Origin of the sequence: Shinella lacus (assembly GCF_010994755.1) — a bacterium.
GTDB classification, from domain to species: domain Bacteria; phylum Pseudomonadota; class Alphaproteobacteria; order Rhizobiales; family Rhizobiaceae; genus Shinella; species Shinella lacus.
In genome coordinates this window covers 114167-169943 of sequence record NZ_WHSB02000010.1, presented here as the reverse complement: position 1 = coordinate 169943, position 55777 = coordinate 114167, and the positions used below count along the sequence as shown (strand labels likewise).

The window sequence follows — 55777 nt, the reverse complement described above, 5'->3', positions numbered from 1 at the left end:
GCGTGTCGAAGCGGAGATCGCCTTCGTGATGAAGGCGCCGCTGAAAGGTCCCGGCATCACCGTCTTCGACGTGTTGAACGCGACGGACTACGTGACGCCGGCGCTCGAAATCCTCGACACGCGCATCCAGCGCGTCGATCCGCAGACGAAGAAGGCGCGCACCATCTTCGATACGATCTCCGACAATGCGGCCAATGCCGGCATCGTCACCGGCGGCCGTGCTGTGCGGCCGGACCAGATCGACATGCGCTGGATGGGCGCCATCGTCAGCCGCAACGCGGAGGTGGAGGAAACCGGCCTCGGCGCCGGCGTACTCAACCAGCCGGCCCGCGGCGTCGCCTGGCTCGCCAACCGGCTGGCGCAATATGGCGATGGCATCGAGGCAGGGCAGATCGTGCTCGCCGGCTCGTTCATCCGGCCGATAGAGGCGCGCCACGGCGATACGATCGTCGCGGATTTCGGCCCCTACGGCACCGTCAGCCTGTTCTTCGCATAAGGATTTTGCCATGGCCGCTCCGAAAAACCGTTTCAAGCAGGCGCTGAAGGAAGGCCGTGCGCAGATCGGCCTCTGGCAGGCGCTCGCCAATCCCTACACGGTCGAAATCTGCGCCGAGGCGGGGTACGACTGGCTGCTGCTCGACGCCGAACATGCGCCGAACGACGTGCCCCTGCTCGTCTCGCAGCTCCAGGCGATGAAAGGCTCGGCGAGCCACGCCGTCATCCGCCCGCCGATCGGCGAAACCTGGATCGTCAAGCAGTTGCTCGACATCGGGGCGCAGACGCTGCTCATCCCCATGGTCGACAGCAAGACGATGGCACAAACCATGGTGAAGGCCGTGCGCTATCCGCCGCACGGCGTGCGCGGTGTCGGCGCATCGCTCGCCCGCGCTTCCGCCTTCAACCGCACGACGGATTACCTGCAGACGGCCAATGAGGAAGTTTGCCTTCTGCTGCAGGTCGAAAGCCGCGCGGGGCTCGAAGCGCTCGACGACATTGCCGGCATGGAGGGCGTCGACGGCGTCTTCATCGGCCCGGCCGACCTTGCCGCCGACATGGGCTTTCTGGGCAGGCCCGGCGCGCCGGAAGTGCAGGCCGAAGTGGAGACGGCGCTCAAAAAAATCCAGTCGCATGGCAAGGCGGCGGGCATCCTCACCGGCGATCTCGGGCTTGCGAAACGCTACCTCGACCTCGGCGCGACCTTCGTCGCGATCGGCAACGATGTGACGCTGCTCGCCAATGCCACGACGAAGCTGCTCGCCGACTTCAAGGCCGCGGATCCCGCGAAAGCCCCGCAGAACGCCAAGGTCTACTGACGCTCTATTCCTCGCCGCCCGCCTTGCCGTCGAGCTTGAGGGCGGCGAGTTCTTCCAGCATGTCGAGAAGCTGCTCGGTGCGGCCGGCGCCGAAGCGGGCGTCGATATCCGCGTAGACGCGGCGGCTGTCCGGCATCACCTCGTCGATGATCGCCTGGCCTGCCGGCGCAAGCTTGAGCAGGACGCGGCGGCCGTCGTCCTTGTCCTTGTGCCGGGTGATGAAGCCGCGTTCCTCCAGCGCGCGCAGCATGCGGGTGAGGCTCGGCGCGAGAATGAAGGCCTTTTCCGCAACTTCCGTCGCATCGAGCAGGCCGGCTTCCGATAGCGCGCGCAAAACCCGCCATTGCTGCTCGGTCACGTCGTGATCGGCAAGGATCGGCCGGAAATGGCTCATCACCGCCTCGCGCGCCCTGAGCAGGCCGATCGCCAGCGACCGCCGGCGGTCGCGCGGCGGCAGATCCTTCGTTTCATCGAGAGAAGCAACTTTCGTCATCCTGCCTCTATCTTCGATTTTTCGGGTCCGTGCAATGCACGCGAACCGATCGGCCTCACCGCGAGCGCGCGAGCCAGGCATCGAGGGACAGCAGGCCGGGGCCGCGGGCCGCGATGAACAACAGGCAGGCGGCCCAGGTGCCATGCGTCGGCCAGGCGCCGGGATAGACAAAGATCTGAATGACCAGCGTCATCGCCAGCAGCGCCAGCGCGGAGAGGCGGCTGGCAAGGCCGATGACCAGCAGGACCGGGAAGAGATGTTCTGCAAAGGCGGCAAGGTGCGCCGCCAGCCAGGGATCGACGAGCGGCAGCTTGTATTCGTTTTCGAACAGGTAGAGCGCACTGTCGGAGACCATGAAACCCTGCACCTTCGTCTGGCCGGACTGCCAGAAGACGGCGGCGATCGACAGGCGCGCAACGAGGGCGATGAGATCGTTCGGGATCCGCGTCAGCGCCTGCAAAGCCTGGTCATAAAGTCTGCGCGGCAGCGGCAGGGCGGCATCAGGCATGGTGTCGGTGTTCATCGGGGTTTTCCTCTCTGATGGCGGTGAAGGCTCCGGAGCGGAGCAGCACCGCGAGGTTTGTCGAAAGGTCGAAGCGTTCTTCCGCCGCCATCGCGGCCTCGGCCGCCAGCCCAAGCGTTTCGCCGACGGCGAGCAGCCGGTGAAATATCGCGCCGCCCGGCGGCAGCGGGGTCACCTCGACGATCATCTGCGGGCGCACGACCAGCGCATCCTCGCCGTCCCAGCATTCGAGGGGTGTCAGCGGGCGCTCGCCGGCATTCATCGCCCAGATCGATACGGCCGGATGCGGCGAGGAGAAGATCGACAGCGCGGGATGCGGCGTGAAGACGAGATCGCCGAGCCGGGCCGGATCGACCGCCGCCAGCGCCTGCGGATCGAGCGGCGCCGCATCGGCGGCGTGATAGGCGCGGCCGCGGGCGACCTCCAGGCGCATCACATCGGGCAGGTAGGCGATGTCACGCGCCGGCTCGAAGGCCGCAACGAAATCCGGAAAATCATCGCCATAGGCGAGAAGCAGCGGCGAGCGCGGCGGGTGGAGAAGGACGAACGCCTGCGCCATCGCCCGGAAGAATTCTAAACCGACGATGCGCTCGGCCACCGGGAAGCGAGAGGACAGCGCGCCCGTAAGGCTCGCCGAGACGTTATTGCGGTAGACGCCGTAGCGGCGCTCCGGCGCGCGCGAATTCCACGCGGTCAACCCAGCCGGCGGCGGCGTGGCCGCGAACAGGCCGGCGGCGAAGGCGGTCTGGGTGGCGGCGGACATGGTTCACGCCGCCCTTTGGCGGGCGGCCGCATCGAGGATGCGCTGGGCGGCCATCGCCTCGTCGCGCAGCACGGGCCAGGCTGGCACGTCATTGTCCCATTCGACGAGGCTGGCGACCGGCCCGATGCGGCCAATCACCGTCTCGTAGAGCGCCCAGACCGGATCCTTGACGGGCGTATCGTGGCTGTCGATCAGCAGGGCCGCGCCAAGATCGTCCACCGTCTCCGAATGGCCGCTCAGGTGAATTTCGCGCACGACCTCAAGCGGGAAACGGGCGATGTAATCGCGGGCGTCGAGATTGTGGTTCGTCGCGGCGACGAAGACATTGTTGACGTCGAGCAGCAGGCCGCAGCCGGTGCGCCTCGCGATTTCGGCGAGGAAGACCGTCTCCTCGATCGTGCTTTCCTCGAAGAGCAGATAGGTGGCGGGGTTTTCGAGCAGCATCTGCCGCTTCAATACGTCTTGCACCTGGTCGACATGCTCGACCACGTGGGTGAGCGTCTCCTCGGTATAGGGCAGCGGCAAAAGATCGTTGAGGAAGACGCTGTCATGCGTCGACCAGGCGAGGTGCTCGGAAAAGCTCTCCGGCTGGTAGCGGTCGCACAGCACCTTCAGCCGGGCGAGATGATCGCGGTCGAGCGGCTGCATGGAGCCGATCGACAGGCCGACGCCGTGGATCGACAGCGCATGATCCTCACGCAGCTTGCCAAGCTGCGCATGCGGCGGCCCGCCCGCACCCATATAGTTTTCCGCATGGACCTCGAAGAAGCCGATGGGCTCGGGTGCGGAAAGAATATCGGCAAAATGCTCGGGCTTGAAGCCGACGCCAGCGCGGCGCGGAAGGCGGGAGGGGATCATGACGGGCCTCTTCGAAGGGAAGCGGCGGCGCCGGAAAGGCGCCGCCTGATAGGGAGGAACGAAGGCTTCAGGCCGGTGCCATGCCCTGTTCCAGCATGCCGTGGCCGTTCGGCGTCTTCATCGAGACGCAGGTGCCGGTCGGAACCAGCTTCCAGGCGTTCTGCTGGTAATCGATCTTCGAGGTGCCGGCGCAGGTCGTGCCCGGGCCTGCCGCGCAGTCGTTCTGGCCCTTCATTGCGATGCCGTAGCATTTTTCCTTGCCATCCTCGGCGGCGGCCGGCATGGCGATGGTTGCGAGCGCCGAAGCAAGCGAGCCGGCAAGGGCGAGGGTAACGATCGTGGTCTTCATGTCTGTCTCCATTTGTGGCCAGCCGCGATTGGCTGTTGCATTGGGGGCTACGGAGACAGGTCCGGCTTCGTTACAGCCTGGGGCGTCGTTTTTTCCGCGCGCCCCTTGCCGAAAGGTCGGCGGCGTAAGAAAAAGGCTCGGCGCATCAGGCTCTTGGCGCGTTACGAATTTCTTTCGGGATCACGCGGTAACAAAATCGTGTGCCCTGGCGTAGGGGAAGGAAACGGTGAAACAGTCGGCGCGCGAAGAGGAATGGGCGGATTGGCTGCGTCTCGCCATCAAGGGCGATGTGCAGGCCTATAACCGTTTCCTCGTGGCGGTGACGCCGCATCTGCGCCGCATGGCGCGCCGGCGCTGCGACCAGTATGGTGCGCCGGCGAGCGAGGCGGAGGATGTCGTGCAGGAAGTGCTGCTCGCCATTCACCTGAAGCGCGGCACCTGGGATCCGGCCCGGCCGCTCGGCCCCTGGCTGACGACGATCGTGCGCAACAAGCTGGTCGACAGCCTGCGCCGCCGCGGCCGGCAGGTCAGCGTGCCGATCGACGACGTCTCCGATTTCCTGGAGGCGGGCGACGAGACGCACGAGGCCGCCGACCGGCTGGATACGGAGACGATGCTGGCGCAGCTCAGGGATCCGCAACGCGATATCGTCCGCTCGATCTCGATCGAGGGGGCGGGCATCCGGGAAACCGCGGCACGGCTGAAGATGACGGAGGGCGCGGTGCGCGTCGCCCTCCACCGGGCGCTGAAATCGCTCGCCGCCCTCTATCGGAGCGACTGACATGAAGACCGACGACCTGATTACCCTGATGACGCAAGACGCGCCCGTCGGCCTGCGCTACGGCCGCGCGCTCGCCATCGCGCTCGTCGCGGGCGTTGCCGTCTCCGGCGTGCTGCTCGTCATCACCGTCGGCCTGCGGCACAACATGGCGAGCGTCTTCGAGACAGCGCGCGTGCTGTTCAAGATCGTCGTGACGATCGCGCTTGCCGTGCTCGCCGCCCGGCTCGCCATGCGCATCGGCCGGCCGGGAGAGGCACTGCGCCTGCCGGCCTTGCTGCTCGGCCTGCCGGCGCTGCTGGTCGGTGCGGCGGTCGCGGCCGAACTCGCGGTGCTGCCGCAGGCGACGTGGAAGGCCAACATGGTCGGCGGCAATGCGCTGTTCTGCCTGTTCTTCATCCCGGTCCTGTCGCTGGCGCCGCTTGCCGGCCTGTTCTGGGCACTGAAGCAGGGCGCCCCGGAAAACCCGACGGCGGCCGGTGCGGCCGCCGGGCTTGCGGCCGGCGCGATCGCCGCCGCCATCTATGCCTGGCACTGCCCGGACGACAGCCCCCTTTTCCTCGCCGCCTGGTACACGATCGCCATCGGCGTCGTGACCGGCGCCGGCGCATTGCTTGGTCGCCGCTGGCTGCGCTGGTAAGCCAAAACCCGGAGGCCTGCGACAGCACGCCACGCGCCATCGCGGTCTTGTTTGATCAACGTCAAAGAAGGCGCGACGCGGCGGGGCTACCTCCTTCGCCATGAACGAGAGACGTTCGGCAGCAAGGAGACTTCCAGTGCGTATCATGGCAACCAGCATCGTCGGTGCTGCAGCAATCCTCATGGCGCTCGCCCTTCCGGCGGCGGCGGCAGATTTCGAAGTGCATATGCTGAACAAGGGGGCCGAAGGGGCCATGGTGTTCGAGTCGGCCTTCGTGAAGGTCGCGCCGGGTGACACCGTCACCTTCATCCCGACGGACAAGGGGCACAATGTCGAGACGATCAAGGACATGATCCCCGAGGGCGCAGCCGCCTTCAAGAGCAAGATGAACGAGACCTACAAGGTGACCTTCGACAAGCCGGGCGCCTATGGCGTCAAGTGCACGCCGCATGCCGGCATGGGCATGGTCGGCGTGGTTGTGGTCGGCGATGCGCCGGCCAATCTCGATGCCGTCAAGACCGGCAAGCTGCCCAAGAAGGCGCGCGAGCGCATGGACGCCGCGCTCACGGCGCTGGGGCTGTAACCGCCTCCACCAGACCGCCGGCCGCCGTCACGATCGCGGCCGGAAGCGGCAGGGACTTTCGACCTGCAAGATCGAAATAGACGGAGACGGCGAGCAGTTCCGCACACAGCACGCCGTCCGCCTTGTTCGTCAGCCAGTGCCGGGTGGTGAGCGAGGTGCGTCCCACCTTCACCACGGCGCTGTGGACTTCGAACAGGCTGCCGACCGGCAATTCCTGGCGAAAATCGATCTCGTAGCGGCGATCCGCCAACCCCTCCCTGCGCTCCATAATCCACGCCGCCGAATAGCCGCTAGCGGCCATCAGGTGCCAGAGCGACTGGTCGAAGGCCGCGATGTAGAACTGCACGTTCATGTGACCCATCGCGTCACATTGCGCGGGATAGACGACGCCCTGGTAGGTGAGAAGCGGCACGGCAAACCTCCTTCGTGCGGGTGAGAGACCTTTGACGCCGGATTGCATCATGCAATAGTCGCCGCCGGAAGCATAAATTCAGGGAATGATGCACATGGCCCGGCAAAGGCGGCGATTCGTCTGGGAAATCGACTGGAACCTGCTGCGCACCTTCATGGTGATCGCGCAGGAACGCGGTCTGACGGCAGCGGGCGAGAAACTGTCGTTGAAGCAGCCGACCGTCAGCAATGCGCTGAAGCGGCTGGAGACGCATATGGGCTGCCGGCTCGTCGAGCGGAACGCCTCGCATTTCGCCGTCACCCCCGCCGGCCAGCGGCTGTTCAGCGAATGCGTGGCCCTCTTCGACATCGTCTCCGGCCTGCCGCAGCATATGGAGGAACAGCCCGGCGACCTGACCGGTCATATCGAGATGACGCTGGCGAGCCACGTCGTCTGCCCGTTCCTCGACGAGGTCCTGGCGGGCTTCCACCGCGCGTTTCCGCAGGTCACGATCTCGCTCTCCGTCGCCTCCAGCCAGGACGTGGTGGCGGCCGTGCTCAATCGCGACGCATGCTTCGGCTTCTGCCTGATGCAGGAGCGGCATCCGAAGCTCGAATACGAGGTGCTCTACCGGGAAAGCTTCGGCTATTTCTGCGGCGCGCGGCATGCGCTGTTCGGCATACCCGACCTGCCGCTTTCGGCGCTGCGCAACGAGCCCTACGTCTCCTTCAAGACAGACCAGATGTCCGGCGCGCTGTGGCCGGTGGCACTGCTGCGCCAGCAGGAAGGTTTCGAAGGCCAGACCGTCGGCACCTCCTCGCATCTCGAAGAGGTGAAGCGGCTGATTATCGCCGGCTTCGGCTTCGGGCCGCTGCCGATCCATGTCGTGGAGGAGGACCTGCGTGCCGGCCGTCTCTGGCGCCTGCCGCCCTATGAGAATGCGCCGGTCATCGACGTGCATCTCGTCTATGATGGTGCTGCCCGCCGCAGCCGCGCGGAAAACATCCTGCTGGCCGAACTGCGCCAGGCGATCGCCACCATTCCCTTCGACCAACGGACCTATCCCGACAGCGCGCCGAAGCCGGTCAGGAAGGATGTCAGGTTGTCGCCGAGTTCGTCGCACAGGTAACCGCCCTCCTGCACGATGACCGTCGGCAGGCGCAGCGCGCCGATGGCTTCGGCGATGCGGGCGAAGCCGGGTGTCGAGACCGAAAGGCCGCCGAACGGGTCGTTCTCGAAGGCATCGAGGCCGAGCGCCACGACCAGCGCATCCGGCGAAAAGGCCTCGACCCGGCGGATGGCGACGGCAAGGGCATAGAGAAAGATGTCGTCGCCGGATTTGCGCGCCAGCGGCAGGTTGAGATTGTAGCCGAGGCCGAACCCCTCGCCGCGCTCGTCCGCATGGCCCCAGAAGAACGGGTAGAAGCGCACCGGATCGGCATGGATCGAGACGGTCAGCACGTCGCGGCGCTCGTAGAACATGCCCTGCGTGCCGTTGCCGTGGTGCAGGTCCACGTCGAGGATGGCGACGCGTTTCGCATCCTTCAGGAGATGCTCGGCGGCGATGCCGGAATTGTTGAAGAAGCAGAAGCCGCCGGCGACATCGCGGAAAGCATGGTGGCCCGGCGGACGGCAGAGCGCATAGGACCAGGCGTCGCCGGCCATCACGGCCTCGGCCGCGGAAACGGCCGTCGAGGCGCTCCAGCAGGCGCTTTCAAAGGTGTGTTCGGAGATCGGGCAGGACGTATCGGCCATGTGATAGCCCGCCTGCCCGACGGCGGACGCCGGGTAGCTGCCGGTGCGGGCGATCGGATGGATGTTCGGGATCACCTCCGTCGACGCCCCTTCGATGCGCTGCCAGCGCTCATGGATGCGGCCGAGGAAATCGATATATTCCGGCGTGTGTACGGCGGAGACCGGGCCAAGCCCATGATCCTTCGGCCGCACGATCTCCAGGCCCGCGGCGCGTGCGCCGGAAAGCAGGCGCTCGACGCGCTCCGGCTGTTCCGGGTTCGGCTGCGGCGCGCCGCTCGAGAGGAAGAAGCTCGGATCGTGGCGCTTCTGTTCGTCCGCAAAAAAGGTTTTCATGGTTCCTCGCCTTCAGCGAATGCATCGAAATCCGCGCCCTTGATCATGTGGATCTGCTCGTCGCGGGCGTGGCGGATGCCGAGCCGGTCATAAAAGGCCTGCGCGCGAAAATTTTCCACGTCGACGGAGAGCCGGAGATAGCGCGCACCCTGCGCCAGGCCACGCCGAGCTGCCGCATGCAGCAGCCGTTCCCCGATGCGCCGGCCGCGAAAGGCGGTCTCGACGATGAGGTCCTGCACATAGATGCCCGGCGTGCCCATCCAGGTGGAGAAGATCGGGAAGGTCAGGCAGAGACCGGCAAAGGTGCCGTCCGCCTCGGCGATCAGCACCTCGAAGGCTGGCGCTTCGCCAAAACCGTAGCGGCGGACGTTCTCCACCGTCGCGACGAATTTCTCCTCCGCATCCATGCTCGTCGCCAGCGCCTTCAGCCCGGCATGGATCGTCTCGGCGTCATCCGCCACCGCCACCCTTATCCGGATATCGTCCCGCATGATCCCTCTCAGAATGCGACGCGATCGCCGCCCTTGAGACCGAGCATAGTGCGCGCCTCGTCCGGCGTCGCCACCTCCAATGAAAGACCTTCGAGGATCGCGCGGATGCGGCGCACCTGGTCGGCGTTCGAGGTGGCGAGCTCGCGACCATCGAACAGACTGTCCTCCAGCCCGACGCGCACGCTGCCGCCCATCGTGGCGGCCATGGTGATCATCGGCATCTGCTTGCGGCCGGCGGCGAGCACCGAGAAGCGGTAGTCGTCACCGAAAAGCTTGTCGGCGATGCGCTTCATATGCATCAGGTTTTCCGGATCGGCGCCGATGCCGCCGAGCACGCCAAAGACGAACTGCATGAAAGGCGTGCCGGGAATGAGCCCGCGGTCGCGGAAATGCGCGAGCGTGTAGAGATGCCCGACATCGTAGCATTCGAACTCGAAGCGCGTGCCGCAACCTTCGCCGAGCCGGCGCAGGATCGCCTCGATATCGGCAAAGGTGTTGCGGAAGATCGTGCCGCGCGTCGCCTCCAGCAGTTCCGGCTCCCAGGCATGCTGCCACTCGCGCGGCCGCTCGAGCATGGGGAAAAGGCCGAAATTCATCGAGCCCATGTTGAGCGAGCACATTTCCGGTTCCGCCGCGACCGCCGCCGCCAGCCGGTCCTCCAGCGTCATGACGGAGGAGCCACCGGTGGTGATGTTGATCACCGCATTGCTCGCCTGCTTGATGATCGGCAGGAAGCGCATGAAGATTTTCGGATCGGCTGTCGGCCGCCCGTCTTCCGGATTGCGTGCATGCAGGTGCAGGATCGAGGCACCCGCCTCCGCCGCCTCGATCGACTGGGCGGCGATGTCCTCCGGCTTGTAGGGCAGGTGCGGCGACATGGAGGGCGTGTGCACGGAACCGGTGACCGCGCAGGTGATGATGACCTTGTTAGACTTCATGGCGGCACCTTATTTGCGGATCGGCAGCGAAAGTTCGCCGGCAAGCTGGGCGAGCGTCGCGTCAAGGATCGTCACGATCTCGCCGACCTGCTCTTCCGTGGTGATCATCGGCGGGCAGACGAGGAAATGATCGCCCTCCACGCCACCGCGCGTGCGGCGCGAATAGATGATCAGACCGCGCTCATAGGCGATGTCGACGACGCGCTGGTGGGCTTCCAGCGCCTTCGGCAGCGGCGCCATGGTCTCCCGGTCCGAGACGAATTCGGCGGCAAGCAGCAGGCCCTTGCCGCGCACGTCGCCGATGAAGGGGTAGCGTTCCGCAAGGCCCTCCAGTTCCGACCGCAGCAGGTCACCGATGCGGGTGGCGTTGCCAAGCAAATCCTGCCGCTCGATCTCGTCGAGCACGGCAAGCCCCGCCGCGCAGGCGAGAGGATTGCCGGCATAGGTGTAGCCATGGGCGAAGCCGCCGCGATCAAGCACGGGTTTCACCAGCCGCGAATGGGCGATCATCGCGCCGAGCGGGCAATAGCCGGCACCGAGCCCCTTGGAGAGCGCGATGATATCCGGCCGGCAATTCCAGTGGTCGCCGCCGAGATAGCGGCCGGTGCGGCCGGCCCCGCTCATCACCTCGTCGTGGATCAACAGGATGCCGTATTTGTCGCAGATCTCGCGGATGCGCGGATAGTAGCTGTCGGGCGCCACCAGCGCGCCGGTGGAAGCACCGCCGATCGGCTCCATGATGAAGGCGAGCACGCTTCCCGGCCCCTCCTCCAGGATTTTCTCCTCAAGGAGGTCCGCATAGCGCACGCCGCGCTCTTCCAGCGAGAAGTTGTCGCGGTCGAGATAGGCGGTCGGCGCCTTGATGTGCGGCATGTCGCGCAGCATCGGCAGGAACGGTTTTTTCAGCGCGTCATAGCCGGTGACGGCGAGCGCGCCCAGCGTCGAGCCGTGATAGGAGGGGAAGCGCGAGATGACCTTCCAGCGTTCGGGCTGGTCGGTGGCGAGTGCCCATTGCCGGGCGAGCTTCAGACAGGATTCCACCGCCTCCGAGCCGCCGGAGACGAAGAACACCCGGTCGAGCCCTTCCGGCATGTAGCCGGATAGCCGCCGCGCCAGGTCTTCCGCCGGCTGGTTTTCGAAATGCAGGCGATAGGCGAAGGTCGCCTTGTCCATCTGCCGTTTCATGGCTTCGAGCACGTTGCGGTTCGAATGGCCGATATTGACGACCATCGCGCCGCTCGACCCGTCGATGACCTTCCTTCCGTGCTCGTCCCAGATGTAGATGCCCTCCGCGCGATCGGCGAGCGGCCGGCGCATGCGCGACTGGTAGAAGAGGTGCGATGCCGGGCGTTCGCCCGTCGATGTCGGTTGCTGGCTCATGATCGGTCCAATGGATTTTAATGCGGCGTCTAGCCGTTGAGGAATTTCTTCAGGAAGCCGCGGGTGCGCTCCTGCGTCGGGTTGCGGAAGAGGTCTTCGGGCTTGCCCTCCTCCACCACCGCACCGTCGGCCATGAAGATAACGCGGTCGGCGACTTCGGCGGCAAAACGCATCTCGTGCGTGACGATCACCATGGTCATGTGCTCGGCCGCAAGCTGCTTCATGACGAGGTTGACCTCGTCCACCAGCTCCGGATCGAGCGCCGAGGTCGCCTCGTCGAACAGCATGACCTTCGGCTGCATGGCGAGCGCCCGGGCAATCGCGACACGCTGCTTCTGACCGCCGGAAAGCCGGGCCGGGAAGGCATCGATCTTGTCGGCGAGGCCAACCTTGTCGAGCATTTTCAGGGCGAGCGTGCGCGCCTCAGCCTTCGGCATGCCCTTCAGCTTGATGGGGGCGATGGTGATGTTTTCCAGCACGCTCAGGTGCGGGAACAGGTTAAAATGCTGGAACACCATGCCCATCTGCTGGCGCACGCGGTTGATATGGCGTTCGAAGGCGCGGCGGTCGAGCTTCTGGTTGACCTGCACACCATCGAGCCAGACTTCGCCGCCATCCAGCGTTTCGAGATGGTTGATCGAGCGCAGTAGCGTGCTCTTGCCGGAGCCGCTAGGCCCGATGACGGCAACGATTTGGCCGCGCGCCACGCTGAAATCGATGCCCTTCAGCACTTCCAGCGGCCCGAAAAACTTTCTGGCCCCGCGCACCTCGATCATCGGACGGACGTCGTTCATCGCGAAAGCTCCACTTTGCGTTCGATCCCGCGCAGGACGGCTTCGAGGACGAGATTGAGAATGTAGTAAAGGGCGGCGGCCGTCAGGTAGAATTCGAAGGGCCGATAGGTCTCGCTGATGACGAGCTGCGCGCTGTGCACCAATTCGGCAATGCCGATCATCGAGACGATCGAGGATTCCTTCAGGAGTGCGATCATCATGTTGCCGATGGCCGGCACCGTGTTGCGCACCGCCTGCGGCACGACGATGTAGAACCGCGTGCGCCAGGCGCCGAAACCAAGCGAGCGCGCCGCCTCCGTCTGCCCCTTGTCGAGCGAGGCAATGCCGGCACGAAAGATATCGGCATTGTAGACGGCGAAATGCAGGCTGAGGCCGATGATACCCGACCAGATGGCCGGAATGTCGATTCCGATCTGCACCAGGCCGAAATAGATGAGGAAGAGCTGCAACAGCAGCGGCGTGCCCATGAAGAGCCACATGAAGAGGCGCAGCGGATAGCGCACCACGGGCGAGGCATAGAGCACGAGCAAGGCAAAGCCGATGCCAGCGATAACGCTAAGCACGGCGGAAGCCATGGAGATGACCACGGTCCACCACAGGCCCTTGCCGATCAGCGGCCAGTATTCCGGAACGATGCTGAAATCCAGTCCCTGCATGGCTCAGGCCTCCCCGGCATAGGCGCGGTCGAGACGGTCGATAATGAGTGTCAGGCCGTAGACCATGATCATGTAGAGCACCGCCGTCACAGCAAAAATCTCGAAGGGTTTGTAGGTGGAGCCGATGAAGCGCTGCGCCGTATAGGTCAGTTCGACGACGGAGATGGTGGCAACAAGCGCCGTGCCCTTGACCAGCGCCACGGCATTGACGCCGAGCGGGCGGATCATCAGCTTGGCGGCCTGCGGCAGCACGATCCAGCGCATGGATTGCCCCTCGGCAAAACCGAGCGAGCGCGCCGCCTCCATCTGCCCGCGATCGACCGAGAGCACGCCGCCGCGGATCGATTCCGCCATATAGGCGGCGATGTTCAGCCCCAGCGCGATGGCGCCCGCGGCAAAAGGCTCAAGCTGGATGCCGATCTGCGGCCCGCCGAAATAAAGCAGGAAGATCTGGATGAGCGCCGGCGTGCCGCGAAAGACGCTGACATAGGCCGTGCCGAGAAACCGCAGGATCGCCACATGCGACAGGCGAAGCCCGGCGATCAGCGCCGCGACGGCAAGCCCGATGGCAAGCGAGATCAGGGAGAGTTCGACGGTCGTCCAGGCCGCCTGGACGAAGACAGGAATGATGCGGCCGACAAGAGAGATATCCATGCCCGGATCCTCGGCAATCGGTGAGGCTGCCGGCGGGCGCGATCACGCGCCTGCCGGAGCCATCATTTCAAGGACGATCAGCGGATATCCGAGCCGACCCACTTCATGGCGATGGCCTCATAGGTGCCGTCGGCCATCATGTCGTCCAGCGCCTTCTGCATGGCGGCCTTCAGCTCCGGATTGCCCTTGCGGATGGCAATGCCGATCTTGTCCTCGGTGCCGGCGAATTCCGCGACGTCGAGCTTCACGACCTTCTCGCCGGTTTCCTTGACGGCGATCGAGACCGGTACGGCATCGACGATCATCGCCTGGATACGGCCGGCCTTCAGCTCAAGGAACAGTTCCGGCAGGCCTTTGTAGGTGCGGATTTCCCAGCCGCCGCGCTCGCGCGCCCATTTTTCATGGGTCTCGCCGAGCGTCACGCCGATGGTCTTGTCCTTGAGGTCGTCGATAGACTTGATGTCGGAGCCTTCGGTCACGAAGACGCCGCGGCCCGACTTGTAATAGGGACCGACGAAATCGACAGCCTTTTCACGCTCCGGCGTGATGGTCATGCTGCCGATGACGGAATCATATTTGCCGGCAAGCAGGCCGGCGATGATGCCGTCCCAGGCGGTGCTGACGCCGGCACCCTTGACGCCAAGACGCTTGGCGATCTCGTTGCCGATATCGACGTCGAAGCCGACGACTTCGTTCTTGTCGTCGACGAAGCTGAAGGGCGGATAGGCGCCGCTGTTGGCGAACCTGAACTCGCCGGCGGACTTGATGGTTTCCAGCTCGTCCGCGCTTGCGGACAGCGGCAGTGCGACGGCGGAGAAGGCGAGGCCAGCGGCCACGGCATAGGACAGAATGGTCTTCAACATGATCGTTCCCCTTTTTGGCTCCAGGGAAGATCGGGCAGGATCATGCATTACACAAATAGATAGTCAAAATGCCAAGCATTCTGAAAAGGAATGCTCAGTCCGCCCATTCGGGATCGGTGGTGAAGGCGATGGTCAGCCTCGCTGGCATCTTCAAGGCTTTAGCATCGAGCGAAGCCGCTTAGGTGAATTCCATCTTCTGCATGATGTGGATTTACACATTTAATTTTCTAATGGCCCCGCCCCCTGCTAATTTCGCCCCCACAAACCAATGGGATAGCGCATGCTGAAACTTGCCCTGCTGTCGGCCTGGCTGTTCCTGGCAGCCTCTCCTTTTCTTGCCGCAGGTCACGCCATGGATCTTTCTTTGCACAAGGCGGCCGCCGCCGATGAGGCCGCGGAAATCGTGGCGCTTCTCGCCAAGGGCGCCGAGATCGACGCGCGGGACGGGAGCGGTGCGACCGCGCTGCTCGTGGCAACGCACGGCAACAAGGTGGACGCCGCCCGCTCGCTGATCGAGGCCGGTGCCGATGTGAACGCCAAGGACGACATCAGCGACAGCCCCTATCTCTATGCCGGCGCGCGCGGCCATCTCGACATCCTCAAGCTGACGCTCGCCCACGGCGCCGATCTCAAGAGCAACAACCGCTACGGCGGCACGGCCCTCATTCCCGCCGCCGAGCGCGGCCATGTCGAGACGGTCGACACGCTGATCAAGGCGGGCGTCGACGTGGACCATGTCAACCGGCTCGGCTGGACGGCGCTGCTGGAGGCGATCATCCTTGGCGATGGCGGGGCAAACCATGTGAAGATCGTCGGCCTGTTGCTTGCCGCCGGCGCCAAGGTCGATCTCGCGGACAATGACGGCGTTACGCCGCTCCAGCATGCTCGCGGGCGCGGTTATGGCGAGATCGTCGCGCTGCTGGAAAAGGCGGGCGCGAAGTAACCAAAACAAGGCGGCGGCGCAGACCGACGTCAGAAAATACCGGAAACACTCAAGACAAAGGGCCTGAGACGATGCAACGCAGCTACTATTCCTCCCTCGGCGGCCATCCGCCGCAGAGCGACCTCCTGACCGGACGCGCCGTGTTCACGGAGGCCTATGCGGTGATCCCCAAGGGGGTGATGCAGGACATCGTCACCAGCTTCCTGCCCTTCTGGAACGGCACGCGTCTCTGGGTGATCGCACGCCCGCTTTCGGGCTTCGCCGAGACCTTTTCGCAATATGTCGTGGAAGTGGCGCCGGGTGGCGGCAGCGACCGGCCGGAGCAGGATGCGGGCGCAGAGGGCGTGCTCTTCGTCGTCGATGGCGAAGTGGAACTGACGCTGCCTTCCGGCAAGCACACGCTCCAGCCAGGCGGCTACGCCTTCCTGCCGCCGGGCCTGAAATGGTCGCTGCACAACCGTTCGGGCGGGCATGCCCGCTTCCACTGGATCCGCAAGGCCTATGAAGCCGTCGACGGTCTCGATCATCCGGAGCCGCTGATCCTCAACGAGAAGGACATCAAGCCGTCGGAAATGCCCGGCACGAATGGCGGCTGGGCGACGACGCGCTTCGTCGATCCGAACGACCTGCGCCACGACATGCATGTGACGATCGTCACGCTGCAGCCCGGCGCCGTCATTCCCTTCGCGGAAACCCATGTCATGGAACACGGCCTCTACGTGCTCGAGGGCAAGGCCGTCTATCGGCTCAACCAGGACTGGGTAGAAGTGGAGGCCGGCGATTTCATGTGGCTGCGCGCCTTCTGCCCGCAGGCCTGCTATGCCGGCGGCCCCGGCCCGTTCCGCTACCTGCTTTACAAGGACGTCAACCGCCACATGACGCTGCGCCCCTTCGGCGCGCGCCGCTAAGCCCAGATAGAACCCGCGCCCGAAAACGGCGCGGGTTTTTTGTTTATCCGGTGACGGGCATCGATGCCGGATAATGCCGCGGGTCAAATCGCAGGTAGAGCAGCGCCGTGACGAGCACGCAGCCGAGATGCAGCGCCCAGCCGGCGGCAAAGCTTCCGGTCCAGTCGTGCAGCACGGCCATGGCATAGGGGCCGATCGCGGCGATCAGGAACCCGCCGCCCTGCATCAGGGCGGCAAGCGCGCCGGCCTGTTCGGGTCGCGGCAGATGATCGAGCGCGGTGACGATGGCGAGCGCGAAACTGCCGCCGAGGCCCGCGCCGCAAAGCCCGGCCCACACGGCCGGTGCCATGGCGGGAAAGCTTGCCAGGCCGAAGAAGCCAATGGCCTGGAAGGCGATCGTCAGCCACAGCCAGCGGCGGCGATCGACATTGCCGCGGGCGAGGATGGGGAGGCCGAGTGCGGCGGCGGCCTGACAGGCGGCCATGACGGCAACGAGGCCGCTGCTGTCGGCGCTCGTCCAGCCTTGCGCCTGGTAATAGGGCGCGAGCCAGGCGATCATCGAGGTATAGCCGGCATTGATCAGCCCGAAAGCCGCCATCAGCACCCAGGTGCGCGGCCGCCGCAGCAACTGACGGGTGAGCGTGCCGTCGGGCCTGTCCAACCGGACATCGGAGAGGATGCGCCAGGAAGCGGCCAGCGCAATCGCCACCGGCAGCGCCAGCCAGGCAAGAGCCGCCCGCCAGCCATAGCCAGCATGCATCAGCACCGGCATCATCCGCGCGCCAAAAGCGCCGCCGGCCATGATCATCGCGGAATAGAGGCCCGTAACGATCGGCACATGCGTCGGGAAGCGTGCCTTGATGATGCCCGGAAAGGCCGCCTGGATGAAGGCGACGCCGATGCCGGAGAGTGCCGCCGTGAGGATCAGCGACGCGCCGTCCCACACGACGAGACGCAGCGCCGAGCCGGCAAGCAGGATGGCGAGCGCGATGAGCAGGCCGCGGCGCGCGCCGAGTTTCACCTGAACGCCGGGGGCAACGAAGGCGCCGACGCCCATCAGGACCATCGGCAGCAGCGTCAACATCGCGATGCCGTCATAGCCCAATCCGGTATCCGCTACGATCTCAGCCAGAATTGGCGCGGGCGCGGCAAGGAAGGGCCGAAGGTTGAGGCCGATCAGGACGACCAGCGCGAGCATTGCCCAATCGCGGCCGGGATGCGTATCCGTCATGGTTCGACTTTCGTGCTGAAAATGCATGTCTCGGCCACGAGTTACGCTGCCGATCATGGCCTATCGCTAGCACCGGCTTGAATCATGCGCAAATTAGATGTTTAGATACCGACTATTCCGTTTTCCAATGGAGATGCCGTGCTCGATCCGCGTTTGCTCCGGGCCTTCGTGGCGATCGCCGATGCCGGCAGTTTCACGGCGGCCGCCGACCGCCTGCACATGACCCAATCGACGATGAGCCAGCAGATCGCCCGGCTGGAGGAAGCGATCGGCCGCGACCTCGTCGATCGCGCCGCGCGGCCCGTGCGCCTGACGGTGACGGGCGAGCGCCTGCTCGGCCACGCCCGGCGCATCCTGGCGCTCCAGACCGAGGCGCTGACACTGGTCGCCGAGACCTCCGGCACTACCTCGGTGCGCATCGGCATGCCGGACGATATCGCGACGCCCGAAATGGCCCACGCCTTCGCAGCCTTCGCCAAGCGCCACAAGGAGGCCCGCCTCGACGTCACCACGGGGCTTCGCTCGGACCTCACGCGGCGCTACCGTTCCGGCGAGCTCGACATCGTCGTGCTCAAGGAGGACGTGCCGAGTTCCGATGCCTGGGCGAGTTTCGAGGAGCCGATCGCCTGGTTCACGGCGCTGGATGCGGCAAGCGACCTGCCCGATCCGACCCCGCTCGTCACCTTCCCACCCGGCGGGCTCTATCGCGACGCCATGTTCGAGCGCATGGAGCGTGAGCGGCGGCGCTGGTACGTCGCCTTCACCTCCGCGAGCCTGCGCAACGTGCTGATGGCGATCGAAGCGGGCCTCGGCCTGTCGCTGCTGCCGGTCGATTCGGCGAAGGGATGGCGGGTGAAGCCGCTCGCCGATTTCGCGCCCGAACCGCCGGTCGTGGCCTCGCTCTATTCCTGGGAGCGCGGCGGCATCGTCGGGGAACTCGCAAGCGAGGTGCTCGACATCCTCAAGCGGCATTTCGCGCCGGAGCGGCGTCAGGCCTTGTAGAGGTCCGCATAGGTGTCGCGCAAAACGTTCTTCTGCACCTTGCCCATCGTGTTGCGCGGTAGGTCCTCGACGAAGAGCACGCGCTTCGGCTGCTTGTAGCGCGCGAGCCGGTCCTTCAGCCCGTCGAGCACCGCCTTTTCGTCCAGCCCAGCGCCCTTTTTCAACACCACGACAGCCGTCACGCCCTCGCCAAAATCCGGATGCGGCACGCCGATGACCGCACTTTCGACGACGCCGGGCATGCCGTCGATCTCGGTCTCCACTTCCTTGGGATAGATGTTGTAGCCGCCGGAAATCACGAGATCCTTGCCGCGCCCGACGATGTGCACGTAGCCGCGCTCGTCGACCCTGCCGAGGTCGCCGGTGATGAAGAAGCCGTCCGTGCGGAATTCCGCGGCGGTCTTTTCCGGCATGCGCCAATAGCCCTTGAAGACGTTCGGACCCTTCACCTCGATCATGCCCGTCTCGCCGTCGGCCAAGGGCTTTCCGGTTTCCGGCTCGGTAACGCGCAGCGAGACGCCGGGCAGCGGGAAGCCCACCGTGCCGGCAACGCGGTCGCCGTCATAGGGGTTGGAGGTGTTCATGTTCGTCTCGGTCATGCCGTAGCGTTCCAGGATGGCGTGGCCGGTCTTTTCCGAAAAGCTGCGATGGGTTTCCGCAAGCAGCGGCGCGGAGCCGGAGACGAATAGGCGCATGCCGGCGGTCGCCTCCCGCGTCAGGCCGGCATGTTGCACGAGCCGGACGTAGAAGGTCGGCACGCCCATCATCACCGTGGCGTTTTCCATCAGCCCGAGCACCTCGTCGGCGTCGAATTTCGGCAGCAGTATCATCGAGGCGCCGGAGAGCAGTGTGACGTTCGAAGCGACGAACAGGCCATGCGTGTGGAAGATCGGCAGCGCATGGATCAGCCGGTCGGCGCTGGTGAAGCGCCAATGCTCGCTGAGCGTCAGGGCGTTCGAGAGCAGGTTGTCATGCGTCAGCATCGCGCCCTTGGAACGGCCGGTCGTGCCGGATGTGTAGAGGATCGCCGCGAGATCGTCGGCCCCACGCTCCGCATCGGCAAAATCCGCTTCCTCGCCCCCGGCCCGATGGATGAGGCTGCCGCCGCCGATCGCATCCAGCGTCTCGACCGTGCTGCCATAGGCCTCGGCAACCGCCGTGACGCCGCCCACGGATTTCGGGTCGACGACCACAAGCCGCGGCTCCGCGTCACCGATGAAATAGTCGAGTTCCGTCAGCGTATAGGCCGTGTTGAGCGGCAGGTAGACCGCACCCGCACGCACGCAGGCGAGGTAGAGCATCAGCGCCTCCGGGCTCTTCTCCACCTGCACCGCGACGCGGTCGCCGGGCTGCACGCCGAGACCAACGAGCGCCGCAGCCAGCCGGCCGGAAAACGCGATCATCTCGCCATAGGTCCAGCGGCGCCCTTCGGCGGTCTCGATGAAGACGGCCTCCGGTGTTGCGGCGGCGCGGATCGCGTCGAAAAGATGATTGCCCATGGTGACCTCCTGCACTGTTTTCCCGCACCTTGCACAAGGTCGGCGGGGAACGCCAGAGGGTCAGCGCAACAGGCCCTGCCCGCCGTCGATCCAGAGTGGAATGCCGGTAATATGGCGGGCCTTCGAGGAGGCGAGGAAGAGGATAGCGTCGGCCACTTCGTCGGCCGTTCCGGGCTTGCCGTCGGAGACGGGGATGTCGCCCTCCGGCCAGACGACGGGAATGCCGGATTCACCGGCACCGCGCTGCTTGGTGTTTTCGTCGATGCTCGTTTCGATCGCGCCGGGGCAGACGGCCGTGACGCGGATGCGCGCCTTGCCGAGTTCCAGCGCGAGCTGCTGCACCATGGCAAGCTGCGCCGCCTTGGTCGCGGCGTAGGCGGTGGCGCCGGGCGTGGAGAAGGTGCGCGTGCCGTTGATCGAGGAGACGACGACGATGGCGCCCTCGCCCGCCCTCTTCAGGAAGGGCACGGTCAGGTGCAGCGTCAGATAGGTGCCGCGCAGGTTGACGGCGATCGTCTCGTCCCATTCGGCGGGTTTCAGGTCGTCGATCGGCGCCCAGACGCCATTGATGCCGGCATTGGCGACGACGACGTCGAGGCTGCCGAAGGTGGCGACGAGCTGCTCCACCGCGCCGCGCATTGAGGCTTCGTCAGTTACGTCAGCCGCAAGTGCCAGACCCGCGCCGCCGAGCGCTAGGATTTCCTTTGCGACGGCCTCGACCTCTTCCGCGGTACGGCTCAGCACGCCGACGCTGGCGCCATGGCGGGCGAAGGCCAGCGCCGTGGCCTTTCCGATCCCCGATCCGGCACCGGTGACGAGGGCGACCTTTCCTGCAAACAGCATGGGCAACTTCCTCTTCGTTATGCCGGTTCGGCTCGACAACAATGCCTAGGAGACACGTCGGTTCCCCGGTTTTTTGGGAACCAAGCCGCAGCACCCGCGTTTGTTGAGAAGTCGAAGCCCGTTCGCAGGAGTGTACCCGTGCGCCAAAAGAAAAAGCCGCTAGCCCGCAAACCCGCCGAAACCCCGGACGCCGACTTTCGCAACACCCGCAAACGCCGCAATTCCTGGGAGCCGCAGGTCATCGTGCCGCAGCAGGTCGATCTGCCGCTTCGCCAGCCGGAGCGCGATGAGGTGGTGGTGCCCGCCGCGCCGAACGGCCGCAGCCTTATCAACGGACGGCTTTGAAGGGGACTGATCGAGATGCTTGTCAAGGACGTGATGTCCGCCCAGATCGTCACCGTCTCCCCCAATGACACTGCACAATCGGCAGCCCGGCTGATGGCCGAAACCGAAGTGGGCGCGCTGCCGGTCGAAGTGCCTGGCGTGGGCGCCATCGTCGGCATCATCACCGATCGCGATATCGTCGTGTCGGTCCTGGCGCGGGGACATTCCACTTCCACCGCCATTGCGGAATTCATGACCGTGTCGCCTGAGCTGTGTAACGAGAAGGACGACACGGAAACGGTGGCGGCCCGCATGCGCGAACTCGGCGTGCGCCGCCTCGTGGTGGTGAACGACGACCGGCGTGTCGTCGGCATCGTCAGCCTTGTCGATGTTCCGGCCGAAACCCAGAGAGCGGAGGGCCTGCAATGACCATTTTTGCAACCGACCGGCTGTGGGACGAGGCGGTCGTGCTCGAGGGCGACCAGCAGGTTTTGCGCGTGCAAAGCACGCGCGACGCCCTGCTCTGCATAAAGAACCATTGGCCGATCAAGGACGGACCTGCGGCACTGACGGCGAAAAGCGTCTGCGAGCAGGGGCTGGTAAGCGACGACGACCCGGCCTTCGCGCGCCGGGCCTTTATCGAGGCCGCCAAGGAGGCAGGCTTCCGCGTGAACTCATGGACGGTGGCATAGACCGCTGCCACTTGTCGAAGGGACACATCACCGTGAACGACGAACGCCAGGAATGGATCAGCAAGCGTGCCTATGGCCTGTGGGAGGCGGAAGGTCGCCCGCAGGGCAAGGATGGCGACCATTGGGAGCAGGCGGCGCGCGAACGCGCCGACCTCGAAAAGGTCGCGCTGCCCGAACATGCCGCAAGACTCAATTCGCATGAGGCGGACGACGCGACCCGCGCCGCCGTCGATCTGACCCGCCAATCGCTGCCCGAAGGCAGAGACGAGGAATCTTCGCTCCGCCACTGAGGCGACGGCGAAGGCATTCCGCAAAGCCCCGATGGGGCACCACACATGAGAAAGGATAAGCCATGCCCTCCATCAAGGAAGCACGCGTACTCATTCTCGCCACCGACGGCTACGAGCGCTCCGAACTGCGCGTACCGCTGGATGAACTGAAAAAACGCGGCGCGGCGGTGAAGATCGCCTCGCTGGAAAAGCGCCCGATCAAGAGTTGGGACGAGAGGGACTGGGGCGATACGGTCGACGTCGACCTGACCGCGGAGGAAGCCTTCTCGAAGGACTTCGACGCGCTCGTGCTGCCCGGCGGGCAGATCAACCCGGACCTCCTGCGCGCCGACGAGAAGGCGATGCGCGTCGTCAAGGACTTCCTCGCGTCGGGCAAGGTGGTGGCGGCGATCTGCCATGCGCCGTGGCTGCTCGTCGAGGCCGATGCGTTGCGCGGCCGCAAGGCAACCTCTTATGCATCGATCCGCACGGACCTCGTCAATGCCGGGGCGGACTGGCGCGACGAGAAGGTGGTGACCGACAAGGGCATCATTACCTCGCGCTCGCCGAAGGATCTCGACGCCTTCGTTGCGAAGATCGTCGAGGAAATCGAGGAAGGCCGGCACGAACGCCGCGCCGCCTGATCATCGCCTGAACCCTGAAGCGCCGGCTATGCGTCCTGAATGGCCGGCGTTTTCTTGCGCGCACGGCGGCGCGCATTGCGGCGGCTTTCGAGGAAGCGCAGCAGGCGCTCCTCCTCCGCCCGCAGCCCGGTGATGGCGAGCGACGGACGGCGCAGCGCCAGGCGCAAGGCCTCGGGCGCCTCCGCGAGCGCGATGATATCCGGGTGGATATAGCTCGACCGGGCGATGGCCGGCGTGTTGTGCAGCGTGTCCGCCGCCGCCTGCGCCATGCCCTTGATGGTCGGGCGGCCCCCTCCTCGACCGCATGGCGCGCCATGGCGAAGGCGGCAAGGCTGCCGGCCCAGGTGCGGAAGGTCTTGGCGGAAACGGCGATACCGGAAATATCGGCGAGATACAGGTTGAGCCGGCCGGAATCGATCGGCCGCACGAGATCCGTGTCGTCCTTCCAGACGAAGAGCTGGCGGCCCGGCAGGTCGGCGCAATCTTCCAGCAGGCGTTGGAGGCGGGGATGTTTCAGCGTTCGCTGCACGCGCTTGCCGCCCTTGGCATTGAAGCGCAGCTCGATCTGCCCTTCGGCAAGCCGGACATGGCGTTTGAGCAAGGTCGTCGCGCCATAGGTCTTGTTTTCCACCGCATAGGCGCGGTTTCCGACCCGAAGCTGCGCCTCGTCGAGCAGCACGGTAATGGCCGCCAACATCGTATCGACCGTGCCGGGCGCGCCGTCGAGATCGCGCCGCACCGCGCGCCTGAGTTTCGGCAGCGCGCGGCCGAAGGCGATCAGCTGATCGAACTTGTCGCCGCTTTTGAGAGCCTGCCAGTCGGGATGGTAGCGGTATTGTTTTCGCCCGCGCGCGTCGAAACCGGTGGCCTGCAGGTGGCCGTGCTTGTCGATGCAGATCCAGACATTCTGATAGGCCGGCGGCAGGCCGAGCGCGGCGATGCGCGCCTTCAGCGCCGCATCGCGCACCAGCGAACCGTCCGGCAGGCGATAACAGAAGCTGCGGCCGGCACGCTGGCGCCGGATTCCGGGCTCGCTGTCGGAGACATAGACGAGACCGGTCTCTTTGAGGTTGTCCGGCGCCATGTTTTGCGGCTCATCCCACCGGTTCGAAGACGGCGACGCTGCCGCCGTAGACCATGGCCGGGCTTTGCGCCGGATGCTCGGCATAGGCGTCATCTTCCGCGCCGGTATCGAGCACCCGCTTCCACGCCTTGATGCCGTTCACCTCCGGCAGTTTCACCTGGCAATCCCCGCCGGCATTGAGGACGAGGAAGAGCTGGTCCGGCCCCTCGCCGTTCGCCGGCTTCGAGAGGAACAGGCCGAGCGCCCTCAGGTTGCCGTCCTTCCAGGCGGCATCGGTCATGAAGGCGCCGTCGGGTCGATACCAGGCGATCTCGATCGTGCCGTCCTCGGCGGCGTCACCCGTCAGGAACCGTTCCTGCCGCAGCGCCGGATGGGCCTTGCGGAAGGCGATCGCACCCTTGCAGAAATTCAGGAACGGATCGTCGAGGCCGTCCCAGTCGGTCCAGCCCACCGCATTGTCCTGGCAATAGGCATTGTTGTTGCCCTGCTGGCTGTTGCCGAGCTCGTCGCCGCCGAGCAGCATCGGCACGCCCTGGCTGAGCATCAGCGTGGCGATCATGTTGCGCCGGCGGCGGTCGCGGGCGGAAAGGATGCCAGCGTCGTCGGTCGGGCCTTCGGCGCCCATATTGTGCGAATGGTTGTCGGAATGGCCGTCGCGGTTGTCCTCGCCATTCGCCTCATTGTGCTTGCCGTCATAGGAGACGGTGTCCATCAGCGTGAAACCGTCATGGGCGCTGAGCAGGTTGATCGAAGACGTGGACCCGCGGTCGGAGTGGTTGAACTGCGGTGCGGAGCCCGTAAGGCGCGATGCGAGGCCGGACACGAGGCCGCCATCACCCTTCCAGAAGCGGCGCACGTCGTCGCGGTACTTGTCGTTCCACTCGCGGAACGGATGCGGGAAACCGCCGACCTGGTAGCCGCCGTCGCCGACATCCCAGGGCTCGGCGATCAGCTTGACGCCGGAGAGGATGGGGTCCTGCCGGATCGCATCGAAGAACGTGCCGTCGCGGTCGAATTCGATGTGACGCGTGCGGCCGAGCGTGCTCGCAAGGTCGAAACGGAAACCATCGACATGCATGACGCCGACCCAGTAGCGCAAACTGTCCAGCACCATGCGCAGCACCATCGGATGGGCAATGTTGACGGTGTTGCCGGTGCCGGTCGTGTCGTAGCTGTGGCGCAGGTCGTCGGGCGAGAGGCGGTAATAGCTGAGATTGTCGAGCCCGCGGAAGCTGAGCGTCGGGCCGCGCTCCGAGCCTTCGGCCGTGTGGTTGTAGACAACGTCCATGATGACCTCGATGCCGGCGGCATGGAAGCGTTTCACCATGGTCTTGAATTCGGTGACGGCGCGGCCGGAGAGGAACCGTGGCTGCGGCGCGAAGAAGCCGAGCGTCTGGTAGCCCCAATAGTTGCGCAGGCCCTTTTCCAGCAGATAACGATCGTCCGGGAAATACTGGATCGGCAGGAGTTCGATGGCGGAAATGCCGAGATCGACAAGATGTTCGACGATCGGATCGCTCGCCATGCCCATGAAGGTGCCGCGCAGCTCCTCCGGCACGCCCGGATGGCTCATGGTCATGCCGCGCACATGCGCCTCGTAGATGATCGTCTCGGTCCAGGGCCGGCGGATGGCCGCATCGCCCGCCCAGTCGAAATCCGGATCCTGCACCTTGCCCTTCACCATGAAGGGGGCGCTGTCGCGCTCGTCGAAGGACAGGTCTTCCGCCGCGTCCCCGATGCGGTAGCCGTACAGCGCATCGTCCCAGGCGATTTCGCCGACGATCTGCTTGGCGTAAGGGTCGAGCAGCAGCTTGTTCGGGTTGAAGCGGTGGCCGTTCTGCGGATCATACGGCCCGTGGGCACGGTAGCCATAGACCGTGCCGGGTTTCAGCCCGGCAATGTAGCCGGACCAGATGTCGCCTTCGCGCTTGGGCAGCGCCAGCCGGGCGGTTTCCTCTTTGCCGTCCTCGGAAAACAGACAAAGCTCCATCTGCTCCGCATGGGCGGAAAACACGGCAAAATGCGTGCCTTCGCCGGTGAATTCGGCGCCGAGCTCCGGCTTCATGAAATCGAGTTCGGAAAATGAGTAACTCATGCGATAGGTCCCCTTCGGTCGAGCATCGGCCTCCCCTGGATGATCATGCGGACGGCGCCGAGAGCGGACGCGCCGTCGCAGATGTCTGATCGCACCCGCACAGCGGAATCCTCCGCCGGGGCTTTGAAAAGCGATGGTGCAACGCGAAAAGAAGCGGATTGTTCCGGAACTTTTTCGCCGCCTTCCGGTTCAATCTTGCTGCAAAGCAACAAAGAGGAAGCGGATGAGCGAGCCAGCACCGACGCCAAGAACCTGGGGACCGCGCATATTGGAGGACGGAAGGGTGCAGTTCCGCCTCTGGGCGCCGGCCGAAAACGCCGTGACGCTGCTTGTCGGCGGGCACGAGATCGGCATGCAGGCGGAGGACGATGGCTGGCATGCGGTGGAGACCGACCGTGCCCGACCCGGCGACGCCTATACCTTCCGGCTCGCCGACGGCAGCGAGATCGCCGACCCCGGCTCCCATGCCCAGAAAAACGGCGTCGAAGGACCCTCCGTCATCGTCGATCATGGCCGCTATGCCTGGCAGAACCCCAGCTGGAAGGGGCGCCCTTGGGAAGAGGCGGTGGTCTACGAGCTGCACATCGGCACTTTCACGCCGGAAGGCACGTTTCGCGCGGCGATCGAGCAACTCGCCCACCTGCGCGATATCGGCATCACCGCCATCGAGATCATGCCCGTCGCCCATTTCGCCGGACGTCGAGGCTGGGGGTACGACGGCGTGCTGCACTATGCGCCGCACAACGCCTATGGCACGCCGGACGACCTGAAGGCACTGGTCGATGCGGCGCACGGCCACGGCCTGATGGTGCTGCTCGACGTCGTCTACAATCACTTCGGCCCGGCCGGAAACATCCTGCCGCGCATCGCCCCGCCCTTCTTCCACCCCGAGCGCCACACGCCCTGGGGCGCGGCCCTTGCCTTCGAGCGGCAGGCCGTGCGGCGCTATTTCATCGAGAACGCGCTACACTGGATCGTCGACCACCGGTTCGATGGCCTGCGCTTCGACGCGACCGAGGAAATCGAGGACGAGAGCGAAAGCCATATGCTGCTCGAAATGGCGCAGACCATCCGCCAGGCCGTGCCGGACCGCCAGATTCATCTCGTCGTCGAAGACCAGTTCAGCCGCAAGGGCCTGCTCAACCGCGACGGCGGCATCGTGCATCACTATACGGCCGGCTGGAACGACGAGTTCCACCATGCCCTGCATGTCATCGCGACGGGTGAACAGCAGGGCCACTATGCGGCCTTCGTGGAAAAACCCTATGAGGCGCTGAGCGCAGCGACCGCCCGCGGCTTCATCCATGCGGATCGCAACCGGGATCGAGTCGGCCCGGCGCCACAGGATCCCCTGCCGCCGCAGGTCAATGTCAACTTCCTGCAAAACCACGACCAGATCGGCAACCGCGCCTTCGGCGACCGGCTCGTCACGGTTGCCGATCCGACGCTCCTCAATGTGATGACCGCGCTCCTGCTTCTCGCCCCGCCGGTTCCCATGATGTTCATGGGCGAGGAATATGGCGAGGACCGGCCGTTCCTGTATTTCGCCGATTTCGAGGGAGATCTGGCGCGGGCCGTGCAGGAAGGCCGCAAGAAGGAGGCGGAAAAATTCGGCGGCCTGAAGCCGGGCCAGACCATCGCCGACCTCCCCGATCCCGTGTCCGAGGAGACCCTGCAACGCTCGAAACTCGACTGGTCGCGCGCCGCCTCCCCCGATGGCCGGCAGCAGATCGGTTTCGTGCGCGAACTGATCCGGCTACGACAGATGCACGTCGCGCCGTTGCTCGCGGAAGAGGCGCCCGAGCCGCATGTGTTTTCCACCGAGGAGGGCGTTCTCGCCATCGACTGGCGTTTTGCGACGGCGACGCTCGGCATTCGCGCGAATTTCACGCGGGAAGGCAGGCCGTGGCCGGCGATCGGCGGCGAAGCGATCTTCGAGCTGACCGCCGGCACCGCGCCCGGGCCCTCGATCATCGTCGCCGTCGACCGCCGCCGGAACTAGGGCCGTTGGAACCAACGTCCCGGTCGTCTGTTCTTAGAGAAAGTGCAAAAAGAGGTCCCCCATGTCCATCGGCGATATCATGACTCGCAATGTCCACCTCGTCCGGCCGGAGGAGACCCTGCAATATGCCGCAAGCCTGATGGCCGAGTGGGATATCGCCTTCCTGCCGGTGGCGGATGCGAGCGGTCTGGTCGGCACGCTGACGGATCGCGACATCATTTTACGCGTCGTCGCGCCGGGGCTGAACGCGGAAACCACGAAGGTCGGCGACGTCATGACAACCAACATCACCTATTGTTACGACGACGAGGCACCGGAAGACGTGATCGCCAACATGCAATCGCTGCACCTTCGCCGCCTAGCCGTGCTCGACCGGCAGAACCGGCTGGTGGGCGTCGTTTCGCAGACAGATTTCAAGCGCCACCCGGCAGCCTGACGGAAGCGGATGGAACAAATCGGGAGGATATGCGTTACTGAGCCGCTGAAACCGCACTCCCAGGACCTCATGACACTTCCCCACTCGACCTATCGCCTCCAGTTCCGCAACGGCATGGACTTCGCAGGCGCATGCCGGCTTGTGCCCTATCTGGAGCGACTGGGCATCAGCCACCTCTATGCGTCGCCGGTCATGACGGCGGTCGGCGGGTCGACGCACGGCTATGACGTGACCGACGCCAACGAGATCGACCCGGCGCTGGGCGGCCTTGAGGGGCTGCGCGCATTGGCCGACACCTTGCACGCCCGCGGCCTCGGACTCATCCTCGATATCGTGCCCAATCATATGGCGGCGCACCTCGAAAATCCCTGGTGGCACAGCGTCGTGGCCTTGGGAGCGGACAGCCCTTTCGCCCACCACTTCGATATCGACTGGACGGAGCCGCTGACGCTCCCTTTCCTCGGCAAGGCGTTCGAGGAAGAGGTCGCGAGCGGCACGATTCGCCTCGCTTTCGACCCCGCGCACGAAACGCTGGCTCTGCGCTACCACGACAGCTTCTATCCCCTGCACCCCGGAACCCACGATCAGGCGCTGGAGGGATCTGAAGACCTGGAGCAGATTTCCAGCAATCCGGCGCGCATCGCGGCGATTCACGCGGCGCAGCCATGGCGGCTGACGGACTGGAAGACGGCAGGTCGGCATCTGAGCTACCGGCGTTTCTTCGAGATTGCCGGCCTCGTCGGGTTGCGCGTTGAGGACCCCCAGGTGTTTGACGACAGCCACCGCCTGACGCTCGCGCTCGTGCGCGACGGCACCGTGGACGGCCTGCGCATCGACCATATCGACGGGCTTGCCGATCCCGCGGCCTATCTGGAGCGGTTGCGCAGCGCCGTCGGCCCGGACCTCCCCCTCTTCGTGGAAAAAATCCTGGAGAAGGAGGAGCCCTTCGCCACGTCATGGCCCGTCGAGGGCACGACGGGTTACGAATTCATCGCCTCGCTGGCGGATGCGCTGGTCGACGAGCAGGAAGGCGGCAGGCTTTCAAAAACCTTCGCGCCGCTGCGGCGCGAGGGCCATGCCGGCAGCTACGGCGAGGAGATGCAGGCCAGCAAACGGCAGATGCTTTCGGAAAATTTCGAGGGCGAGGTCAAGCGCGTCGCCATGCTGGCAAAGGCGCTCGCCGACAGGGCGCAGGCGGACCTTTCGCGCACGACGCTCGTCGACGCGATCCGCGGTCTGGTCATCGCGCTCCCCGTCTATCGAACCTACACCACGGCCGCCGGCGGCGACGAGCGCGACCGGCTCGTGCTCTCGGCCGCCCGCCAGCAGGCGCTGGATGCGGCGCGCCCGGAGGTTCGCGAGGCGATCGATTTCATCTTCGAACTGCTTGTCGACGACGAGACCTGCAAGGCGCTGCCGGACTGCGTCGAATTCCGCACTCGCCTCCAGCAGCTGAGCGGCCCCATCATGGCGAAGGCGCTGGAAGACACGCTGTTCTACCGGGAAAACGCCTTCATCGCGCTGAATGAGGTCGGCGGCGATCCCGGCCGGCCGACCGGCGGCCCCGAAGCCTTCCACGCCGCCATGTCGGCCCGCGCGCAAACCATGCCGAAGGGCCTGTCTGCGACCTCGACGCACGACACGAAGCGCGGCGAAGACGCAAGGGCGCGGCTCTACACGCTGAGCGAGGCCCCGGACCGCTGGATTGCCGCGACGGAGCGTTGGGCCACCCTCAACGCCCGTTTTCGCCGCGTGCATGTGCCGGAGCCGGATGTGGAATGGTTGATCTACCAAGCACTTGCCGGCATCTGGCCAATCGGCGGCCTGGAGGATCACGAAGCCATGCAGACGCTCGGCGCGCGTATGACCCCCTATATCGAAAAGGCGTTGCGCGAGGCAAAACTCGCCTCCGACTGGAGCCAGCCGGACGTCGCCTATGAGGAAAAGGTCACGGGCTTTGTCACCGACCTGCTCGGCCACGAGCCATTCCTCAAGGATTTCAACGAGACGCTCTCCCCCTTCATTGATGCCGGGCTGATGAACTCACTGGGGCAGACGCTGATCAAGCTGACGGCGCCTGGCATTCCGGACATCTATCAGGGCAGCGAGCGCGCCGACTTCTCGCTTGTCGATCCCGACAACCGGCCCTTGCTCGACGTCGCCTCCGTGGCCGTGCCGGAGAGGCCGCAGCCGGCGCCCGCCCATTTCATGGACTACAAACAGTGGCTGGTCGCGACAGCACTTGCAGAGCGGGCGCGACACCCCGATCTGTTCGCCGGGCCTTACGTTCCGATCGATCTGTCCGATGGCAATCGGCAGGCCCTCGCCTTCCTGCGCGGCACGCCGCAGGCCTTTGCGCTGACCATCGTTCCGCGCCTGACCTTCGGCAAGACGCGACCCGATGCCCTGCTCCTCACCGAAGACGCCACGCGCGGCCTCGCCCTGACGGTACCCGCCGGCTTCGAAGGCCGCGCCGTGCAGTCAGCGCTCGACGGCCGCACATTCACGCTCGACCGCACGATGGCAATTGCCGAGCTTTTCAAAACCGAGCCCATCGCCCTGCTCGTCAGCGCCTAGGCGAGCATCACTCCTGGTCGACGACCAGCCGGTATCCGACGCCGGGTTCGGTGCGCACGATGGCGGGATGCGTCGGGTCGCGCTCGATCTTCTGGCGAAGCTGGCCGATGAAGACGCGCAGGTAATGCAGGTCCTCGCCATGCGCCGGCCCCCAGACGGAGGTGAGCAGCGTCTTGTGCGTGACCACTCGCCCTGCGTGGCGGGCGAGCAGCGTCAGGAGGTCGTATTCCTTCGGCGTCAGGCGCACCGCCTCGTCATCGCGCGACACCAGCCGCCGCACGGTATCGATCACCAGCCCATCGGTGGAAAGCGTTGCCGGTGCCGCTTCCGAGCGCTCGCGATGGCGCAGCGCATTGCGGATACGGGCGGTCAGCTCGCCGATTCCGAAGGGCTTTTCGATATAATCGTCAGCGCCGAGATCGAGGGCCGCGATCTTCTCGCTCTCGCGCTCGCGGGCCGAGAGGATGATGATCGGGATGGTCGTCCAGCCGCGCAGGCTGGCGATGACCTCCTTGCCGTCCATGTCCGGCAGGCCGAGATCGAGGATGACGAGGTCGGGCGCGGCGGTCGCCACCGCCTTTAGCGCCTCGCCGCCCGTCGCTGCCTCGACGACATCGTACCCAGCCGCCTTGAGAGCCGGCCGCAGGAATCGCTGGATCTGCGGTTCGTCATCCACCACGAGGATACGCTCGTTCGTCATGGCGTCTTGCAAGCCTTCGTCTTGTCGCCGGCCGGGAAACGGATGACGATGCGCGTGCCCTTCTTTTTCAGCGCCGGGCTTTCCGCATGGATCTTCCCGCCCATCGCCTCGACGAAACCGCGAGCGATGGAGAGGCCGAGCCCCGTGCCGGGCGAGCGCCCGTCCGGCTTGCCGCGCCGGTAGAATTTTTCGAAGATACGATCGATTTCGGCGGGCGGAATGCCCTTGCCGAGATCGGTGACGGAGATCAGCACATCCGCCCCGTCGCGCCGGGCATAGACGTTGACCGGCTCGTCGCCGCCATATTTCACCGCATTGTCGAGCAGGTTGAACAGCACTTGGCCGAGCAGCACGCTGTCACCTTCCACAAGCGGCAGGTCCGGCGCGATGCCCGTCTCGATCAGCCGGCCCGGAAAATATTTTCGCGCCCGCTCGACCGCAGACTGCACGACATCGGAAACATCGACCCAGTCGCTCTTCGGCTTCAGCGTGCCGGCCTCGATGCGGGTCATGTCGAGCAGGTTGCCGACGAAGCGGCTCATGCGGCTGCCCTCCTCCTCGATCGACTGGAGAAGGTCGACGCGGCTCTCGGGCGTCATCTTGTCGCCAAGCTGACGAAGGCTGGTGACGGCGCCCATGATGGTGGCGAGCGGGGTCCGAAGGTCATGCGAAATCGAGGAGAGCAGCGCCTCGCGATAACGTTCGCCCTCCAGCCGCGCCGCCTGTTCCAAGCTCGCTTCTGAAAGCCGCGCCCGGTCGAGTGCGATCGCCGTCTGGTCGAGGATAGCGGAGAGCGCCCGTTCCGCGTTGATGTCGAGACGCACATCCGTCTGCTGGATGCCGCAGACGCCGACGAGCCCATGCGGCCCCATCAGCGGGCGGAACTCGAAACGGCTGTTCGGCAGGGTGCCGGTGCCAAAGCCCGCCTGTTCCTGCTTGTCGCGCGTCCAGCGCGCCGCCGTGAAATCGGTGACGTCGAGTTCCGTATCCGGCGGCCAGACGGCGGCGACCTTGAGATCGCTCTTGTCGGGCAGCAGCAGCACGATGTTGCGCTTGAGGCTTGCCTGGAGATGCGAGACCGCAACCCAGATAGCATCGTCCGCCTTGGCCGTTGTCGAGAGCTTGCGCGAGAAATCGTAGAGCGATTGCAGCGCGGTGGCACGCACGCGGGCGACCTCCGCCTGCTCCTTGATGCGCGAGGCGAAACCGCCGGCGATGATGGCCACCGTCAGGAAGACGACGAGCGCGAAGACTTCGTGCGGCGCGGTGATCGTGAAGGTGTGCAGCGGATCGATGAAGAAGAAGTTGTAAGCGAGCGCCGAGAGGACCGCGGCGATGAAGGCCGAGACATAGCCGCCCATCACGGCGGCGCCAAGCACGGCGAGCAGGAAGAGCAGCGAGATATTCGGAAGTTCCGCGACCATGTCGATCATCTTGCCGACGGCCGCCATGGCGCCGGTGAAGGCGACCGCGATGAGCGCCGATTGCCGGAAGGAGGCGACCCCGGGCGGCGAGAGGCGCGTGGGGACGGGCAGCTTTTCCTTCTTGTCCGGCGTCACGAAATAAACGCCGAGACCGGCCGCGCGGCGAGAAAGCGCATCCGGCAGCGAGGGTGAGTAAAACCGCGTCCAGCCATGGTGGCGCCTGGCGCCGATGACGATCTGCGTCGCGTGCTCGCGCCGCGCCAGCTTCAGAATTTCCTCTACGAAATCATTGCCGACCACGCGGCGCGTTTCGGCCCCGAGCTGTTCGGCCAGCCGAAAGAGCCCTTCCATACGCTGCAGGCGCACCGTCGTCTCCACCTCCCGGTCCGCCCGCTCGATCGAAACGACGAGCCAGGGGGCGTTGAGGCCGGAGGCAAGGCGGCTCGCCACGCGCACGACCTTTTCAGACAGGTCGTCCGGCCCGACGCAGACGAGCAGCCGTTCGCCGGTCGCCCACGGGCCTTCGATGGCGTTCTGCTTGAGGTAGTCGACCATCTGGTCGTCGACGCGGTCGGCAGTGCGGCGCAGCGCGAGTTCGCGCAACGCCGTCAGGTTGCCGAGGCGGAAGAAGCGGTCGACAGCGCGGCTGGCGCTTTCCGGCAGGTAGACCTTTCCCTCCTTCAGCCGCTCGATCAGTTCCGTCGGCGGCAGGTCGACCAGCACGACCTCGTCGGCCTTCTTCAGCACAACATCCGGCACGCGCTCACGCACCGTGACACCCGTGATCTGCGCCACCAGGTCGGCGAGGCTTTCAAGATGCTGGATGTTGAGCGCCGTCCAGACATCGATGCCGGCGGCGATCAGCTCCTCGATATCTTGGTGACGCTTCGGATGCCGGCTGCCCTCGGGGTTGGAATGGGCAAGCTCGTCGACCACCACGATGCGCGGATGGCGCGCGAGCGCGCCATCAAGGTCGAATTCCTCAAGCACGCGGCCGCGATGGGCGACGCGCGTGCGCGGCAGCGCCTCCAGGCCATCGAGCAGCGCGGCGGTCTCACTGCGACCATGGGTTTCGGCAAGGCCGACGACGATGTCGGCCCCTTCGGCCTTCAGTCGCCCGGCGCGCGTGAGCATGGCGTAGGTCTTTCCCACGCCGGGCGCTGCCCCCAGGAAAACGGTCAATTTGCCCCGGCGGTCTTTCTCCGCCAGGGCAAGCAATGCATCGGGATCGGGTCTGCGATTGTCGTCGCGGTCGTCGTCCGCCATTCGTCCTCTCATGATCCCCGCGCGTCGAGCGCCAGATTGAGCTTTAGCACGTTCACCTGCGGCTCGCCGATGAAACCGAAAAGACGGTCTTCTATCTGTTGCGTGACGAGGTCCGCAATGGCCGTTTCCGGCAATCCCCGCGCCTTCGCGACGCGGGCGACCTGCGCGCGGGCGAATTCGGGGGAAATATGCGGGTCGAGGCCGGAGCCGGAGGTCGTCACCGCATCGGCAGGGATGGGCGTGGTGATGCCCGTCGCCTTCAGCCGGTCGATATCCGCCTGCACGCGATCGCGGAGCTTGACCGAGGTGGTGCCGAGGTTCGAGCCCGACGAGGCGGCGGCATTGTAGGCCTCCGGTCCGGTCGCGGAGGGCCGCGGCCAGAAATACTTGTCCGTGGCGAAGGCCTGGCCGATCAGGGCGGAGCCGATAACGGCACCGTTCCTTTCGATCAACGAGCCGTTGGCGGCGGCCGGCATGACGGCCTGCGCGATGCCGGTGACGGCAAGCGGATAGGCAAGCCCCGTCAAGAGCGTCAGGGCGAAGAGAAGCGTGAGGGCCGGGCGAAGATGGTTCAGCATGATTACACCAGATGTAGGGCGCTGACGGCGAGGTCGATAGCCTTGATGCCTGCAAAGGGCAGGATGAGGCCGCCGACGCCATAGACGAGAAGATTGCGACGAAGCAGGGCGGCGGCACCGGCCGGGCGATAGGCAACGCCGCGAAGTGCAAGCGGGATCAGCGCCACGATGATCAGCGCATTGAAGATGACCGCCGAGAGGATGGCCGACTGCGGCGAGGCGAGGTCCATGATGTTGAGCGCGTTCAGCGCCGGATAGGTCGCGACGAACAGCGCCGGGATGATGGCAAAGTATTTTGCCACGTCGTTGGCGATGGAGAAGGTGGTCAGCGAGCCGCGCGTCATCAGCAGTTGCTTGCCGATCTCGACGATCTCGATAAGTTTCGTCGGGCTCGAATCGAGGTCGACCATGTTGGCCGCCTCGCGCGCCGCCTGTGTGCCGGTCTGCATGGCCACGCCGACATCGGCCTGGGCGAGCGCCGGCGCGTCATTGGTGCCGTCGCCGCACATGGCGATCAGGCGGCCACCCTGCTGCTCGCGGCGGATATAGGCGAGCTTGTCTTCCGGCGTCGCCTGGGCGAGGAAATCGTCGACGCCGGCTTCAGACGCGATGGCCGCGGCAGTGACGGGGTTGTCGCCCGTCACCATGACGGTGCGGATGCCCATGGCGCGAAGGGCGGCAAAACGCTCCTTGATGCCGGGCTTCACGATGTCCTTGAGGTGGATGACGCCGAGCAGGCGCTGGCCATCGGCAACCGCGAGCGGCGTGCCGCCACTGCGCGCGATCGTCTCGACGGCGCGGCGGAATTCGGCCGGCGCATCGCCCTCGTTCAGGCCGGCAAAACGCAGCACGGCATCGACCGCCCCCTTGCGCAGCCGCCGGCCGCCGATATCCACGCCGGACAGGCGGGTCTCCGCGGTGAACTCGATGATCGCATCGAAGCGCGCCTGCGGCATGGCCACGCCGAATTCGCCGGTAGCAAGCGCCACCACGGAACGGCCTTCCGGTGTTTCGTCCGAAAGGCTGGCGACCAGCGCAGCTTCCGCAAGTTCCGACTGCGTCACGCCCGGCGCCGGCGCAAAATCGCTCGCCATGCGGTTGCCGAAGGTGATGGTGCCGGTCTTGTCGAGCAGCAGCGTATCGACGTCGCCCGCCGCTTCCACCGCGCGGCCCGAGGTGGCGATGACGTTGAAGCGCACGAGGCGGTCCATGCCGGCAATGCCGATGGCCGACAGCAGGCCGCCGATCGTCGTCGGGATGAGTGTGACGAGCAGGGCTGCGAGAACCGTGACCGTCAGCACCGTGCCGGAATAGCCGGCAAGGCCCCAGATCGCGACGCAGACGAAGAGGAAGATCAGCGTCAGGCCGGAGAGCAGGATCGACAGCGCGATCTCGTTCGGCGTCTTCTGCCGCTGCGCGCCTTCAATCAGCGCGATCATGCGATCGACGAAGGAGGAGCCCGGTGCCACCGTGATCTTCACCCTGATCTCGTCGGACAGCACCTGCGTGCCGCCGGTGACGGCCGAACGGTCGCCGCCGGATTCGCGGATCACGGGCGCGGATTCTCCGGTGATGGCGCTTTCGTTGACCGAGGCGACGCCTTCGATTACCTCACCGTCACCCGGGATCAGCTCGCCGGCCGCAACGAGCACGACATCGCCGACGGTGAGGCTGGTGGCGGGAACCGTCTCGGTTGCGCCGGATGCCGTGAGGCGCCGGGCGACGAGTTCGGACTTGGTGCGCTTCAGGCTGTCCGCCTGGGCGCGGCCGCGGCCTTCCGCGACGGCCTCCGCGAAGGTCGCGAAGAGCACGGTGAACCAGAGCCAGGCGGCGATCTGGCCGGAAAAGCCGGCCTGGCCGTTGCCCGCGACGAGGTCGCGCAGGAAGAGGATCGTGACGACGGCGGCGACGACTTCGGTGACGAAGATCACCGGGTTGCGCAGCAATTGGCGCGGATCGAGTTTCACGAAGGCGTCGCGGGCGGCCGGCAGCACGATGGCGGGGTCGAAAAGGCCCGGCGCTTGGTGGTCCTTTGACATGGATTGTTCCTTTAGAAGGTCTGGCCGGCGAGCATCGCGAAATGTTCGACGATGGGGCCAAGGGCGAGTGCTGGGAAGAACTGCAGGCCGCCGAGGATGAGGATGATGCCGACGAGAAGGCCGACAAAGAGCGGTCCATCCGTTGGCATTGTGCCCGGCGACGGCGGAACCTTGACCTTCGCGGCCAGCGAACCGGCAATCGCCATGACCGGCACGACATAGGCGAAGCGGCCGAGCAGCATGGCGATGCCGAGCGTCGTGTTGTACCAGGCTGTGTTGCCCGTCAGCCCGCCGAAGGCCGAGCCGTTGTTGGCCGCCGCCGACGTATAGGCATAGAGGATTTCCGAAAGCCCATGCGGACCGGCGGTGCCGACGCTGGCCACCGCGAAGGGCAGCACGGCGGAGACCGCGGTGAAGCCGAGAATGGCGAGCGGCAGCACGAGCACGGCGAGCATGGCATATTTCATCTCGCGGCCCTCGATCTTCTTGCCGAGGAATTCCGGCGTGCGCCCGACCATCAGGCCGGAAACGAAGACGGCGAGCAGCGCGAAGACCAGCATGCCGTAAAGCCCGGAGCCGACACCGCCCGGCAAGACTTCGCCAAGCTGCATCAGGAACATCGGCACGAGGCCGCCGAGCCCGGTGAAGGAACCGTGCATGCCATTGACGCCGCCATCCGACAGGCCGGTGGTGACGGCCGCATAAAGCGCCGTCATCGCCTGGCCGAAGCGGACTTCCTTGCCCTCCATGTTGCCGGCAGAGGCATCGACGCCGAGCGCGGTGAGGATCGGGTTGCCCTGCGCTTCCGCCCAGTAGACGACGGCGACGCCAGCGATGAGCAGGATGGCCATGGCGCTGATCAGCGCCCAGCCCTGCCGGCGATTGCCGACGATCTGGCCGAATGAGTAGACCAGGGCCGCCGAGATCGACAGCATGGCGAAAATGTTGAGATAGTTGGCGAAAGCCGTCGGGTTCTCGAAGGGGTGCGCAGCGTTGACGTTGAAGAAGCCGCCGCCATTGGTGCCGAGCTGCTTGATCGCTTCCTGGCTTGCGACGGGGCCGAGCGAGATCGTCTGGCTGGCGCCTTCAAGCGTGGTGGCCGTGATGGAGCCGTCCAGCGTCTGCGGCAGGCCCATGGCGACGAAGGCGAGTGCCACGACGAGCGCCATCGGCAGCAGCACGTAGAGCGTCGCCCGCGTCATGTCGACCCAGAAGTTGCCGAGCGTCGAGACTTTGGAGCGGGCAAGCGCCCGGGTCAGCGCGACGGCGAGCGCCATGCCGGTTGCGGCGGAGAGGAAGTTCTGCACCGTGAGGCCCGCCATCTGGCTGAAATGGCTGAGCGTCGTTTCGCCGCCATAGTTCTGCCAGTTGGTGTTGGTGACGAAGGAGACCGCGGTGTTGAAGGCGAGATCCGGCGCCATGCCGGCAAAACCCTGCGGGTTGAGCGGCAAATAGGCCTGGAGCCGCAGCATCGCGTAGAGCAGGACGAAGCCGGCGACGGAAAAGGCCAGCATGGACACCGTATAGGCGAGCCATCCCTGCTCTTTTTGCGGCGAAATGCCCGAGACGCGATAGAGATCGGCCTCGAGACGCCCCAGAACCGGAGAAAGCGCGGTGCGTTCGCCGGCAAAGACACGGGCCATGTAAAGTCCGAGCGGCTTGATGGTGACAAGCACCGCAAGGAAGAAGAGGGCGATCTGTAGCCACCCGATAGCAATCATCAAGATTCTCCTGGAGGCTCAGAAGCGTTCGGGCCGCAGAAGCGTGACCACGAGATAGGCGCCAAGCGCAAGCGCAACGAAAAGGCCGAAAAGAGGTTCGAGCACGGGTCTCTCCTCACAGTCGGTCGAGCGCGCGGGCATAGGCGGCAAAGACGATGAACGTGCCGCAGCCAAGCGCGAGAAAGATGAAATCGGACATGTCCGTTCTCCTGTTTATGCGAGCGGCAAAATAGGCGCGGAGCGGGTCAGGTTTCGATTGGGAAGGCGCAAGCGCGACGTAAGGAAAAGATAAAGGCGCGAGAATTTTTCGGCCTCGATGGAATAATCCGGCAGGGGCCGGTGTCTTTGGCATTAGCGGCTCATGAAAGTCGCTTAACGATGGGAGACGACCATGAAGCTCTTAATCCTCGTGCCATTCGCCGTTGCCGTCCTGGCGGGCAGCGCTTTCGCCGCCGAACCCTTCAAGACCGTGAAGACCGACAAGGGCGACATCCTTGCCGGCGACAAGGGCATGACGCTCTACACCTTCAAGAAGGACAAGGCCGGCGAATCCAACTGCTACGACAAATGCGCCACCAACTGGCCGCCGGCGATCGCCGCTTCCGATGCGGTGGCGGAGGGTGCATATTCGCTCGTCACCCGCAAGGACGGGGCCAAACAATGGGCCAAGGACGGCATGCCGCTCTACTACTGGATCAAGGACACCAAGGAAGGCGACACCACCGGCGACGGCGTGAACGAAGTCTGGGATGTCGCAAAGCCCTGACCCGAACGACGCTCCGGGCCATGGCGGGCGGGAGGGCACAGCCTCCCCGCCCCCGTCCTTCGACGCCCAGATCCTCGCCCTCCTGCCGCAGCTTCGGCGCTATTCGCGCAGCCTGACGCGCTCGGATACGGAGAGCGAGGACCTGCTGCAGGATTGCGTCGAGAAGGCGCTGACGCATCGTTCGCAATGGCAGGGCGCAAACATCCGCGCCTGGGCCTACAAGATCATGACCAACCTGCACCTCAACGCGCGCCGGGCCATCGCGCGGCGCCCCTCCGTCGGCATTGAGGAGGCTGAAACCGTGGCCGCGAGCGCCCTTCCCTCGGACCCGCTGGCGCGCAACCGGCTCGTCCAGGCGCTGGAAACCCTGCCGAAGGAGGCGCGCGCCGTGCTGATGCTGGTCGCGGTCGAAGGCCATTCCTACCAGGAGGTCGCCGACATGCTGGCGATGCCGGTCGGCACCGTCATGTCGCGGCTGTCGCGCGCGCGGCAGATGCTGCGGCAGAAATTGCAGGAGGAAAACGTCATTCACTTGCGGAGCCCCAGATGAGCGAGAGCCGCCCCGTCTCCGAAACGGACCTGCACGCCTATGCCGACGGCTTCCTCGGCGAGGCCGAGCGCAAGCGCGTGGAAACCCACCTCGCCGAAAACCCGGAAGCCGCCCAGATGGTGGCCGACTGGCAGGCCCAGAACGACGAGCTCCGGGGCGCCTTCGCGCCCTATGCGACGCCGCGGCCCTCCGATCTCGCGCTGCTCTCGGCAGGCTCGGCCGCGTCCAGGGCATCTGCACCATCGCGTCTTGCCATGGCCGCAGCGGCAGCCCTCGTCTTCGTGCTCGGCGGTCTCGCCGGTCATTTCGGGCCGATGCTCCTCGAAAAGACCCCGGTGATGACGGCCATGGATGCGCTACCGAACGAGGCGCGCAACGCCTATCTCATCTACGCGAGCGAAGTGCGCCACCCCGTCGAGGTCTTCGCCGACCAGGAGGCACATCTGGCGACCTGGCTCGGCAAACGCCTTTCTATTACCGACCTGAAGGTGCCGAACCTGCAAACCATCGGCTTCAAGCTGGTCGGCGGCCGCCTGCTGCCCGTGGCGGACAAGCCGGGCGCGATGTTCATGTACGAGGACGATGCCGGCCGGCGCGTCACGGTGCTCGTCGGCCGCAACGGCGAGAACAAGACGACAAGCTTCCGTTTCGCCTCCGCCAGCGGCATCGAGACCTTTTACTGGATCGACGGCGACCTCGGCTATGCCGTGACCGGCGACATTTCCCGCGACCTGCTCCAAAAGATCGCCGAGGAATGTTACCGCCAGTTCCCGAGCTAGCCTGAAGTAAATCAGGCCCGGCCGGCGCGGATCATGGAAAAATAGTCGTCGCCGCCGACCTGGCCGCCTTTCAGCGCGATCTGCAAGCCATCGGCCGCACCGCCATGGGCGATGCAGAGCGGCGAGCCCGGCGTCTGCGGCAGCGGCATCTTCAGCGTCAGCGCCGAAATGCCCATTTCGCCGAGCGCGTGGCTCGACGTATCGCCACCCGCCACCACCGCGCGGGAGAGCCCGGCACGCGCGATGAGCGCCGACTGGATGCGGCCGAGCGCGCGGCCAAGGCGCTGGCGCGCACCGCCGTCGAGGTCACCGCCCCGGTCCGCCGCGGGTCCCAGCGCCGTGTAGAGCACCACGCTGCTTCCGCTCTCCAGCACCTTGAGGCCAGCCTCGATCGCGGCGGCAATCGCCGGCCCGCCGTCATCGCCAGCAAGTGCGAGCGGATCGAGCGTGACGCCCGCAAAACCATTTGCCAGCGCATGGCGGATTTGCCGCTCGGTGGTGGGCGAAACACTGCCGGAGACGACAGCGATGCGGTCCACCGGACCGGCATCGGCAAAGACGGGCTTCTCGCCGATCAGGCCCTCGTTTTGCCAAGCGGGGATCAGAGCATATTCGATGCCGGAGGATCCACAGGCGAAGCGGCTTTTGTGGCGCAGGCTCCAGAGCAACGCCCCGGCGGCGCCCTGTGTCGCCGCGTCCAGCACGTCGATAAGCAGGATATCGGCTGCTTCCGGCTCGGACGCTGCAAGAAGCGCGACATTGTCGACGAGCGCCGACGACAGCGTCGTCTGGTGCGCGAGGTGCATCAGCAAGTTCGCCTCGTCCATCGGCGTGACGGGATGGCGCGACATGACGGGGTGACGGTCGATGCGGTAGTTGCGACCCTGATAGGCGGCGAAGAGCTCGCCGAAGGCGGTATAACGCCGGATCTGCGGCGCGCCGACGATGAGCGGCACCGTCGCTTCGCCAAAAACCGCGCGGCCGATCTCGATCGCCCGGCCGATGCTGCCGACCTGCGGGGCGGAATCGAAGGTCGAGCAGACCTTGTAGTGGCAGAGTTCGGCATCGAGCGTCTTCAGCCAGCCGAAGGCTTCGCGCAGATGCACGTCCATCCAGTCTGGCGTCTCGCTGCGGCTGGTGCCGGCAAGCCCGAAGGCGCGCGCACCGGCAAAGCGCGACAGCAGGTCCGCATCCGGCACGTTCAGGAACAGCACGGTCTCGACGCCGTTCGAGGCGAGCGCCTCCATGACGTCGGTCGAGCCGGTGAAATCATCGCCATAATAGCTGATCAGCGGTCGCGTCATGGTTCAGGCCGCCTTGCCATCGACAAATTTTGCGATGGATTGCGCGAGTTCCGGATGGTCCTTCGCATAGGTTTCGAGCGGCACGCCCGCGACCGCCGCCTCCCAGGCCTGCCGGACCGCCTTCACGCCCGCTCCCGGCCCGCCCGGATGGCTGACAATGCCGCCGCCGCAGAGATAAAGCAGGTCCGTCGAGCCGCCCGTCGCCGCGATCGTATCCGGCGCCTGCCCGCCCCATTGGCCGGAACCGATGACCGGCAGCGCCACATCGCCTTCGAAAAACAGCGGCGTCGTGACCGCCTTGTGTGAGCGCACGAAGCTCTCGTCCGGCTCCCAGTATTTCACGCGGATGCCGTTGATCTGGAACTGATCGACGCCGAGGAGGCGCCAGAATTGCTGCCAGACGGAAAACTCGAAACCGAGGCCCGCATGGCGCGTGAAAATATCCCAGCCGTTGCGGTGGGCATGCAGCACGAGGCCGGAGCGCTTGCGCAGGAAGCTCATGCCGCCGAAGCCGATCGAGTTGATGTTGACGACGGCGCAATTGCCGCCGGCCGCAAGCACCAGATCGTGGTTGCGCATCATCTCGTCGGGATCGGCATGGCTGATGCCGAAGGCATACATCACCTTCTTGCCGGTCTTCTGCTCGTGATCGAGGATTTTTGGCATGATCGCCGCGACGCGGTCCTTCAGCGGCGAATAGGCCGGGCTCATCAGCTTCTCGTCGTCCTTGATGAAATCGACACCGGCCGCGATCAGCTCGCCGACCATCTCGGCCGTCTCATGCGGCCGGAGGCCCAGCGCCGGCTTGACGATGGTGCCGATGATCGGCCGGTCCTTCACGCCGGTCAGCGCGAAACTGCCGGCTACGCCAAACTGCGGCCCCGGATGCGCGACGGCAAATTCCTGCGGCAGTTGCATGCCGACGATGCGGATACCCGTCATGCCCTTGATGGAAAACACGCCGCCGATCGCAATCGTCATCAGCGCGGAAAGGTCAGTGCCGACGGCATCCATCGGAAAATCGATATCGACATCCGCCCGGTTGAACAGCGTCGCGCCGCCGGCCTCGTCCGGAAAGGACGCGCGATCCGTGGGCGGCAGTGGGCGGATGGCGACGACACGGGCGGCCACGCGCGCCTTCAGCTCCTCCGTCTCCCCCGGCAGCGCCACGAAGGTGCCGGTCGACTGGTCGCTGGCGATCTTCACCGCCATCGCCTCCACCGAACCGGGCGTCTCTATCCGATAGGTCAGACGGATCACGCTTTCTCCTCCCATAGTCTGCTTGTTAAAACCCATCAGCTGGTATAATGAGTATTTATGTTATTGCAAGCTGGCCGTCGTAAAACCTGTTGCAGCGATGGAACTTGGTGCATATTCAAACCTGTCGAAACCAGGTGACCCATGAACGTCGTTTCCGAACCGATCCACCGCAAAAAACTCTCCGACGAGGTTTTCGCGCGCCTGAAGCTGATGATCGAGACCGGCGAGCTGAAGGCCGGCGACGACATGCCCTCCGAGCGCGAACTGATGGAGCGCTACGGCGTCGGCCGCCCGGCCATCCGCGAGGCCATGCAGGCGCTGGCCGGCAAGGGCCTCGTCGAGATTTCGCAGGGCGAGCGCGCCAAGGTGCTGCGCATCACCGCCGAATCCATCATCCGCCAGGTCGACCTGCCGGCCAAGCTGATGCTTTCCGGCTCGTCCGATTCGCTGGAGCACCTGAAGAGCGCACGCATCTTCTTCGAGCGCGGCATGATCCGCGAGGCCGCCGCCAAGGCAAGCCCGGCGCAGATCGCCGAATTGCGCGCGCTGCTCGACAAGCAGAAGCAGAGCCTGGGCGATGCCAACGCCTTCATCGATGCCGACATGGAGTTCCACCAGGCCATCGCGCAGATTTCCGGCAATCCGATCTTCGTCGCCGTCAGCGGCGCGATGCTGGGCTGGCTGAAATCCTATCATACAGAAATGCTCATCTGGACGGGCCGCGAGAATTTTACGCTCGCCGAACACGAGGAAATCATCCGCGCGATCGAAAAGGGCGACGCCGATTTTGCGGAAAAGGCGATGATCAAGCACCTGGAACGCTCCCGCGCGCTTTATGCCCTCAAGGCTCGAACGTAACCCTTAAAGCACGACCTCGATGCAGCCATAGGGCGGCAGCATGATCTGCGCCTCCGCCGGCAGTTCCGTGCCCTCAGCGCCAATCTCCAGAACCTTGCGCGGCTTGGCGGCAAGCTCGACTGCCTTCGCTTCCGGCGTGATATTGGCCAGCAGCAGCCGGTGCTTCGAGGCCAGGCCCAGCACCGCATCCGGCCGCGACGTTTCGACGGCGACCAGCTCCTCGCCTGCCAGGGTGCCGAGGCGCGCCAGCACATGCGCAAGCGGTCGCGGCGCATCCTTCGTCGCCGGCTCGCCCGCGCCGGCCACCAGCCCGAAGGGGCCTGCCAGCGTCGAAAGCGTCAGGACCTCCAGCCCCGCCGACGCCACCGTCGCAGCATAGGCGAGCGTCCAGGCCGCGCCGAACTGGCCATTGTGCCGCGGATCGACATTGGCCATGGCGATACGGGCGCCTGCCGGGTTCTGCTTCGTCGCGCTGCCATAGGGGTTCTGCCGCATGGCGATCGTCGAGGGGCCGATGCGGTAGGGCTTGTCGCCATAGATCGCGCGGGTGGAACTCACCACATAGCGCAGCGCCTCGAAGGTCTGCATCACGGAGAGATCGTCGGCCGCATGCACGATCGGGTTGGTGCAATGGCTGATATAATCGATGGGATCGCCGGGCACGCGCTTGCGGTTCAGCTCCGTGAAATAGCTCATCATGCCGCCGCCAAGCCGGATGCCGGGAAAGGCTGCGCGCGCGGCGGCATAAAGATCCTCCAGCGGCGGGCAATCCGGCCACGCGCTGCCCGGCGGCGTCGATTGGCGATCGACCGAAGGGCAGACGAACAGCGTGTCGAGCGTAAGATTGCAATGACCGACAAGGGCGGCGAATTCCGCCATCTCCTCGTCGAGCGGGCGCAGGCAGGGCACGGCAAGTTCCAGCGTCACCTTGAGGCCTGAGCGGGCAGCAATCTCCGCGTAGCCCTTAAGCGCCGCCTGGCCATGGCCCGCGCCGGGATCGAAATGCGCAATCAGGTGCCGCGCGCCGATCATCCCGAGGAGGTCGAGCGCGGCCACTTCCTCCGCAAAACATTCCGGCCTAAGACAGATGCCGAGTTCGGAAAACCGCAGCGGCGTCGATTTCAACTCGACCGAAATCACCTCCTCCGTGCCGGCGGCGGTGGCGGCGACCTCCTCCGCCTGGATTGCGACGGAAATCCGCTGGCTGAACGGCTGGTTCGCCGGCACGAGATAGGGCCAGGGCAGCGCCAGCGGCCGCACATAGGTCTTGTAGGACCCGTCGGTCCAGTTGCGCTGGTCCTCCATCTCGAAGATATCGCCGCCGAATTCCGTCGTCGCCTCGATGCCGGGCGCGACGCTGTGCATGATCGCTGCGATATCCTTGAACGGCTGCCAGGGCTCGATCTCGTCTGGCCAGCGCGCCAGTTCAAGACTGCCATCGCCATGCCGAACCTGCACCGGCTGGCCCGCCAGGCCGACCACCGGATGCAGCACCACGAAGCCGGCCCGCGCCGTCTCGAAATCGGCGTCGCTCACGCAATCGGCCGAAAAGCTCACGCCTTCGGCAGTGCCCGAGATGCCGATATCACAATCGAGATGCGCGCCGGAGGGCGCAGTAAAACGGGCGCGATAGCTGACCGAAAAGCCGCGTTCGGTCTCCTCGATGGCGAGGTCGGCGATCGCCGCGCTGCATGTGCCCCAGTCCTTGTCGCGTACCAGAAAGGCGATGGCGCGCAGGACCTCATGGCCGCGAAAACGCAAGGTGCGAAGAATGCCGTCCTGAAGCACGACGCCGAGCGCGCCCACGGCAAGAGACCAGCTTTCCGGCTCGCGCTCGTCGGTGCCATAGAGCTGGAACGGGTCCGCACTCATCCGAGCAGGTCTCCCAGCCTTACGGTCTCGCCGCGCTCGGCGCTGAGATAGGCGGCTTCGACCAGTGCGAAGGTTTTGAGATTGTCCCGGCCGGATGTATCCGGCTCCCTCCCCTCAGCCAGCCGCTCGATCCAGTGCTTCTGGATGAGCGCAACGCTCTCCTGGATATTGTGCCAGGGCCGCGAGGCCCAGGGCAGCAGGTTCGGCGCAACGGTGCTCTGCGTCGTTCCATTCGGCCCGTGCACGGTGAGTTTGTAGTCCTTGCCGAGCCGCAAGGTGCCCTCGCTTGCATCGATCTCGACGAAGGTTTCCGGGAACGGTTCTTCAGGCAGCTTGGTGGCATAGCTGACATCGACGATGGAGGTGATGCCGTTCTCGTGGTCGAGCAGCATCGTCGCCACGTCCTCGCCGGCAATGGCCGGGTTGATGCGGCGCGTGCGGGCGGTCATGCGGCTGGCATCGCCGAACAGGAAGCGGGCGATATCCAGCGAATGGATGCCGAGATCCTCGATGATGAAGCGCTTGCCCTTCGCGAGATAGGGCTGGCCGGAGAAGACATCGAAACCGGAGCGGAAGGACACACGACCCCAGAAGGGCGAGCCGATCGCACCGCTCTCCAGCACCGCCTTGACGGCGAGGATCGGCGTCTGCCAGCGGAAATTCTCGTGGATCATCAGCGGGATGCCGGCCTTTTCGGCGGCCGCCACCATGGCCTTGGCATCCTCCAGCGTCGGCGCAAAGGGCTTTTGGCAGATCGCCGGCACCTTGTGGCTGGCGGCAAGTTCCACCAGCGCCCGGTGGCTGCCGACCGTCGTGGCGATGTCGACGAAATCGAAGCCGCCTTCGGCAAACATCTCTTCCGCCGACTGGTAGCGCCGCGTCACGCCGAACTGGTCGCCGACAATTCTCAGCCGCTCCGGATCATGGTCGCAGATCGCCACGATCTCCACGTCGGCCAGGTCCTGCCAGCCATGCATCTGGTTGACGGCGAAGAAGCCGCAGCCGATCAATGCACCCTTGAATGCCACCATGCTCAGCCTGCCTTTGCCATCTGCATCAGGGTCACGCGCTGCTGCAACCGGCGCTGCGCCTGGTCGACCACCACGGCGACGATGATCACGAGCCCCTTGATCACCATCTGCCAGAACGAACTCACGCCCATCATCACCAACCCGTCGGACAGAATGCCGATCACGAAGGCGCCGATGATCGTGCCGCCGATCGTGCCGCGCCCGCCAGACATGGATGTACCGCCCAAAACCGCCGCGGCAATGGCGTTGAGTTCCAGATTGGTGCCGGTCGCCGGATGCGAGGCCATCAGCTCGGACGAAATGATGAGGCCGACGATCGCCGCGCAGAAGCCGGAGAACATGTAGACGAACATCTTGACGCGATTGACGCGGATGCCGGACATGCGCGACGCGCGCTCATTGCCGCCGACCGCAAAGATATGCCGGCCGAGTGGCACGAAGCGGGCGAAATAGGCCGCACCCAGCGCCACGACGATGAGAATCCACACGGAGACCGGAAGCCCGAGGATCGAGCCGGAGCCGAGATAGCTGAAACCCTGGTTGCCGAGGTCTTCGCGGCCCGTGAGATTGGGCAATGTCTGGCCATCGGAATAGAGCAGCGCCATGCCGCGCGCGACATAGAGCGTGCCGAGCGTCGCGATGAAGGGCGCAACATTCAGGCGGGTGATCAGCAGGCCGTTGATCGCGCCGATCAGGATGCCGACCACCATGACGATGATCGCGACCTCGACGATATTGAAATAGACCGTGTAGCCGAGCGGCAGCGCCACGCCATACATGATGAGCCCGCCGGCGATCATGCCGCAGAGGCCGACGATCGAGCCGACGGACAGGTCGATGCCGCCGGTGATGATGACGAAGGTCATGCCGATCGCCAGGAACGCGTTCTGCGTCGCGTGCTTCGACATCAGGATCATGTTCGCGGTCGACAGGAAGTTCGGCGCGAAGATCGAGAAGAAGATGATCACCGCGAAGAGCGCGATGAAGGTCCTAAGCTTCATCAGCGTGAGCAGTGCAGCGCCGGTCGAGAGGTGGTTGCCGGTGGCGGCAGTTTGTGTTGCTGTCGTCATCACGCATGCATCCTTTTGGTTTTATGTCCCTCTGCGGAAGCCGAGACGATCATCTCCTCGGTGGCATCCCTGCGATCCACCACGGTCACGAGGCGGCCGTTGCTCATGACGGCGATGCGGTCGGAGAGCGCCATGACCTCTTCGAGGTCGGAGGTGGAGAACAGGATGGCGAGCCCCTCGCCCGCCAGCCGCCGCATGGTGCGGAAAACGTCCGCCTTGGCGCCGACGTCGATGCCGCGGCTTGGCTCGTCCATCAGCAGAACCTTCGGCCCGGTCATCAGCGCCTTGCCGATGACCACCTTCTGCTGGTTGCCGCCGGACATGGAGGTGACGTCGAAATCCGGGTTCTTCGCCTTGATCGAAAGGTTGCGGATCGCCTCCATGATCGCGCTTTTCTCAAGCTTCAGATCGATGTGAAATCCTGCCTTCAGGAACTGGCCGAGGCTCGCCATGGACAGGTTGTCGGCAATCGACATGGACTGCACGAGCCCCTCGCGCTGTCGATCCTCCGGGATCAGCGCCAGCCCCTCGCGGATACGCCGGGTCGTGTCACGCCCTTTCAGCTCGTCGCCCTCAACGAAGATCTTGCCGGTATAATGCTCGTGCCGGCCCATGATGCATTCGAAAAGCTCGGAGCGCCCTGCGCCCATCAGGCCGTAGATGCCGAGGATTTCGCCCTTGCGCACGCCGATCGAGACATGATCGACGGCATAGCCGCCTTGGGCGCGCGGCAGGCAGATGTTTTCCGTGCGAAACACCTCCTCACCCGGCTCATGCTCGACCTGCTTGGCAAAATCCTTGGCGTCCGAGCCGATCATCGAGCGCACGATCCAGCGCGTGTCGATGTCCTTCACCATGGCATGCCCGGTGATCTGGCCGTCCTTCAAGACGGTAATATAGTCGCCGATGCGCATCAGCTCTTCCAGCCGATGCGAGATGTAGACGATGGCCACACCGCGCGCCTTGAGGTCTGCAATCACGCGGAAGAGCACGTCGACCTCGGCGGCGCTCAGCGCCGAGGTGGGCTCGTCCATGATGAGGATGCGGGTGTCGAGAGAGACTGCGCGGGCGATCTCGACGAGCTGTTGCTGGCCGATCGGCAGGTCTTCCGCCAGCGTGTCGGCGGAAATGCCGGCTTCGAGCCGGTTCAAAAACTCATTGGCCTTTTCCACCTGCGCCTTGTGGTCGATGCCGCGCAGGCCGCGGGTGATCTCGCGGGTGGCAAAGATGTTTTCGGCGACGGAGAGGTTACCGAAGAGGTTCAGCTCCTGGAAGACGATGCCGATGCCGTGGCGCACCGCGTCCGCCGGGCTGTTGAGCTGGATGCGCTCGCCATCCATCCAGATCTCGCCGAGCGTCGGCCGCTCGACGCCGGCGATGATGCGCATCATGGTCGATTTGCCGGCGCCGTTTTCGCCGACCAGAACATTCACCGCGCCGCGCCGCAGCTTCAGGTCCGCCTTCTTCAGCGCCACGATGCCGGAATAAGCCTTTGTGATGTCCTTCAGCTCAAGAATGACGTCATCGGTTTCGGGCATGTTCAGCCTCCAACCGTGATGGTGGCGGGCACGAATTGCGGCAGTTGCCCCTTGGCCGGCAGCGGATAGGCGCCCGTCGCCTTGATCGTCTTGCCGGTAAGTCCCTCACGCGAAAGCTTTTCCAGCAGCGTGCCGTTCACATGGGTGTTGAACGACTTGCCGTACTGCGCCCATTCGATCTGGTTCTTGAACTCGTTGAAATTCACGAATGTCAGGCTGTCGCGCAACGCCGTGCCGCGGATCGCCGGGCCGATCGAGACGCGCACATCCGCCTTGCTGTCGCCATCCACATCCACATCGACGTAAGCCGCGCGCGACTTCGTTTCCTCGCCGACGATCACGCCGTCGATCTTCGCGGCAAATGTCCAGGGCGCATTGCCCTGCTTTTCCTTGTGGCCGTATTTTTCGGCGGCCGCATTCAGATCGCTCGCCGCGAGTGCGGAAACCTCCTGGAAGGGACCGGCACGTTCTTCGAGATAGGGAACGACCTTGGTGTCCCAGATATCGGCGACCAGCTTGTCCGGATTGAAGGCGCCGGCTGCCGCCTGCTTCTGCTCGTCCTCCGTCTTGACGAACTTGCAGCCGCCGAGCGCCAGCGCGCCGGCAAGCAGAACCGTACAGGCAGCCTGAAATTTCGGCATTCCCATTCTCCGTCGTGAACAGCAAACGCGAGGCAGGACCGCACCCTGCCTCGCGCCATCGCGGGAGGATTATTCGGTGAGCGCGAAGGTTTCGAGCTTGCCGGCGTTGTCCGCGGTGATGAGCACGCAGTCCATGAGCTGCTTTTCCTCGGCCGGCGCCTTGCCGGTCGTGATGTATTCATGCGCCTGGGTAACGGCGAGCTGGGCCTGGGCATAGGCCGGCTGCATGACGGTCGCCTTGATGCCGCCCGCCTTGATGGAGTCGCGCACGTCGTTCGAGCCGTCGAAGCCGACGACGATGACATCCTTGCGGCCGGCAGCCTGGAGGGCGGCGATCGCGCCCATGGCCATCGTGTCGTTGCCGGCGATCACACCCTGGATATCCGGGTTTGCCTGAAGGATGGTCTCCATCTTGGAGTAGCCTTCCGTCTGGCTCCAGTTGGCCGACTGCTGGGCCACCATCTTCATGTCGGGATATTCGTCGATGACGTCGTGGTAGCCCTTGGAGCGGATGCCGGCATTGAGATCGGCTTCGCGGCCGAGCAGCTCGACATAGTTGCCCTTCTCGCCCATCAGCTTGACGAACTCTTCGGCACCGAGCTGCGCGCCCTGGTAGTTGTTCGAGACGATCTGCGAGACGGCGACGCCGGTGGCGTTGATTTCGCGGTCGATCAGGAAGGAGGGAATGCCCGCGTCCTTCGCCTTCTGCACGGCAGCGATCGAGGCTTCCGAGCCGGCATTGTCGAGGATGATCGCCTTGGCGCCGCGGCCGATCGCGGTGTCGATGAGCTGCGACTGCTTGTTGGCGTCGTCGTCATGCACAAGCACCAGCGTCTCGTAGCCGAGTTCCTTGGCCTTGGCTTCGGCACCGACCGCTTCCGCCTTGAAGAACGGATTGTCGTGGCTCGGCGTGATGATGGCGATGAGATCGGCGGCGAAGGACGGCATGGCGACGCTTGCGGCCATGACGGCAGCAAAGCCGACGGTGATCAGTCTGCGGGTAATGTTCATCTTTTCCTCCCGGTTAGGCACCGGTCTCCAGCGGCCATCCCTCCATTGAAAATGGCCGCCCCGGTGCAAGTCTTCGTCGGCGGGCAAAACCCGCCGGAAATCAGGTGATGCGCTGGATGCTGGCGGCGATTTCCGCGGGCTCGAAGACCCGCTTCCAGTCGTCCTTCATCAGCACCGGCTTGCCGAACTCGATCGCCTTGTTGCAGGCATCGGAGAACACACCCGGCGTCTCCTCGAAGATCACGGCGCCGAGCACGTTCATGTGGCCGAGCAGGAAGTCGCGCGCGGCCTCCTTGGCAACGCCGCGGCGCACGCATTCGTCCATGGCCTCGCGCATGACGACGAGCAGCGAGGCGCAGACCGTTTCGGACAGGCCGGGCTCCAGCAGCGCCATCTGCTCGACGGTAACCCGGTGCGAGCGCATGACCGGCGCCCAGATGACCTTGGCGATCTCCTCGCCGAGCGCATAAGCCTCTTCCGGCCCCTGCATCAGCGCGGAAACGATGTGCTGCTTCGCGGCGATACCGCCGAAGAAGTCGCGCTTGGCGGACGGGTCCGTCTCGTCGTTGAAGATCGGCGGATGGCAGGGATGCGTGACGAAATAGGTGAGGTCCGCGCGCTCCGGCAGGTGGCCGGCAAAGGGTGCGGCGGCATCGAGCGCCACGACCATCGTGCCCGGCTTCAGCTTGTCGGCAATGCCGGCCGCGACCTTGCCGATCGCCGTATCCGGAACCGCGAGGATGACGACGTCGGCGCCGGCGAGGCCTTCCTCGGCGGAGACGCAGGAGAGGCCGAGATCGTCGGAAAGCCTTGCCTTGCCGGCGTCGCTCACCTCGATGTGGCGAACATCGAAGCGCGAACCCTTCAGATTCTTGGCGAGCCGATAGCCCATTTTGCCACCGGCACCGAACAGCGCGATCGATGTCATCGAAGACCTCCCTGAATGCATTTCCTTCGCCGGTCGCCCGGTGTGAGCCTATATTTCCCAACTGGTATAACATGTCAATAAGCGTATCTAAAAATATGTGATGTCACAGCGAGCATAACAGGCGCGCGCATGCGACCGCAAAGGCGCAATGCGGCAATGCCGAACGTCACAGGACGTTCGGCGCACCTTCACAATCAATTCGATGGAAGCAGCTTAAAGGCGCGCGGCAATCGCCTTCGCGATGAGGGCCAGCGAGACGGCGCCGGCATCGGGATGGCCGATGCTGCGTTCGGCGAGCGGGCGCGCACGGCCGAGCCGCGGCGTCAGCGGCGCGGTTGCCTGGGCCGCCTCGTCACAGGTGATGCTCGCCTTGTGCCACGCCTCCTTCAGGGAGAGGCCATCCTTGCGGGCGGTTTCCAGCGCCGCGACGAAGGGCAAGAAGGCATCGACCAGCGTCTTGTCGCCCAGCCGCGCGCCGCCGAGCCGCATGACATCGTCCAGCGCAAGACGTGCGCCACGCACGACATCCGCATCCCCAACGGCGGTGTCATCGGCGAAGGCCGAACTCCAGGAACGCAGCAGCAGGCCCCAGATCGCGCCCGACGTCCCGCCGGCACGGTCCGCCCAGGCGTCGCCCGCCGCGGCGAGAGCGCTTTTCGCGCCGGCACCGCTCGCGACGGCCTGGTTGATGGCGTCGCGGGCGGCATTGGCCCCGCGCCGCATGCCCTGCCCATGGTCGCCATCGCCGGCAAAGGCATCGATCCGCCCCAGTTCGGCCTCTGCCTCGGAGAGTACGGACACCATCGTATCGAGAATGCCGGCAAGGCAGCGGGCGCTTTCGCGCGATGCACCGGAGGCCGGGCCGAAGGTCGGCGCCTCGTCATCTGCATCCGCCTTGAACGCGGCCGGCTCGGTCGCAAACGTCTCGCCGCGGCGGAAGACGGGCGTATCGCAGGGCGCCAGCCAGTAGCGCTCCAACTCCTCGTCGAGCCACATCACGGTGAGCGAGCAACCTTGCATGTCGAGGCTCGTCACATATTCGCCGACCTCCGGCGCGATGAGATCCACACCGGCCGCCTGCAACTGGCTTTCGACGGCGCCCCAGAGAACGAAGAGTTCCTCGTATTTGGTGGCGCCGAGACCGTTCAGAAGCACGGCAGCGCGGCGGGCACCGGCCGGGCGCTCGGTCAGCACGGTTTCCACGAGCAGTTTCGCCAGTTCTCCCGCCGGCACGATGCGCGCATCCCGAATGCCGGGCTCGCCATGGATGCCCAGGCCGAGCGCCATCATGCCCTTCGGTACGGTGAACAGCGGCTCGGTGGCGCCCGGCAGCGTGCAGCCGCCGAAGGCGACGCCAAAGGAGAAGGTGCGGGCGTTGGCAAGCCGCGTCACGCGTTCCACGTCGTCGATAGCGAGACCCGACTCGGCAGCCGCCCCCGCCACCTTGAAGACGACGAAATCGCCGGCAATGCCGCGGCGCTGCAAATGGCTGTCCGCCGGTGCACTCGCCACGTCGTCCGTCACCGTGACGATGCGGACATTGATGCCTTCCGCCCGTAGCCGTTCCGCCGCGACGCCGAAATTCAGCACGTCGCCGGCATAGTTGCCGAAACCGAGGATGATGCCGCCGCCATAGTCCGCATTGCGGCAGACCCGCGCGACCGCCGCCGTAGAGGGCGAGGCGAAGATTTCGCCGGCCACCGCCGCATCCGCCATGCCCGGCCCGACATAACCGGCAAAGGCCGGATAATGCCCGGAACCGCCGCCGACGATGACCGACACCTTGCCGCGCGGCACCGCGGTGGCGCGCACCACGCCGCCCTTCACCAGCCGGACATAGCGCCCATAAACACGCGAAAACCCTGCCAGAGCCGCGGACGCGAAGGTCTCGGGATCATCGACGATCTTGGTCATGGGTCTGCTCCTTGCCTGCCATTGAGCCGCGAAGATGCAACATCGGCCGCATGGAGAAAAGGGCAAACCCGCAAACGGTCAGCCGGCGCGCTCGCCGTCCGCAACGATGACGTTGATGCCCTTGGCGCGCATGCGTGACAGGTGGGAGATTGGGATATCCTCGTCGACGATCACCGCGTCGAACTCTTCGAGCGTCGAGAAGTGGTGAAGCGCGCGCCGCTCGAACTTGGTGTGGTCCGCCAGAAGCACACGCCGGGCAGAGCTTTCGAACATCGCCCGCTTGGTGGCAACGGTCTCCGGCGACTGGTGATAGACCACGTCGTCGACGATGGCGGAGAGCGACATGAAGACCGTATCGGCCCGTAGCCGGCGGATTTCGTTGGTTGTGATATGGCCCATGAAGGCGTTGCACCAATTGTAGAACTGGCCGCCGAGACAGATCAGGTTGACGTCGTTGACGTCCTTCAATTCGTTGATAAGCACGAGCGAATTGGTAATAACCGTCAGCGGCACTTTTGCAGGCAGGAACGCCGTCATCTCGTGCACGGTGGTCGCATCGTCGAGGAAGATCGCCTGGCCGGGCTCCACAAAGCTCATGGCGGCGCGGGCGATCGCCTTCTTTTCCTTCGCCTGCCTGGTCGCGCGGTAGACGTCGGAGGATTCGATGAGGCTGGTGGGCGCTGCGGAAACGATGCCGCGCGTCTTGCGGAACAGGCCGCGGCTGACGAGTTCGTCGACATCGCGGTGCGCCGTCATCAGGCTGATGCCGAAACGCTCGGTCAGGTCCTCGATGCGGATGGAACCTTCGGCGATGACCGTCTCGGCGATCATCTGGCGGCGCACAAGCTGGCGCGCATGGCGGCTGTCGCTCGGCAGCTCCTCCGAAAGCAAATCCTTGACGTCGACTTTCTTGTTCACGGGGAGACCCTGCCATGCTTCGAGGATAGCGTTTCGTATCTCGTATCGGGCGGCAAGGAAAATGCCAAGCTGGCCCCGGACGACCCGGGTGCGAAATGGGAGCGCCCCGAAAAGGCGCTCCCGGTCTCGATTACTCGCTCAGGACGAAGGGAGCGGTGTACTTGTCGACATTGTCCTTGGTGATCAGCAGGCAATCGAACAGCTGCTTTTCGGTGTCGACACCGGTCGAGCCGTTCTTGATCACGTTGTCAGCCTGCTTGACGGCAGCTTCCGAGAAGACGGCAACCGGCTGGAGCACGGTGTACTGCAGTTCGCCAGCCTTGATGGCGGCGACGGCATCCGGCGAACCGTCGAAACCGCCGACCTTCACCTGTTCCAGCTTGCCGGCTTCCTTGAGAGCGGCGATGGCACCGAGCGCCATTTCGTCATTGCCGCTGATCACGCCGATGATGTCCGGGTTTGCCTGAAGCAGCGACTGCATCTTGGCATGGCCCTTGGTGCGGTC

Annotated in this window: 58 protein-coding genes and 1 pseudogene (2 of these 59 cut by a window edge); 21 read left to right on the top strand and 38 right to left on the bottom strand. The window is 65.2% G+C overall.

What is annotated here, in order from left to right; genetic code table 11:
• Positions 1-496: the 3' portion of a 2-oxo-hept-4-ene-1,7-dioate hydratase gene (gene hpaH / locus GB927_RS23945; RefSeq protein ID WP_256119734.1), read on the top strand. 308 nt of this gene lie to the left of the window's left edge; only the last 496 of its 804 coding nucleotides appear in the window; its start codon lies off the left edge, out of view; it ends in the stop codon at positions 494-496.
• 10 nt (positions 497-506) lie between these two features.
• Positions 507-1313: a 4-hydroxy-2-oxoheptanedioate aldolase gene (hpaI, locus tag GB927_RS23940; protein ID WP_256119733.1), complete on the top strand. Its 807-nt coding sequence runs from the start codon at positions 507-509 to the stop codon at positions 1311-1313.
• A 4-nt stretch (positions 1314-1317) separates the two neighbouring features.
• Here the strand turns inward: hpaI and hpaR are convergent, their stop codons facing one another.
• The 5 genes from hpaR to GB927_RS23915 form a co-directional block, all read right to left on the bottom strand.
• Entirely contained in the window at positions 1318-1824 is a 507-nt protein-coding gene (gene hpaR / locus GB927_RS23935) for a homoprotocatechuate degradation operon regulator HpaR (RefSeq protein ID WP_256119760.1), read from the bottom strand.
• A 37-nt stretch (positions 1825-1861) separates the two neighbouring features.
• Complete coding sequence (locus GB927_RS23930; RefSeq protein WP_256119732.1) at positions 1862-2329, bottom strand: DoxX family protein; 468 nt, start codon at positions 2327-2329, stop codon at positions 1862-1864.
• Positions 2307-3092, bottom strand: a complete 786-nt coding sequence (locus GB927_RS23925; RefSeq protein WP_256119731.1) for an HvfC/BufC N-terminal domain-containing protein — start codon at positions 3090-3092, stop codon at positions 2307-2309. Before GB927_RS23925 ends, GB927_RS23930 begins: the two co-directional genes overlap by 23 nt.
• A 3-nt stretch (positions 3093-3095) precedes the next feature.
• Positions 3096-3950, bottom strand: a complete 855-nt coding sequence (bufB, locus tag GB927_RS23920) for an MNIO family bufferin maturase (RefSeq protein WP_256119730.1) — start codon at positions 3948-3950, stop codon at positions 3096-3098.
• A 67-nt stretch (positions 3951-4017) separates the two neighbouring features.
• A complete protein-coding gene (locus GB927_RS23915) occupies positions 4018-4299 on the bottom strand; it encodes a BufA1 family periplasmic bufferin-type metallophore (RefSeq protein ID WP_256119729.1) in 282 nt (93 codons plus the stop codon).
• 226 nt (positions 4300-4525) lie between these two features.
• Here GB927_RS23915 and GB927_RS23910 point away from each other — a divergent pair, with 226 nt between their 5' ends.
• From GB927_RS23910 to GB927_RS23900, 3 genes are all read left to right on the top strand, one after another.
• Complete coding sequence (locus tag GB927_RS23910; protein ID WP_256119728.1) at positions 4526-5080, top strand: sigma-70 family RNA polymerase sigma factor; 555 nt, start codon at positions 4526-4528, stop codon at positions 5078-5080.
• A gap of 1 nt (position 5081) precedes the next feature.
• Positions 5082-5717 (top strand): NrsF family protein, encoded by a 636-nt coding sequence (locus GB927_RS23905; RefSeq protein WP_256119727.1) that lies wholly within the window; start codon positions 5082-5084, stop codon positions 5715-5717.
• A gap of 145 nt (positions 5718-5862) precedes the next feature.
• Positions 5863-6300 (top strand): pseudoazurin, encoded by a 438-nt coding sequence (locus GB927_RS23900; RefSeq protein ID WP_305112389.1) that lies wholly within the window; start codon positions 5863-5865, stop codon positions 6298-6300.
• Here GB927_RS23900 and GB927_RS23895 read toward each other — a convergent pair.
• A complete protein-coding gene (locus GB927_RS23895) occupies positions 6281-6712 on the bottom strand; it encodes an acyl-CoA thioesterase (protein WP_256119725.1) in 432 nt (143 codons plus the stop codon). The two genes, GB927_RS23900 and GB927_RS23895, sit on opposite strands and share 20 nt — an antisense overlap.
• Before the next feature lie 94 nt (positions 6713-6806).
• Here GB927_RS23895 and GB927_RS23890 point away from each other — a divergent pair, with 94 nt between their 5' ends.
• Entirely contained in the window at positions 6807-7820 is a 1014-nt protein-coding gene (locus tag GB927_RS23890; protein ID WP_256119724.1) for a LysR family transcriptional regulator, read from the top strand.
• Here GB927_RS23890 and GB927_RS23885 read toward each other — a convergent pair.
• The 8 genes from GB927_RS23885 to GB927_RS23850 form a co-directional block, all read right to left on the bottom strand.
• A complete protein-coding gene (locus GB927_RS23885; protein ID WP_256119723.1) occupies positions 7751-8779 on the bottom strand; it encodes a histone deacetylase family protein in 1029 nt (342 codons plus the stop codon). The two genes, GB927_RS23890 and GB927_RS23885, sit on opposite strands and share 70 nt — an antisense overlap.
• The gene (locus GB927_RS23880; RefSeq protein WP_256119722.1) at positions 8776-9270 is read right to left on the bottom strand and encodes a GNAT family N-acetyltransferase; all 495 of its coding nucleotides are present in this window, start codon (positions 9268-9270) and stop codon (positions 8776-8778) included. Before GB927_RS23880 ends, GB927_RS23885 begins: the two co-directional genes overlap by 4 nt.
• 8 nt (positions 9271-9278) lie before the next feature.
• Entirely contained in the window at positions 9279-10208 is a 930-nt protein-coding gene (gene kce / locus GB927_RS23875) for a 3,5-dioxohexanoate:acetyl-CoA acetone transferase (RefSeq protein ID WP_256119721.1), read from the bottom strand.
• A 9-nt stretch (positions 10209-10217) separates the two neighbouring features.
• Positions 10218-11588 carry an aminotransferase family protein gene (locus GB927_RS23870; RefSeq protein ID WP_256119720.1) on the bottom strand — a complete coding sequence of 457 codons (1371 nt, stop codon included), beginning with the start codon at positions 11586-11588 and terminating at the stop codon, positions 10218-10220.
• Positions 11589-11617: 29 nt separating this feature from the next.
• On the bottom strand, positions 11618-12382 hold the full coding sequence (locus tag GB927_RS23865) for an amino acid ABC transporter ATP-binding protein (protein WP_305112357.1): 765 nt from the start codon (positions 12380-12382) through the stop codon (positions 11618-11620).
• The gene (locus GB927_RS23860; RefSeq protein ID WP_256119719.1) at positions 12379-13038 is read right to left on the bottom strand and encodes an amino acid ABC transporter permease; all 660 of its coding nucleotides are present in this window, start codon (positions 13036-13038) and stop codon (positions 12379-12381) included. The genes GB927_RS23865 and GB927_RS23860 overlap by 4 nt, the downstream gene beginning before the upstream one ends.
• Before the next feature lie 3 nt (positions 13039-13041).
• Positions 13042-13692 (bottom strand): amino acid ABC transporter permease, encoded by a 651-nt coding sequence (locus GB927_RS23855; RefSeq protein ID WP_256119718.1) that lies wholly within the window; start codon positions 13690-13692, stop codon positions 13042-13044.
• Positions 13693-13769: 77 nt separating this feature from the next.
• Positions 13770-14555, bottom strand: a complete 786-nt coding sequence (locus tag GB927_RS23850; RefSeq protein WP_439628989.1) for an ABC transporter substrate-binding protein — start codon at positions 14553-14555, stop codon at positions 13770-13772.
• Between the two features lie 352 nt (positions 14556-14907).
• Between GB927_RS23850 and GB927_RS23845 the strand changes: the two genes are divergently transcribed.
• Together GB927_RS23845 and GB927_RS23840 are read left to right on the top strand one after the other, a co-directional pair.
• Positions 14908-15498, top strand: a complete 591-nt coding sequence (locus GB927_RS23845) for an ankyrin repeat domain-containing protein (RefSeq protein WP_256119757.1) — start codon at positions 14908-14910, stop codon at positions 15496-15498.
• Positions 15499-15569: 71 nt separating this feature from the next.
• Complete coding sequence (locus GB927_RS23840) at positions 15570-16406, top strand: bifunctional allantoicase/(S)-ureidoglycine aminohydrolase (RefSeq protein WP_256119717.1); 837 nt, start codon at positions 15570-15572, stop codon at positions 16404-16406.
• A gap of 43 nt (positions 16407-16449) precedes the next feature.
• Here GB927_RS23840 and GB927_RS23835 read toward each other — a convergent pair whose 3' ends face one another.
• Positions 16450-17637: a cyanate transporter gene (locus GB927_RS23835; RefSeq protein WP_256119716.1), complete on the bottom strand. Its 1188-nt coding sequence runs from the start codon at positions 17635-17637 to the stop codon at positions 16450-16452.
• A gap of 138 nt (positions 17638-17775) precedes the next feature.
• On the opposite strand from GB927_RS23835, the gene GB927_RS23830 reads away from it, so the two are divergent.
• Complete coding sequence (locus GB927_RS23830; protein WP_256119715.1) at positions 17776-18639, top strand: LysR family transcriptional regulator; 864 nt, start codon at positions 17776-17778, stop codon at positions 18637-18639.
• Here GB927_RS23830 and GB927_RS23825 read toward each other — a convergent pair.
• Together GB927_RS23825 and GB927_RS23820 are read right to left on the bottom strand one after the other, a co-directional pair.
• Positions 18627-20138, bottom strand: a complete 1512-nt coding sequence (locus tag GB927_RS23825; RefSeq protein WP_256119714.1) for a malonate--CoA ligase — start codon at positions 20136-20138, stop codon at positions 18627-18629. The two genes, GB927_RS23830 and GB927_RS23825, sit on opposite strands and share 13 nt — an antisense overlap.
• A gap of 60 nt (positions 20139-20198) precedes the next feature.
• Complete coding sequence (locus GB927_RS23820; protein ID WP_256119713.1) at positions 20199-20981, bottom strand: SDR family oxidoreductase; 783 nt, start codon at positions 20979-20981, stop codon at positions 20199-20201.
• A 138-nt stretch (positions 20982-21119) separates the two neighbouring features.
• Between GB927_RS23820 and GB927_RS23815 the strand changes: the two genes are divergently transcribed.
• From GB927_RS23815 to GB927_RS23795, 5 genes are all read left to right on the top strand, one after another.
• Positions 21120-21326 (top strand): hypothetical protein, encoded by a 207-nt coding sequence (locus GB927_RS23815; protein ID WP_256119712.1) that lies wholly within the window; start codon positions 21120-21122, stop codon positions 21324-21326.
• Positions 21327-21341: 15 nt separating this feature from the next.
• Entirely contained in the window at positions 21342-21734 is a 393-nt protein-coding gene (locus GB927_RS23810) for a CBS domain-containing protein (RefSeq protein ID WP_256119711.1), read from the top strand.
• Positions 21731-21997, top strand: a complete 267-nt coding sequence (locus tag GB927_RS23805; RefSeq protein WP_305112350.1) for a DUF982 domain-containing protein — start codon at positions 21731-21733, stop codon at positions 21995-21997. Before GB927_RS23810 ends, GB927_RS23805 begins: the two co-directional genes overlap by 4 nt.
• Positions 21998-22029: 32 nt before the next feature.
• The gene (locus GB927_RS23800) at positions 22030-22287 is read left to right on the top strand and encodes a DUF2934 domain-containing protein (protein WP_256119710.1); all 258 of its coding nucleotides are present in this window, start codon (positions 22030-22032) and stop codon (positions 22285-22287) included.
• A gap of 62 nt (positions 22288-22349) precedes the next feature.
• Positions 22350-22910 (top strand): type 1 glutamine amidotransferase domain-containing protein, encoded by a 561-nt coding sequence (locus tag GB927_RS23795; RefSeq protein WP_256119709.1) that lies wholly within the window; start codon positions 22350-22352, stop codon positions 22908-22910.
• 26 nt (positions 22911-22936) lie between these two features.
• Here GB927_RS23795 and GB927_RS23790 read toward each other — a convergent pair.
• Both GB927_RS23790 and glgX read right to left on the bottom strand, forming a co-directional pair.
• A pseudogene (locus GB927_RS23790) lies at positions 22937-23994 on the bottom strand (DNA topoisomerase IB).
• A 10-nt stretch (positions 23995-24004) separates the two neighbouring features.
• Positions 24005-26089 (bottom strand): glycogen debranching protein GlgX, encoded by a 2085-nt coding sequence (gene glgX / locus GB927_RS23785; protein ID WP_256119708.1) that lies wholly within the window; start codon positions 26087-26089, stop codon positions 24005-24007.
• Between the two features lie 223 nt (positions 26090-26312).
• Here glgX and treZ point away from each other — a divergent pair, with 223 nt between their 5' ends.
• From treZ to treY, 3 genes are all read left to right on the top strand, one after another.
• Entirely contained in the window at positions 26313-28091 is a 1779-nt protein-coding gene (gene treZ, locus GB927_RS23780) for a malto-oligosyltrehalose trehalohydrolase (protein ID WP_256119707.1), read from the top strand.
• 61 nt (positions 28092-28152) lie between these two features.
• Complete coding sequence (locus GB927_RS23775; protein WP_256119706.1) at positions 28153-28527, top strand: CBS domain-containing protein; 375 nt, start codon at positions 28153-28155, stop codon at positions 28525-28527.
• A gap of 69 nt (positions 28528-28596) precedes the next feature.
• Positions 28597-31104 (top strand): malto-oligosyltrehalose synthase, encoded by a 2508-nt coding sequence (gene treY / locus GB927_RS23770; RefSeq protein ID WP_256119705.1) that lies wholly within the window; start codon positions 28597-28599, stop codon positions 31102-31104.
• Between the two features lie 7 nt (positions 31105-31111).
• On the opposite strand, the gene GB927_RS23765 is transcribed toward treY, so the two are convergent.
• The 7 genes from GB927_RS23765 to GB927_RS23740 are packed head-to-tail and all read right to left on the bottom strand — an operon-like array spanning position 31112 to position 39184.
• A complete protein-coding gene (locus tag GB927_RS23765; RefSeq protein ID WP_256119704.1) occupies positions 31112-31804 on the bottom strand; it encodes a response regulator in 693 nt (230 codons plus the stop codon).
• Positions 31801-34494 (bottom strand): ATP-binding protein, encoded by a 2694-nt coding sequence (locus GB927_RS23760; RefSeq protein WP_256119703.1) that lies wholly within the window; start codon positions 34492-34494, stop codon positions 31801-31803. Before GB927_RS23760 ends, GB927_RS23765 begins: the two co-directional genes overlap by 4 nt.
• Positions 34495-34502: 8 nt before the next feature.
• Positions 34503-35072: a potassium-transporting ATPase subunit KdpC gene (kdpC, locus tag GB927_RS23755; RefSeq protein WP_256119702.1), complete on the bottom strand. Its 570-nt coding sequence runs from the start codon at positions 35070-35072 to the stop codon at positions 34503-34505.
• Between the two features lie 2 nt (positions 35073-35074).
• Positions 35075-37111 carry a potassium-transporting ATPase subunit KdpB gene (gene kdpB / locus GB927_RS23750; RefSeq protein WP_256119701.1) on the bottom strand — a complete coding sequence of 679 codons (2037 nt, stop codon included), beginning with the start codon at positions 37109-37111 and terminating at the stop codon, positions 35075-35077.
• Positions 37112-37122: 11 nt separating this feature from the next.
• Entirely contained in the window at positions 37123-38832 is a 1710-nt protein-coding gene (kdpA, locus tag GB927_RS23745; RefSeq protein WP_256119700.1) for a potassium-transporting ATPase subunit KdpA, read from the bottom strand.
• An 18-nt stretch (positions 38833-38850) separates the two neighbouring features.
• Complete coding sequence (gene kdpF, locus GB927_RS34425) at positions 38851-38973, bottom strand: K(+)-transporting ATPase subunit F (RefSeq protein ID WP_369431707.1); 123 nt, start codon at positions 38971-38973, stop codon at positions 38851-38853.
• On the bottom strand, positions 38948-39184 hold the full coding sequence (locus GB927_RS23740; RefSeq protein ID WP_256119699.1) for a hypothetical protein: 237 nt from the start codon (positions 39182-39184) through the stop codon (positions 38948-38950). The genes kdpF and GB927_RS23740 overlap by 26 nt, the downstream gene beginning before the upstream one ends.
• A 39-nt stretch (positions 39185-39223) precedes the next feature.
• On the opposite strand from GB927_RS23740, the gene GB927_RS23735 reads away from it, so the two are divergent.
• The 3 genes from GB927_RS23735 to GB927_RS23725 are packed head-to-tail and all read left to right on the top strand — an operon-like array spanning position 39224 to position 40927.
• Entirely contained in the window at positions 39224-39598 is a 375-nt protein-coding gene (locus GB927_RS23735; protein ID WP_256119698.1) for a COG4315 family predicted lipoprotein, read from the top strand.
• Positions 39582-40148, top strand: a complete 567-nt coding sequence (locus GB927_RS23730) for an RNA polymerase sigma factor (RefSeq protein ID WP_256119697.1) — start codon at positions 39582-39584, stop codon at positions 40146-40148. The genes GB927_RS23735 and GB927_RS23730 overlap by 17 nt, the downstream gene beginning before the upstream one ends.
• Positions 40145-40927 (top strand): anti-sigma factor family protein, encoded by a 783-nt coding sequence (locus GB927_RS23725; RefSeq protein ID WP_256119696.1) that lies wholly within the window; start codon positions 40145-40147, stop codon positions 40925-40927. Before GB927_RS23730 ends, GB927_RS23725 begins: the two co-directional genes overlap by 4 nt.
• 11 nt (positions 40928-40938) lie before the next feature.
• Here the strand turns inward: GB927_RS23725 and GB927_RS23720 are convergent, their stop codons facing one another.
• Together GB927_RS23720 and oiaX are read right to left on the bottom strand one after the other, a co-directional pair.
• The gene (locus GB927_RS23720) at positions 40939-42231 is read right to left on the bottom strand and encodes a four-carbon acid sugar kinase family protein (RefSeq protein WP_256119695.1); all 1293 of its coding nucleotides are present in this window, start codon (positions 42229-42231) and stop codon (positions 40939-40941) included.
• Between the two features lie 3 nt (positions 42232-42234).
• The gene (oiaX, locus tag GB927_RS23715) at positions 42235-43491 is read right to left on the bottom strand and encodes a 3-oxo-isoapionate-4-phosphate decarboxylase OiaX (RefSeq protein WP_256119694.1); all 1257 of its coding nucleotides are present in this window, start codon (positions 43489-43491) and stop codon (positions 42235-42237) included.
• Positions 43492-43632: 141 nt separating this feature from the next.
• Here oiaX and GB927_RS23710 point away from each other — a divergent pair, with 141 nt between their 5' ends.
• On the top strand, positions 43633-44349 hold the full coding sequence (locus GB927_RS23710; RefSeq protein WP_256119693.1) for a transcriptional regulator NanR: 717 nt from the start codon (positions 43633-43635) through the stop codon (positions 44347-44349).
• A gap of 3 nt (positions 44350-44352) precedes the next feature.
• Here the strand turns inward: GB927_RS23710 and apnL are convergent, their stop codons facing one another.
• The 10 genes from apnL to GB927_RS23660 form a co-directional block, all read right to left on the bottom strand.
• Positions 44353-46221 (bottom strand): D-apionate lactonase, encoded by a 1869-nt coding sequence (apnL, locus tag GB927_RS23705; RefSeq protein ID WP_256119692.1) that lies wholly within the window; start codon positions 46219-46221, stop codon positions 44353-44355.
• Entirely contained in the window at positions 46218-47252 is a 1035-nt protein-coding gene (locus GB927_RS23700) for a Gfo/Idh/MocA family protein (protein WP_256119691.1), read from the bottom strand. The genes apnL and GB927_RS23700 overlap by 4 nt, the downstream gene beginning before the upstream one ends.
• A 2-nt stretch (positions 47253-47254) precedes the next feature.
• A complete protein-coding gene (locus GB927_RS23695; RefSeq protein WP_256119690.1) occupies positions 47255-48322 on the bottom strand; it encodes an ABC transporter permease in 1068 nt (355 codons plus the stop codon).
• Complete coding sequence (locus GB927_RS23690) at positions 48322-49860, bottom strand: sugar ABC transporter ATP-binding protein (RefSeq protein WP_256119689.1); 1539 nt, start codon at positions 49858-49860, stop codon at positions 48322-48324. Before GB927_RS23690 ends, GB927_RS23695 begins: the two co-directional genes overlap by 1 nt.
• Positions 49861-49862: 2 nt before the next feature.
• Positions 49863-50501: a DUF2291 family protein gene (locus tag GB927_RS23685; protein ID WP_256119688.1), complete on the bottom strand. Its 639-nt coding sequence runs from the start codon at positions 50499-50501 to the stop codon at positions 49863-49865.
• Positions 50502-50570: 69 nt separating this feature from the next.
• On the bottom strand, positions 50571-51512 hold the full coding sequence (locus GB927_RS23680; protein WP_256119687.1) for a D-ribose ABC transporter substrate-binding protein: 942 nt from the start codon (positions 51510-51512) through the stop codon (positions 50571-50573).
• Positions 51513-51612: 100 nt separating this feature from the next.
• Positions 51613-52440: a phosphogluconate dehydrogenase C-terminal domain-containing protein gene (locus GB927_RS23675; protein ID WP_256119686.1), complete on the bottom strand. Its 828-nt coding sequence runs from the start codon at positions 52438-52440 to the stop codon at positions 51613-51615.
• 213 nt (positions 52441-52653) lie between these two features.
• The gene (locus GB927_RS23670; protein WP_256119685.1) at positions 52654-54354 is read right to left on the bottom strand and encodes a dihydroxyacetone kinase family protein; all 1701 of its coding nucleotides are present in this window, start codon (positions 54352-54354) and stop codon (positions 52654-52656) included.
• Positions 54355-54432: 78 nt separating this feature from the next.
• A complete protein-coding gene (locus GB927_RS23665) occupies positions 54433-55185 on the bottom strand; it encodes a DeoR/GlpR family DNA-binding transcription regulator (RefSeq protein ID WP_439617779.1) in 753 nt (250 codons plus the stop codon).
• 217 nt (positions 55186-55402) lie between these two features.
• Positions 55403-55777, bottom strand: partial view of a D-ribose ABC transporter substrate-binding protein gene (locus GB927_RS23660; RefSeq protein ID WP_256119684.1) — the end only. The gene runs 573 nt beyond the window's last position; 375 of the gene's 948 nt are visible here — the last part of the coding sequence; its start codon lies off the right edge, out of view — the gene reads right to left on this strand; its stop codon occupies positions 55403-55405.

Coding starts and splice junctions, on each gene's coding strand:
- hpaI (WP_256119733.1), top strand. CDS start 507: ATGGCCGCTCCGAAAAACCGTTTCAAGCAGGCGCTGAAGGAAGGCCGT.
- GB927_RS23930 (WP_256119732.1), bottom strand. CDS start 2,329: ATGAACACCGACACCATGCCTGATGCCGCCCTGCCGCTGCCGCGCAGA.
- GB927_RS23925 (WP_256119731.1), bottom strand. CDS start 3,092: ATGTCCGCCGCCACCCAGACCGCCTTCGCCGCCGGCCTGTTCGCGGCC.
- bufB (WP_256119730.1), bottom strand. CDS start 3,950: ATGATCCCCTCCCGCCTTCCGCGCCGCGCTGGCGTCGGCTTCAAGCCC.
- GB927_RS23915 (WP_256119729.1), bottom strand. CDS start 4,299: ATGAAGACCACGATCGTTACCCTCGCCCTTGCCGGCTCGCTTGCTTCG.
- GB927_RS23905 (WP_256119727.1), top strand. CDS start 5,082: ATGAAGACCGACGACCTGATTACCCTGATGACGCAAGACGCGCCCGTC.
- GB927_RS23900 (WP_305112389.1), top strand. CDS start 5,863: ATGGCAACCAGCATCGTCGGTGCTGCAGCAATCCTCATGGCGCTCGCC.
- GB927_RS23890 (WP_256119724.1), top strand. CDS start 6,807: ATGGCCCGGCAAAGGCGGCGATTCGTCTGGGAAATCGACTGGAACCTG.
- GB927_RS23885 (WP_256119723.1), bottom strand. CDS start 8,779: ATGAAAACCTTTTTTGCGGACGAACAGAAGCGCCACGATCCGAGCTTC.
- GB927_RS23880 (WP_256119722.1), bottom strand. CDS start 9,270: ATGCGGGACGATATCCGGATAAGGGTGGCGGTGGCGGATGACGCCGAG.
- kce (WP_256119721.1), bottom strand. CDS start 10,208: ATGAAGTCTAACAAGGTCATCATCACCTGCGCGGTCACCGGTTCCGTG.
- GB927_RS23870 (WP_256119720.1), bottom strand. CDS start 11,588: ATGAGCCAGCAACCGACATCGACGGGCGAACGCCCGGCATCGCACCTC.
- GB927_RS23865 (WP_305112357.1), bottom strand. CDS start 12,382: ATGAACGACGTCCGTCCGATGATCGAGGTGCGCGGGGCCAGAAAGTTT.
- GB927_RS23860 (WP_256119719.1), bottom strand. CDS start 13,038: ATGCAGGGACTGGATTTCAGCATCGTTCCGGAATACTGGCCGCTGATC.
- GB927_RS23855 (WP_256119718.1), bottom strand. CDS start 13,692: ATGGATATCTCTCTTGTCGGCCGCATCATTCCTGTCTTCGTCCAGGCG.
- GB927_RS23850 (WP_439628989.1), bottom strand. CDS start 14,555: ATGTTGAAGACCATTCTGTCCTATGCCGTGGCCGCTGGCCTCGCCTTC.
- GB927_RS23845 (WP_256119757.1), top strand. CDS start 14,908: ATGGATCTTTCTTTGCACAAGGCGGCCGCCGCCGATGAGGCCGCGGAA.
- GB927_RS23840 (WP_256119717.1), top strand. CDS start 15,570: ATGCAACGCAGCTACTATTCCTCCCTCGGCGGCCATCCGCCGCAGAGC.
- GB927_RS23835 (WP_256119716.1), bottom strand. CDS start 17,637: ATGACGGATACGCATCCCGGCCGCGATTGGGCAATGCTCGCGCTGGTC.
- GB927_RS23825 (WP_256119714.1), bottom strand. CDS start 20,138: ATGGGCAATCATCTTTTCGACGCGATCCGCGCCGCCGCAACACCGGAG.
- GB927_RS23820 (WP_256119713.1), bottom strand. CDS start 20,981: ATGCTGTTTGCAGGAAAGGTCGCCCTCGTCACCGGTGCCGGATCGGGG.
- GB927_RS23810 (WP_256119711.1), top strand. CDS start 21,342: ATGCTTGTCAAGGACGTGATGTCCGCCCAGATCGTCACCGTCTCCCCC.
- GB927_RS23805 (WP_305112350.1), top strand. CDS start 21,731: ATGACCATTTTTGCAACCGACCGGCTGTGGGACGAGGCGGTCGTGCTC.
- GB927_RS23795 (WP_256119709.1), top strand. CDS start 22,350: ATGCCCTCCATCAAGGAAGCACGCGTACTCATTCTCGCCACCGACGGC.
- glgX (WP_256119708.1), bottom strand. CDS start 26,089: ATGAGTTACTCATTTTCCGAACTCGATTTCATGAAGCCGGAGCTCGGC.
- treZ (WP_256119707.1), top strand. CDS start 26,313: ATGAGCGAGCCAGCACCGACGCCAAGAACCTGGGGACCGCGCATATTG.
- GB927_RS23775 (WP_256119706.1), top strand. CDS start 28,153: ATGTCCATCGGCGATATCATGACTCGCAATGTCCACCTCGTCCGGCCG.
- treY (WP_256119705.1), top strand. CDS start 28,597: ATGACACTTCCCCACTCGACCTATCGCCTCCAGTTCCGCAACGGCATG.
- GB927_RS23765 (WP_256119704.1), bottom strand. CDS start 31,804: ATGACGAACGAGCGTATCCTCGTGGTGGATGACGAACCGCAGATCCAG.
- GB927_RS23760 (WP_256119703.1), bottom strand. CDS start 34,494: ATGGCGGACGACGACCGCGACGACAATCGCAGACCCGATCCCGATGCA.
- kdpC (WP_256119702.1), bottom strand. CDS start 35,072: ATGCTGAACCATCTTCGCCCGGCCCTCACGCTTCTCTTCGCCCTGACG.
- kdpB (WP_256119701.1), bottom strand. CDS start 37,111: ATGTCAAAGGACCACCAAGCGCCGGGCCTTTTCGACCCCGCCATCGTG.
- kdpA (WP_256119700.1), bottom strand. CDS start 38,832: ATGATTGCTATCGGGTGGCTACAGATCGCCCTCTTCTTCCTTGCGGTG.
- kdpF (WP_369431707.1), bottom strand. CDS start 38,973: ATGCCCGCGCGCTCGACCGACTGTGAGGAGAGACCCGTGCTCGAACCT.
- GB927_RS23740 (WP_256119699.1), bottom strand. CDS start 39,184: ATGCCAAAGACACCGGCCCCTGCCGGATTATTCCATCGAGGCCGAAAA.
- GB927_RS23735 (WP_256119698.1), top strand. CDS start 39,224: ATGAAGCTCTTAATCCTCGTGCCATTCGCCGTTGCCGTCCTGGCGGGC.
- GB927_RS23730 (WP_256119697.1), top strand. CDS start 39,582: ATGTCGCAAAGCCCTGACCCGAACGACGCTCCGGGCCATGGCGGGCGG.
- GB927_RS23725 (WP_256119696.1), top strand. CDS start 40,145: ATGAGCGAGAGCCGCCCCGTCTCCGAAACGGACCTGCACGCCTATGCC.
- GB927_RS23720 (WP_256119695.1), bottom strand. CDS start 42,231: ATGACGCGACCGCTGATCAGCTATTATGGCGATGATTTCACCGGCTCG.
- GB927_RS23710 (WP_256119693.1), top strand. CDS start 43,633: ATGAACGTCGTTTCCGAACCGATCCACCGCAAAAAACTCTCCGACGAG.
- apnL (WP_256119692.1), bottom strand. CDS start 46,221: ATGAGTGCGGACCCGTTCCAGCTCTATGGCACCGACGAGCGCGAGCCG.
- GB927_RS23700 (WP_256119691.1), bottom strand. CDS start 47,252: ATGGTGGCATTCAAGGGTGCATTGATCGGCTGCGGCTTCTTCGCCGTC.
- GB927_RS23695 (WP_256119690.1), bottom strand. CDS start 48,322: ATGACGACAGCAACACAAACTGCCGCCACCGGCAACCACCTCTCGACC.
- GB927_RS23690 (WP_256119689.1), bottom strand. CDS start 49,860: ATGCCCGAAACCGATGACGTCATTCTTGAGCTGAAGGACATCACAAAG.
- GB927_RS23685 (WP_256119688.1), bottom strand. CDS start 50,501: ATGCCGAAATTTCAGGCTGCCTGTACGGTTCTGCTTGCCGGCGCGCTG.
- GB927_RS23680 (WP_256119687.1), bottom strand. CDS start 51,512: ATGAACATTACCCGCAGACTGATCACCGTCGGCTTTGCTGCCGTCATG.
- GB927_RS23675 (WP_256119686.1), bottom strand. CDS start 52,440: ATGACATCGATCGCGCTGTTCGGTGCCGGTGGCAAAATGGGCTATCGG.
- GB927_RS23670 (WP_256119685.1), bottom strand. CDS start 54,354: ATGACCAAGATCGTCGATGATCCCGAGACCTTCGCGTCCGCGGCTCTG.
- GB927_RS23665 (WP_439617779.1), bottom strand. CDS start 55,185: ATGATCGCCGAGACGGTCATCGCCGAAGGTTCCATCCGCATCGAGGAC.